This window comes from Lysobacter yananisis, from assembly GCF_031199375.1.
In the GTDB taxonomy this organism is placed as follows: Bacteria; Pseudomonadota; Gammaproteobacteria; order Xanthomonadales; family Xanthomonadaceae; genus Lysobacter; species Lysobacter yananisis.
This window is the reverse complement of record NZ_CP133568.1, coordinates 672,293-729,601: the sequence shown is the minus strand read 5'-3', so window position 1 is coordinate 729,601 and position 57,309 is coordinate 672,293. Positions and strand designations below refer to the sequence as shown.

At 69.7% G+C, this 57,309-nt stretch carries 47 protein-coding genes and 1 riboswitch (2 of these 48 only partly in view); of the genes, 28 read left to right on the top strand and 19 right to left on the bottom strand.

The genetic code is table 11. The annotated features are described in order from the left end of the window. Together RDV84_RS03140 and RDV84_RS03135 are read left to right on the top strand one after the other, a co-directional pair. A protein-coding gene (locus RDV84_RS03140) for a DMT family transporter (RefSeq protein WP_309152409.1) crosses the window boundary here: on the top strand, window positions 1–830 show its 3' portion. Its footprint begins 55 nt before the window's first position; 830 of the gene's 885 nt are visible here — the last part of the coding sequence; its start codon lies beyond the left edge, outside the window; it ends in the stop codon at window positions 828–830. Window positions 831–928: 98 nt separating this feature from the next. Next, complete coding sequence (locus RDV84_RS03135) at window positions 929–1,729, top strand: VOC family protein (protein WP_309152408.1); 801 nt, start codon at window positions 929–931, stop codon at window positions 1,727–1,729. A gap of 239 nt (window positions 1,730–1,968) precedes the next feature. Here the strand turns inward: RDV84_RS03135 and RDV84_RS03130 are convergent, their stop codons facing one another. Beyond that, entirely contained in the window at window positions 1,969–2,601 is a 633-nt protein-coding gene (locus tag RDV84_RS03130) for an OmpW/AlkL family protein (RefSeq protein WP_309152407.1), read from the bottom strand. 133 nt (window positions 2,602–2,734) lie between these two features. Beyond that, window positions 2,735–3,163, bottom strand: a complete 429-nt coding sequence (locus RDV84_RS03125) for a hypothetical protein (RefSeq protein WP_309152406.1) — start codon at window positions 3,161–3,163, stop codon at window positions 2,735–2,737. Between the two features lie 99 nt (window positions 3,164–3,262). On the opposite strand from RDV84_RS03125, the gene RDV84_RS03120 reads away from it, so the two are divergent. The 5 genes from RDV84_RS03120 (at window position 3,263) to RDV84_RS03100 (ending at window position 9,337) form a co-directional block, all read left to right on the top strand. Continuing rightward, window positions 3,263–4,045, top strand: coding sequence for a DUF2884 family protein (locus tag RDV84_RS03120; RefSeq protein WP_309152405.1), 783 nt, complete (start codon window positions 3,263–3,265; stop codon window positions 4,043–4,045). 219 nt (window positions 4,046–4,264) lie between these two features. Next, on the top strand, window positions 4,265–5,689 hold the full coding sequence (locus RDV84_RS03115; protein ID WP_309152404.1) for a dihydrolipoyllysine-residue acetyltransferase: 1,425 nt from the start codon (window positions 4,265–4,267) through the stop codon (window positions 5,687–5,689). A 139-nt stretch (window positions 5,690–5,828) separates the two neighbouring features. Then, window positions 5,829–6,512, top strand: coding sequence for a hypothetical protein (locus tag RDV84_RS03110; protein ID WP_250446507.1), 684 nt, complete (start codon window positions 5,829–5,831; stop codon window positions 6,510–6,512). Window positions 6,513–6,663: 151 nt separating this feature from the next. Then, window positions 6,664–8,493, top strand: a complete 1,830-nt coding sequence (gene lpdA, locus RDV84_RS03105) for a dihydrolipoyl dehydrogenase (RefSeq protein WP_309152403.1) — start codon at window positions 6,664–6,666, stop codon at window positions 8,491–8,493. Then, window positions 8,450–9,337, top strand: coding sequence for a hypothetical protein (locus RDV84_RS03100; RefSeq protein WP_309152402.1), 888 nt, complete (start codon window positions 8,450–8,452; stop codon window positions 9,335–9,337). Before lpdA ends, RDV84_RS03100 begins: the two co-directional genes overlap by 44 nt. Window positions 9,338–9,379: 42 nt before the next feature. Here RDV84_RS03100 and RDV84_RS03095 read toward each other — a convergent pair whose 3' ends face one another. After that, window positions 9,380–10,186, bottom strand: coding sequence for a hypothetical protein (locus RDV84_RS03095; RefSeq protein WP_057946210.1), 807 nt, complete (start codon window positions 10,184–10,186; stop codon window positions 9,380–9,382). A 309-nt stretch (window positions 10,187–10,495) separates the two neighbouring features. After that, a complete protein-coding gene (locus tag RDV84_RS03090) occupies window positions 10,496–10,714 on the bottom strand; it encodes a DUF2061 domain-containing protein (RefSeq protein WP_057946211.1) in 219 nt (72 codons plus the stop codon). Between the two features lie 322 nt (window positions 10,715–11,036). Between RDV84_RS03090 and RDV84_RS03085 the strand changes: the two genes are divergently transcribed. The 9 genes from RDV84_RS03085 to RDV84_RS03045 all read left to right on the top strand — a co-directional run bounded on the left by RDV84_RS03085 (window position 11,037) and on the right by RDV84_RS03045 (window position 18,400). Beyond that, entirely contained in the window at window positions 11,037–11,405 is a 369-nt protein-coding gene (locus RDV84_RS03085; protein ID WP_231783944.1) for a hypothetical protein, read from the top strand. A gap of 9 nt (window positions 11,406–11,414) precedes the next feature. After that, window positions 11,415–12,245, top strand: a complete 831-nt coding sequence (gene atpB, locus RDV84_RS03080; RefSeq protein WP_057949941.1) for a F0F1 ATP synthase subunit A — start codon at window positions 11,415–11,417, stop codon at window positions 12,243–12,245. A 77-nt stretch (window positions 12,246–12,322) separates the two neighbouring features. Then, window positions 12,323–12,604 (top strand): F0F1 ATP synthase subunit C, encoded by a 282-nt coding sequence (gene atpE, locus RDV84_RS03075; protein WP_057946213.1) that lies wholly within the window; start codon window positions 12,323–12,325, stop codon window positions 12,602–12,604. Window positions 12,605–12,691: 87 nt separating this feature from the next. Continuing rightward, window positions 12,692–13,162, top strand: a complete 471-nt coding sequence (locus tag RDV84_RS03070; RefSeq protein ID WP_057946214.1) for a F0F1 ATP synthase subunit B — start codon at window positions 12,692–12,694, stop codon at window positions 13,160–13,162. Window positions 13,163–13,179: 17 nt separating this feature from the next. Further along, entirely contained in the window at window positions 13,180–13,707 is a 528-nt protein-coding gene (locus tag RDV84_RS03065) for a F0F1 ATP synthase subunit delta (RefSeq protein WP_057946215.1), read from the top strand. 123 nt (window positions 13,708–13,830) lie between these two features. Beyond that, a complete protein-coding gene (gene atpA / locus RDV84_RS03060; protein WP_078996619.1) occupies window positions 13,831–15,381 on the top strand; it encodes a F0F1 ATP synthase subunit alpha in 1,551 nt (516 codons plus the stop codon). An 85-nt stretch (window positions 15,382–15,466) separates the two neighbouring features. Then, the gene (atpG, locus tag RDV84_RS03055) at window positions 15,467–16,330 is read left to right on the top strand and encodes a F0F1 ATP synthase subunit gamma (protein ID WP_057946217.1); all 864 of its coding nucleotides are present in this window, start codon (window positions 15,467–15,469) and stop codon (window positions 16,328–16,330) included. 69 nt (window positions 16,331–16,399) lie between these two features. Then, a complete protein-coding gene (atpD, locus tag RDV84_RS03050) occupies window positions 16,400–17,836 on the top strand; it encodes a F0F1 ATP synthase subunit beta (RefSeq protein WP_057946218.1) in 1,437 nt (478 codons plus the stop codon). Window positions 17,837–17,974: 138 nt separating this feature from the next. Next, on the top strand, window positions 17,975–18,400 hold the full coding sequence (locus tag RDV84_RS03045; RefSeq protein WP_057946219.1) for a F0F1 ATP synthase subunit epsilon: 426 nt from the start codon (window positions 17,975–17,977) through the stop codon (window positions 18,398–18,400). A 119-nt stretch (window positions 18,401–18,519) separates the two neighbouring features. On the opposite strand, the gene RDV84_RS03040 is transcribed toward RDV84_RS03045, so the two are convergent. Continuing rightward, entirely contained in the window at window positions 18,520–18,903 is a 384-nt protein-coding gene (locus RDV84_RS03040; protein WP_250446499.1) for a GtrA family protein, read from the bottom strand. Between the two features lie 429 nt (window positions 18,904–19,332). On the opposite strand from RDV84_RS03040, the gene glmU reads away from it, so the two are divergent. Next, a complete protein-coding gene (gene glmU / locus RDV84_RS03035) occupies window positions 19,333–20,703 on the top strand; it encodes a bifunctional UDP-N-acetylglucosamine diphosphorylase/glucosamine-1-phosphate N-acetyltransferase GlmU (RefSeq protein WP_078996622.1) in 1,371 nt (456 codons plus the stop codon). Between the two features lie 251 nt (window positions 20,704–20,954). Here the strand turns inward: glmU and RDV84_RS03030 are convergent, their stop codons facing one another. The 8 genes from RDV84_RS03030 to RDV84_RS02995 all read right to left on the bottom strand — a co-directional run bounded on the left by RDV84_RS03030 (window position 20,955) and on the right by RDV84_RS02995 (window position 30,994). Beyond that, complete coding sequence (locus tag RDV84_RS03030) at window positions 20,955–22,259, bottom strand: sensor histidine kinase (protein ID WP_309152401.1); 1,305 nt, start codon at window positions 22,257–22,259, stop codon at window positions 20,955–20,957. Between the two features lie 11 nt (window positions 22,260–22,270). Further along, complete coding sequence (locus RDV84_RS03025; RefSeq protein ID WP_309152400.1) at window positions 22,271–23,644, bottom strand: sigma-54-dependent transcriptional regulator; 1,374 nt, start codon at window positions 23,642–23,644, stop codon at window positions 22,271–22,273. A 262-nt stretch (window positions 23,645–23,906) separates the two neighbouring features. Then, the gene (locus RDV84_RS03020; protein WP_309152399.1) at window positions 23,907–25,760 is read right to left on the bottom strand and encodes a DUF885 domain-containing protein; all 1,854 of its coding nucleotides are present in this window, start codon (window positions 25,758–25,760) and stop codon (window positions 23,907–23,909) included. Window positions 25,761–26,001: 241 nt separating this feature from the next. Beyond that, a complete protein-coding gene (locus RDV84_RS03015) occupies window positions 26,002–27,228 on the bottom strand; it encodes an ABC transporter permease (RefSeq protein WP_057946225.1) in 1,227 nt (408 codons plus the stop codon). A 7-nt stretch (window positions 27,229–27,235) separates the two neighbouring features. Further along, the gene (locus RDV84_RS03010) at window positions 27,236–28,564 is read right to left on the bottom strand and encodes an ABC transporter permease (protein WP_057946226.1); all 1,329 of its coding nucleotides are present in this window, start codon (window positions 28,562–28,564) and stop codon (window positions 27,236–27,238) included. Window positions 28,565–28,574: 10 nt separating this feature from the next. Continuing rightward, window positions 28,575–29,297, bottom strand: coding sequence for an ABC transporter ATP-binding protein (locus RDV84_RS03005; protein WP_057946227.1), 723 nt, complete (start codon window positions 29,295–29,297; stop codon window positions 28,575–28,577). 201 nt (window positions 29,298–29,498) lie between these two features. Then, on the bottom strand, window positions 29,499–29,708 hold the full coding sequence (locus tag RDV84_RS03000; RefSeq protein ID WP_309152398.1) for a hypothetical protein: 210 nt from the start codon (window positions 29,706–29,708) through the stop codon (window positions 29,499–29,501). A 2-nt stretch (window positions 29,709–29,710) separates the two neighbouring features. Next, the gene (locus tag RDV84_RS02995; protein ID WP_123649745.1) at window positions 29,711–30,994 is read right to left on the bottom strand and encodes an efflux RND transporter periplasmic adaptor subunit; all 1,284 of its coding nucleotides are present in this window, start codon (window positions 30,992–30,994) and stop codon (window positions 29,711–29,713) included. Window positions 30,995–31,179: 185 nt separating this feature from the next. Here RDV84_RS02995 and glmS point away from each other — a divergent pair, with 185 nt between their 5' ends. Continuing rightward, a complete protein-coding gene (gene glmS, locus RDV84_RS02990) occupies window positions 31,180–33,012 on the top strand; it encodes a glutamine--fructose-6-phosphate transaminase (isomerizing) (protein ID WP_309152397.1) in 1,833 nt (610 codons plus the stop codon). 435 nt (window positions 33,013–33,447) lie between these two features. Continuing rightward, complete coding sequence (locus RDV84_RS02985) at window positions 33,448–34,302, top strand: NmrA family NAD(P)-binding protein (RefSeq protein ID WP_309152396.1); 855 nt, start codon at window positions 33,448–33,450, stop codon at window positions 34,300–34,302. Window positions 34,303–34,321: 19 nt separating this feature from the next. On the opposite strand, the gene RDV84_RS02980 is transcribed toward RDV84_RS02985, so the two are convergent. The 3 genes from RDV84_RS02980 to RDV84_RS02970 all read right to left on the bottom strand — a co-directional run bounded on the left by RDV84_RS02980 (window position 34,322) and on the right by RDV84_RS02970 (window position 37,160). After that, window positions 34,322–35,770 (bottom strand): DUF2235 domain-containing protein, encoded by a 1,449-nt coding sequence (locus tag RDV84_RS02980; protein ID WP_309152395.1) that lies wholly within the window; start codon window positions 35,768–35,770, stop codon window positions 34,322–34,324. An 86-nt stretch (window positions 35,771–35,856) separates the two neighbouring features. Further along, window positions 35,857–36,258 carry a hypothetical protein gene (locus tag RDV84_RS02975; protein ID WP_078999274.1) on the bottom strand — a complete coding sequence of 134 codons (402 nt, stop codon included), beginning with the start codon at window positions 36,256–36,258 and terminating at the stop codon, window positions 35,857–35,859. Between the two features lie 14 nt (window positions 36,259–36,272). Beyond that, on the bottom strand, window positions 36,273–37,160 hold the full coding sequence (locus RDV84_RS02970; RefSeq protein WP_309152394.1) for a hypothetical protein: 888 nt from the start codon (window positions 37,158–37,160) through the stop codon (window positions 36,273–36,275). Between the two features lie 577 nt (window positions 37,161–37,737). On the opposite strand from RDV84_RS02970, the gene RDV84_RS02965 reads away from it, so the two are divergent. From RDV84_RS02965 to RDV84_RS02930, 8 genes are all read left to right on the top strand, one after another. After that, window positions 37,738–40,008, top strand: a complete 2,271-nt coding sequence (locus RDV84_RS02965) for a hypothetical protein (RefSeq protein ID WP_309152393.1) — start codon at window positions 37,738–37,740, stop codon at window positions 40,006–40,008. Between the two features lies 1 nt (window position 40,009). Next, on the top strand, window positions 40,010–41,830 hold the full coding sequence (locus RDV84_RS02960) for a hypothetical protein (RefSeq protein ID WP_309152392.1): 1,821 nt from the start codon (window positions 40,010–40,012) through the stop codon (window positions 41,828–41,830). Window positions 41,831–41,861: 31 nt separating this feature from the next. Next, window positions 41,862–42,563: a hypothetical protein gene (locus RDV84_RS02955; protein ID WP_309152391.1), complete on the top strand. Its 702-nt coding sequence runs from the start codon at window positions 41,862–41,864 to the stop codon at window positions 42,561–42,563. A gap of 493 nt (window positions 42,564–43,056) precedes the next feature. After that, window positions 43,057–45,213 carry a hypothetical protein gene (locus RDV84_RS02950; RefSeq protein WP_250446473.1) on the top strand — a complete coding sequence of 719 codons (2,157 nt, stop codon included), beginning with the start codon at window positions 43,057–43,059 and terminating at the stop codon, window positions 45,211–45,213. Window positions 45,214–45,300: 87 nt separating this feature from the next. Beyond that, on the top strand, window positions 45,301–47,580 hold the full coding sequence (locus RDV84_RS02945; protein ID WP_309152390.1) for a hypothetical protein: 2,280 nt from the start codon (window positions 45,301–45,303) through the stop codon (window positions 47,578–47,580). A 252-nt stretch (window positions 47,581–47,832) separates the two neighbouring features. After that, entirely contained in the window at window positions 47,833–51,225 is a 3,393-nt protein-coding gene (locus RDV84_RS02940) for a hypothetical protein (protein ID WP_309152389.1), read from the top strand. Between the two features lie 60 nt (window positions 51,226–51,285). Then, entirely contained in the window at window positions 51,286–52,206 is a 921-nt protein-coding gene (locus tag RDV84_RS02935; RefSeq protein ID WP_309152388.1) for a hypothetical protein, read from the top strand. After that, window positions 52,203–53,117 (top strand): hypothetical protein, encoded by a 915-nt coding sequence (locus RDV84_RS02930; RefSeq protein WP_309152387.1) that lies wholly within the window; start codon window positions 52,203–52,205, stop codon window positions 53,115–53,117. The genes RDV84_RS02935 and RDV84_RS02930 overlap by 4 nt, the downstream gene beginning before the upstream one ends. A gap of 311 nt (window positions 53,118–53,428) precedes the next feature. On the opposite strand, the gene btuB is transcribed toward RDV84_RS02930, so the two are convergent. The 3 genes from btuB to RDV84_RS02915 form a co-directional block, all read right to left on the bottom strand. Further along, complete coding sequence (btuB, locus tag RDV84_RS02925; RefSeq protein WP_309152386.1) at window positions 53,429–55,279, bottom strand: TonB-dependent vitamin B12 receptor; 1,851 nt, start codon at window positions 55,277–55,279, stop codon at window positions 53,429–53,431. Between the two features lie 137 nt (window positions 55,280–55,416). After that, window positions 55,417–55,649, bottom strand: a riboswitch (cobalamin riboswitch). Window positions 55,650–55,840: 191 nt separating this feature from the next. Next, window positions 55,841–56,329 carry a TfoX/Sxy family protein gene (locus RDV84_RS02920; protein WP_309152385.1) on the bottom strand — a complete coding sequence of 163 codons (489 nt, stop codon included), beginning with the start codon at window positions 56,327–56,329 and terminating at the stop codon, window positions 55,841–55,843. Beyond that, the gene (locus RDV84_RS02915) at window positions 56,326–56,808 is read right to left on the bottom strand and encodes a GAF domain-containing protein (protein ID WP_250446412.1); all 483 of its coding nucleotides are present in this window, start codon (window positions 56,806–56,808) and stop codon (window positions 56,326–56,328) included. Before RDV84_RS02915 ends, RDV84_RS02920 begins: the two co-directional genes overlap by 4 nt. 163 nt (window positions 56,809–56,971) lie before the next feature. Between RDV84_RS02915 and bioD the strand changes: the two genes are divergently transcribed. After that, window positions 56,972–57,309, top strand: partial view of a dethiobiotin synthase gene (gene bioD / locus RDV84_RS02910; protein ID WP_309152384.1) — the 5' end (the start) only. 349 nt of this gene lie beyond the right edge of the window; only the first 338 of its 687 coding nucleotides appear in the window; the start codon lies at window positions 56,972–56,974; its stop codon lies beyond the right edge, outside the window.

The window sequence follows — 57,309 nt, the reverse complement described above, 5'->3', positions numbered from 1 at the left end:
TGTTGATGTTCTCGATGATGGACGCGCTGCTGAAGCTGCTGTCCGAACATTACCCGCCGTTCCAGGTGGCGACCCTGCGCGGCGCCTCGTCGCTGCCGTTCGTGCTGGCCTGGGCCTTCGCCAGCGGCGGCAGCCGCAGCCTGCTGCGGGTGCGCTGGCCGCTGCACCTGCTGCGCGGCGCGCTCGGCATCGGGATGATGGCGTCGTTCGTCTACGGCGTGAACCGGTTGCCGCTGTCGACCGCGTACTCGATCTTCTTCATCGCCCCGCTGTTGATCACGGCCCTGTCCGGCCCGGTGCTGGGCGAACGGGTCGGGCCGCGGCGCTGGGTCGCCATCGGCATCGGCCTGCTCGGCGTGCTGGTGCTGCTGCGGCCGACCGGCGCGGGCATGTTCAGCGTCGCCGCGCTGGCGATCCTCGGCGCGGCGCTGGGCTACGCGGTCACCGCGATCACCGTGCGCGTGCTCGCGCGCACCGACAGCACCCAGGCGATGATGGTCTGGCTGATGACGCTGATGACCCTCGGCGCCGGCGCGCTGGCCTGGCAGGACTGGGTGCCGCTGCGCGCCGAGCACGCCTGGCTGATCGCCGGCCTGGGCGTGGCCGGCTCGCTCGGCCAGTACGCGGTCACCGAGGCCTTCCGCCTCGGCGAGGCCTCGCTGATCGCGCCGCTGGAATACACCGCGCTGATCTGGGGGGTGATCCTGGACCTGACCCTGTGGGGCGTGCTGCCCGACGCGGTCACCTGGATCGGCGCCGCGATCATCGTCGCCAGCGGGTTGTACCTGCTGCGGCGCGAGCGCGTTCACCTCGAAGCTGAACATCCTTAAAGACCGCGGCGTTTTCTCGCCGCAGCGCGCCATGACGGCCGCCGCCGCCGGAGTTACTGTCGAGACGCAGTCGGCAGTAGCACGGGGGAAACATCGCGATGACCGCACTCGTCCACGCTCCGGGGGCTCCGTGCTGGTTCGAGTTGGCCACCGACGACCAGCCGGCGATCGAAGCCTTCTACCGCGCGCTGTTCGGCTGGACGGTCGAGCGCACGCCGATGCCCGACGGCAGCCTCTACACCATCTTCAAGCTCGACGGCCGCGACGTCGCCGGCACCTACACCCTGGTGCCCGGCGCGGTGACCGGCATCGACGGCATCGGCGGCCCGCACTGGGGCGTGTATTTCCGCACCGCCGACTGCGACAAGGCGGTCGCGCGCGCGGTCGCGCTGGGCGGGCGCATGGTTGCCGCGCCGTTCGAACTGATGGAGCACGTGCGCATGGCGGTATGCGCCGACCCCGAAGGCGTGGTGTTCTCGCTGGCGCAGCAGCGCGCCCATCCCGGGGTGGACGCGCTGGGAGTCGACAACGCGGTGTGCTGGGCCGAACTGGCCACCGGAGACATCGACCGCGCCGAACGCTATTACCAGCAACTGTTCGGCTGGCGCATGCGCAGCCATCCGAGCGGACCGGACGGCTACCGGGTGTTCGCCGACGGGCAGCGCATGCTCGGCGGCCTGCTGCAGATGCGGCCGGAGTGGCGCGGCCTGGCCCCGCACTGGTCGATCTACCTGCAGGTCGCGGACGTGGAGGCCTGCGTGCAGCGCGCGCTGGCGCTGGGCGGACGGCTGGAGGCGGCGCCGTTCGAGGCCACCGGCGTGGTCCGCATCGCGCGCCTGAGCGATCCGCGCGGCGCTGGGTTCTACCTGATCCAGTTCCTCGACGACGGCTCCGGCTGAGCGGTGCGCACGGCGGGACGAACCCGTCGATAAGACGCGCGCGACGAACGCGCGGAAACCGTCGCGCAAAAAACGAACGGGCTCCCGAAGGAGCCCGTCCGCTACTGCTTGCTACGTACTGCTGTGCTGCTTGTTGCGTACTGCGGTGTCGCGACTGCGTACTGCGTACTGCGTTCAAGCTACTGCCACTACGGTACTGCTACTGCTTGCTGCGGTGCCGGCGGATGCCTGCGATCCGGTCAGAAGCGCGCGCCGATGCCGACGCCGACGGTGACCGGGTTCAGCTCGGCCTCGCCGACCTTGACGCCGTCCAGCTTCACGTCCGACTTGCTGCCCTGCATGTAGCGCACGTCGGCGCGGGCGAACCAGGTCGGATTGATGTTGAGATCGACGCCGGCGGTGGCGATGCCGCCCTTGGCGTTGTCCACGCCCAGGCGCTGGCCGTTGAGCAGCTTCTCGCCGGTGTAGTTGGCCTGGTAGTAGCCCAGGCCCACGAACGGACGCACGATGCTGTCGGCGCCGCGGAAGTGGTACTGGCCGCTGAGCGCGACCGGCTGCGAATCGACGCTGCCGATCTTGCCGCCGTTCGAGTTCAGGCGCTGGCCGAACTTGTCGGCCGAACCCCACGCCTCGATGGCGAAGTTGTCGTTGAAGAAGTAGCTGGCGCTGAGGGTCGGAGCGCCGTCGCCGTCGACGTCGGTGCGCACGCCACCGATCTGCGGGTTCTTGGTCGGCTGGCTCAGGGCGTAGCCGCCGACGATGGCGAAGCGCTTGCCGCTGGCGCTGTCGGTGGAAGCATCCTGAGCGAAGGCGGCCGGGGCGAAGGCCAGGGCGCCGAGCATGGCAAGGGTCAAATGACGGAAGCGGATCATGGAGTGGACTCCTGTGTTGTTGTGTGTACTGCTGTGTTGCCTTGGGGGAGGCGGGGCGCAAGTTAGCAACGCATGCATGAACCGAACTTGCCGCGCGGACGCGCGTGAAGGAACTTTTCACGCGAGGATCGTGTTAGAGGCCTGTTTTCAAGGCAAAAATGAATGAAATGAACGAACGAAGAGCGGCGCGAAAAACCGCCGACGATGCATGCGCGCGGATGCGGTTCAGTGCGCGGAGCGCCTCGACGCGATCGCGTTTTAGCGAGGAAACGCCTGAAAAACGGCCTTGTCCGATGCGCATGGCCGCAACATGAACGATGCGCGCGCGTGCTTCGGTGCGCGCCGCGCGAGGACGCGCAAGCGAGTGGATGCGATGGCGCGGATGCGCGCGCGCCGCTTGAACGGAACGGAAACGAAGCGTTTTGTCTTCGCAGGAAGTTCGCCGCGCACGCGTTCGCGCGGCGCCGAGAACCGATGCACGCGCAACCCGCCGCGCGCGCGTTCGGCGCCGCCGGCTGCGCGACCGCATCCCGCGCCGCGCGCGAGCCGCCACGATCGGCACGGCCAACCGCCATGACGAAGGTCATGCCATCGAAAGGCACGTGCCGCGCCGGCGGCGTCGGCGGCAAGCTGCGCCCATCCCACCGTCGAGGACGCGACGATGCCCGCCCGCCCGCTGTTCCGCTTCGCCGCCGCCGCCACGATGCTGGTTTGCGGCGCCGCCTCCGCCAGCGTCGAGATCGACAGCCGCTGCGAGATCGACAGCCCGTACCAGCTCACCCTCAACCAGCGCAGCTTGATCCTGACCCGCCAGGACGGCGCGCCCAAGGCGATCGTGATGCGCCAGGGCCGGCTGTTCGTCGACGACCGCTGGGTCGAGCTCAGCGCGCCGGACGCGCGCCGGCTGGCCGAGTTCGAGCGCGGCGCGCGCGCGACCATGCCCGAGACCCAGGCCATCGCCCGCGAAGCCGCCGACATCGCCCTGGCCGCGCTCGGCGAGGTCGCGGTCAAGCTCGGCAACCACCCCGACCGCACCCAGGCCAAGGTCGCGCAAGCGCGCAAGCAGCTCGACGCCGGCCTGCGCGACGCCATCGGCCCGACCCGCTTCAGCGGCAAGCTGCTCGGCGACAGCATCGGCAAGGCGGTCGGCGAGGCGGTGCCGCTGGTGATCGGCGACCTCGTCGGCGGCGCGGTCAGCGCCGCGCTCAGCGGCGACATCAAGCGCTTCGAGCAGTTGGACAATCTCGACGCCCAGATCGAAGCCGCGGTGAAGCCGCGCGCCGAGTCCCTGGAGCGCCGCAGCGATCGCCTGTGCCAGAGCGTGCGCGCGCTGGACGAACTGGAGAACGCGCTGGCCTACCGCTTCGACGGCCGCCCGCTGGACCTGCTCAAGGTCGACTACACCCCCGCGCCGCCGCGTACGGACGAGGCCGGCAAGCGCTGAGCGACCGCTGCGGCGCGGCCTGAGGCGGACCTGTCCGCCCCGGCGCGCGCCGCTTCGCCGACGGGCCGCCGACGGCAATACTGGGGCGTACGCACACGCCGGCGGCGTACGGGCTGTGCCGCTTAGGCCTTTAGTACTGCACCGGCCCCGGTGCGGTTGGCGCAACCGGCCGCACACGCCACAATTAGGGTTTTCGCGCATTTGCGGAGCCCCACGAACATGGCTGATCTGAAGGAAGCACGCGTCCCCGACATCGGCGACTACGACGGCGTGCCCGTCATCGAACTGTTGGTCGCGGTCGGCGACACGGTGACCCAGGACCAGGGCCTGGTCACGCTGGAGTCGGACAAGGCCACGATGGAAGTGCCGGCGCCGTTCGCGGGCATCGTGCGCGAGCTCAAGGTCAAGCTCGGCGATCAGCTGGCGGAAGGCAGCGTGGTGGCCTTGATCGAACCCACCGAAGGGGACGCAAAGCAGGCGCCGGCGCCGGCCGAGGAAGCGGCCAAACCCGCCGCCCCCGCCAAGGCCGAAGCCCCCGCCAAGGCCGAAGCCCCCACGCCGGCCAAGAGCGAACCCGCTCCGGCGCCGAAGGCCGAAGCGCCCCAGCCCGCGGCTCCGGCCCCGCTGCCCGGCGCCGCCGCCGGCACCGATCCCGAAGCGCTGCCGCCGCGCACCCCGCCGGTGGCCTTCACCGCCGAAGAATTGATGCCCGATAAGGTGCCCTACGCCAGCCCGGCGGTGCGCCTGTTCGCGCGCGAGCTCGGCGTCGACCTGACGCGCGTCAGCGGCAGCGCGCGCGGCGGCCGGATCAGCAAGGAAGACGTGCAGTCCTTCGTCAAGGGCGTCATGCAGGGCGGCGGAGGCGCGCCGGCCGCGGCCGGCGCCGCGCCGGCGCTCGGCGGCGGCCTCAACCTGCTGCCGTGGCCGAAGGTCGACTTCAGCAAGTTCGGCGAGGTCGAGACCAAGCCGCTGACCCGCATCCAGAAGCTCTCCGGCGCCAACCTGGCGCGCAACTGGGCGATGATCCCGCACGTCACCCAGCACGACGACGCCGACATCACCGACCTGGAAGCGCTGCGCGTGGCGCTCAACAAGGAAAACGAAAAGGCCGGCATCAAGCTGACCATGCTCGCGTTCCTGATGAAGGCCTCGGTCAACGCGCTGCAGAAGTTCCCGACCTTCAACGCCTCGCTCGACGCCAGCGGCGAGAACCTCACGCTGAAGAAGTACTTTCACATCGGCTTCGCCGCCGACACGCCGAACGGCCTGGTCGTGCCGGTGGTGCGCGACGTCGACAAGAAGGGCGTGCTGCAGATCGCCCGCGAAACCGGCGAACTGGCGGCCAAGGCGCGCGACGGCAAGCTCGGCCCGGCCGACATGAGCGGCGGCTGCTTCTCGATCAGCTCGCTCGGCGGCATCGGCGGCACCGCGTTCACCCCGATCGTCAACGCGCCGGAAGTCGCGATCCTCGGCGTGTCGAAGTCGGCGACCAAGCCGGTGTGGGACGGCAAGCAGTTCGCGCCGCGGCTGATCCTGCCGCTGTCGCTGTCTTACGACCACCGCGTCATCGACGGCGCCGCGGCGGCGCGCTTCACCGCCTACCTGGCGCAGCTGCTCGCCGACATGCGCCGCTCGCTGCTGTAAACGTCACGTCGTCGTCCGCGTCGGCGGCCGCGGTGCGCGGCCGTTCGCCGCGCCCGGTCGTCGCCGCCGGTCCGTTCCGCGCCGGTCCGTCCCGTACCGATCCGCCCGTACCGCCCGCCACCAGGAATCCCCTCCGCCGATGAGCCGTCACCCGCGTTCCGCTTCCGTCTCCCGCCGCCTGGCCTGGCTCGGCCTGGCCGCCGTCCTCGCCGCGCCGCTGGCGCAGGCCGCCGACGGCTGCCGCCTGCCGCTCGGCCGCGGCTGGCCGCCAGCGACGGAAAACCACGGTTCGGCCGTGGAGCAGTTGCTCGCGGCCAAGGCCGAGCCGCGGCTGAGCCTGACCCTGCTGCCGACCCGCGGCACCGAGAGCGGGCTGATGCTGATCGCGGCCGCCGCCGACGGCGCCGACTGGACCCTGCGCCACGCCAGGCCGGACGGGCGCGTCCAGGTCTGGAACGGCTCGCGCGGCGGCGGCGCGCTGGAACTGCGCGTGGACCAGGACGTGGACAGCGAGGAAGCGCCGATCCCGGCCGCGCTGGCCCAGCGCCTGGTCGCGACCTGGAAGCGTGCGCTGGAACAGGCGGTGCCGGCCGACAGGCCGGCCGAGTACCGCGATTCCGAACAACTGCTGTTCGTCGTCGACGGCCTGCGCGTCAGCGGCGCGCGTCCCGACTGCGGCTACGGCGAAACCCTGATGGAGCAGGCCACGCTGCTGACCGAGGCGGCCAACGAGAGCGCCGGCAAGCGCGAGCGCCGCTGGCGCGCGCTGGGCGAATCGCTGGACGAACTCGAACGCCAGCTGCAGGCCGCGCCCGCATCGTGACCGCACCGGCGCGCGCGGCGGCGACGCTCGCGCGCACCGGCGCTTTTCCGGCCCCCGCCGCGGCGGGCGCCACGCATGGCCTGGCCGTGCTCCCCCACCGCGCGCGCCCCGTGCGCGCGCCAGCGAAGATTTCCAAGAGGATTGCCGCGTCATGGCCAACAGCATCGAAGTGAAGGTTCCCGACATCGGCGACTACGACGACGTACCGGTCATCGAGTTGCTGGTCGCGGTCGGCGACACGGTCAAGAAGGACCAGGGCCTGGTCACGCTCGAATCGGACAAGGCGACGATGGAAGTGCCGTCCTCGGCCGACGGCGTGGTCAAGTCGATCAGCGTCAAGGTCGGCGACAAGGTCTCGCAGGGCGCGGTGATCGCGATCCTGGAGGCCGAGGGCGCGGGCGAGGCCGCGCCGGCCGAAGCGCCCAAGGCCGCCGCGAGTGCGCCCGCCGCCGCCGAACCGGCCAAGCCGGCCAAGCCGGCCGCGACCGAAGCGCCGAAGCCGGCCGCGAGCGCGCCGGCCCCGACCGCCGCCGCCGCGAGCGGCCCCAAGGCCGACGTCGAATGCCGCATGCTCGTGCTCGGCTCCGGCCCCGGCGGCTACACCGCCGCGTTCCGCGCCGCCGACCTCGGCCTCGACACCGTGCTGGTCGAACGCTACGCCAGCCTCGGCGGCGTCTGCCTCAACGTCGGCTGCATCCCGTCCAAGGCGCTGCTGCACGCGGCTGCGGTCATCGACGAGGCCGAGCACGCCAGCGACTACGGCGTCAGCTTCGGCAAGCCGACCATCGACCTCGACGCGCTGCGCAAGTACAAGGAAAAAGTGGTCGGCCAGCTGACCAAGGGCCTGGCCGGCATGGCCAAGCAGCGCAAGGTGCGCACCGTGGTCGGCGTCGGCGCGTTCGTGTCGCCGAACGAACTGGAAGTGAAGGGCGAGGGCGGCACCCAGCTGATCCGCTTCGAGCAATGCATCATCGCCGCCGGTTCGCAGGCGGTGAAGCTCGGCAACTTCCCGTGGGACGACAAGCGGGTCATGGATTCCACCGACGCGCTGGAACTGGCCGACGTGCCGGCCAAGTTGCTGGTCGTCGGCGGCGGCATCATCGGCCTGGAAATGGCCACCGTGTACCGCGCGCTCGGCAGCGAAGTCACCGTGGTCGAGTTCCTCGACCAGCTGATGCCGGGCGCCGATCCGGATCTGGTCAAGCCGCTCGCCGACCGCCTCAAGAAGCAGGGCGTGGCCGTGCACCTGAAGACCAAGGCCGCGGCCACCGAGGCCTTGAAGGAAGGCATCAAGGTGAGCTTCGAAAGCGCCGAGGCCGGCAAGGCGCCGGCGCTGGAATCGGGCGTCTACGACCGCGTGCTGGTCGCCGTCGGCCGCGCGCCCAACGGCGCCAAGATCGGCGCCGACCGGGCCGGCGTGCAGGTCGGCGAGCGCGGCTTCATCCCGGTCGACCGGCAGATGCGCACCAACGTGCCGCACATCTTCGCCATCGGCGATCTGGTCGGCAATCCGATGCTCGCGCACAAGGCCACCCACGAAGGCAAGCTCGCCGCCGAAGTGGCCGCGGGCGAGAAGAAGGAATGGGTGGCGCGGGTGATCCCGTCGGTGGCCTACACCGACCCGGAAATCGCCTGGGTCGGCGTCACCGAGACCGAAGCCAAGGCCAAGGGCCTGAAGGTCGGCGTCGGCAAGTTCCCGTGGGCGGCCAGCGGCCGCGCCATCGGCATCGGCCGCACCGAGGGCTTCACCAAGCTGGTCTTCGACGAAGCCACCCACCGCATCGTCGGCGGCGGCATCGTCGGGGTGCACGCCGGCGACCTGATTTCCGAAGTGGCGCTGGCGATCGAGATGGGTTGCGAGGTCGCCGACATCGGCCATACGATCCATCCGCATCCCACCCTGAGCGAATCGGTCGGCATGGCCGCGGAGGTGTTCGATGGAACGATCACCGATCTCTACATCCCCAAGAAGAAGGGCTAAGACGAGGTCGTTCGTACTGGCGGCGTTGGTCGCCGCTTTCGGCCTGGGCGAGGCCGCCGCGACCGTCGTGTTGCCGCGCTTTCCCAGCGAGGCGGACTATCTGGCCTGTCCGGGCGGACAGGCTTGGCGCGACGGCACCCGTGCGCGGATCGATCGCGCCGACCTGTTGCGGCGCAGCCTGTCGCCGCCGCGCGACCCGGCGCTGCGCGAAGCCGTGCTGCGCTTGTCCGCACAGGCGCTCCAGCGTCCCTATCTCGACGGATCCAACCCGGGCGTCGAAGCGGCCGCGGCGGCGGCCGATGCAGCGGCGGCGGCGGCCGATGCCGCAGCAGCCGCCGCCGATGCCGCGGCGGATTCGATGGCGGACGGAAAAGGCGCCCAGCCGAGGCGCGCGCCGCCTTCGCCTCCGGCCGAAGTCCAGGCCGCGGTCCGGCGGCTGGGCGACATCCTCCGGCGCCAACCGATGCCCGGCATCGCCGAGATCGGCGAGGACGGCGTGCAGGCGCTGTGGGGCGCGATCGAGCGCGACCGCGGCGACGCCGCGCGCCAGGAGCGGCTGGCCGAGGCGTTCCTGGACACCCAGCGGCGCTCGCCCGGAATCGACCCCTTCACCCTGCGCAACGCCATGGAACGCGTCGACGTACTGCGCCTCGCCGATGGCCGCCGCCAGCGCTACGGCACCCAGTTCGACTATCCCGAGCGGAAAGTGGTGCAGCGGCCAATCGAGAGCGAGCGCGCGATGGACGCGTACCGCGCCGAGTTCGGGATGATGCCGGCCGCGCTGGAAACCTGCCTGCGGCAGCGCCTGGAGAATCCCTACGGATTCCTGCCCGGCTTTCCTTGAAACCGCGGGCGCGCCGCCCGCAAGGGGCGGCGCGCCGACCGATCAGAACGAGAACGTCACGCCCGCCATCGGCCCCTTGAAGCGCTGGTCCAGGCCGATATCGACGTTGTCGCGGCTGCGCTTGGCGTTGATCTTGAACCAGTCGTAGCCGACGAACACGCCGACGTTCTCGGTGAAGCGGTACTCGGCCAGCGCGTTGGCGCGGCTGATGTCGCCCTTGTAGTCGCCGAAGTCGCCCCAGCCGGCGTCGAGGTACTGGCCTTGCACGACGAAGCGCCAGTGCTCGTTCGGCGACAGGGTCAGGCGGCTGCCGACCACCGGCGCGTAGCCGTCCTCGCTGCGGCCGTCGCTGTAGTTCGCGGTGCCGGCCTGGGCGCGCAGCTTGCCTTCGATCTTGGCGTACTCCACGCCGATCTGCAGGCCCCAGCTGACCGTGTCGGTTTCCACCACCGCGTAGTCGTACATCGCGCTGGCCAGTTCGAACTTGGTCTTGGCGCGGGCGAAGCTGCCGGCGGGAATGGTGGTGTCGTCGAACGACACGTCCTGGGTCAGGCGCGCGGTCTTGCTCTTGTCGTAGCCCCAGTAATTGAACAGCAGGCGATGGCGGTCGCCGAACTTGAACAGGCCTTCCAGGCGCGGCACGGTTTCCTTGCTGCCGAAATCGAAGTCCTGGCTGAACTCATAGGGGTTGCCGCGGAACGTGGTGCCGGCGGTGAATTCGCCGCTGGTATCCACCGACATCGCGCCCAGACGGATGGTGAATCGGTCGTCCTCGGCGTGCGCGGGCAGGGCGTAGGCGGCGCTCGCGCCCAGCAGCGCCAGCGTCAACGGAAGGAATCGGTTGGTCACAGGATCACTCCGGATATACAGGGGGAAGGCAGCACATTCGTGTACTGGTGCGTACATGGATGCCGTCGTTCAGGTGGAGTAACCGTGAAAAAAACCGCGATGACCGATCGCGCAAAGCCGCAAGCGATGAACTGTGACGCGAGTCGTCGAAATCTGTACGCCGAAAAAGGCGAAGCCCCGGCGGGTCGTGCCGGGGCTTCGGGGTGCCCGCCGCTGCTTTGCCATTGACGAGGAGAGAGTGGCGGCGGGCGTTCCTGGATACTGACCGGTGCGGCGCGGAAAGGTTCCGCAGTCCGTCAAAGATTTCGATCAGGTCGCCAGCGCGTCGCCGCCGACTGTCGCCGCGGCCGCGGCGCGGCGCCGTTCGATCCGCTTCCACACCTTCTCGTGCAGGTGGAAGGCGACGGTGTTGCAGGCCGGCTCGACCAGGGCCAGGGCGCCGCCGACCCAGACGCTGCCGGTCATCAGGTAGCCGACCAGGAAGGCGACGGTGAAGTGGACGCCGGCGAAGCTGAGGGTCTTCTCCATGGGAATGGGCTCGGATGAGAATGATTCTCAAGTTACGCCTTCGCGGTCAGAACGCAAATCGAATGATGCGACCGTTTCGATAGTCGTTATCTATCGATTTCGTGCCCCGCGCCTGCCGGCTTACCTCCCAGGTAATTCAACGCTCTAGCCCTTGCCGGCATAGTCGCGGCCATGAACGCGCAGACCGCCGCCGCCGTCGCCGCCCCCCATGACGCCTATGGCAGGGCTGTGACTGCCGCCGGTTGCCGCAAAGTCGCCCTCGTTCTATACTTTTGCGGCTCTACCGGGCGCTTTGCGCCAACCCCAGACCGACGAGACCCGCGTGCACGATCCATTGTCCGCAGGCCGCCGGCTGGCGTCGCGCGCGATTGCTTGGCAAGCCGGCGCGACGGCGCTGGTCGCGCTGGCCTTCCTCTCCCTCGGTGCGTCGTCCGCGCTGGCGGCTGCGGTCGGCGGTGGCGCGGCGGTTGCCGGCAATCTCGCGGCCGCCAGGATGGCGTTGGGGGGCGGCGTGCAACCGGCCGGGTCGGCGATCGGGCGGTTGTTGCTCGGAGTCATATTCAAATGGGTGGCGGTATTGACGGTGCTCGGCCTCGGAATGGCCGTGTGGCGTCTGCCTCCCCTGCCAATGCTGGTGAGTCTGTCGGCGGCGACGCTGGCGTTCGCACTGGCCAATCTTTTGAAACGATAGGTGTCTTTCGTGAGTGAACAGACCGGTTCGGGCGGCCTGAACGAATACATCCAGCACCATCTTCAGCAGAACACGATCTCGCTGGGTGGTGGTGCCTTCCATATCGACACCTGGGTCGTTTCGCTGATCCTGGGCCTGGTCTTCATCACCTGGTTCGGCTTCTTCGCGCGCAAGGCCAGCTCGGGCGTGCCGTCCAAGGGACAGGCCTTCGTCGAGCTGATCCTGGAGTTCATCGACGGCCAGGTGAAGGACAGCTTCCACGGCGACCGCAGCTCGCTGACGCCGCTGGCGCTGACGATCTTCGTCTGGGTCGTGCTGATGAACGGCATGGACCTGCTGCCGCTCGACCTGCCAGGCTGGGTGGTCAAGACCACCGCCGGCGCCGAAGTGGCGCACCACACCTACTTCCGCTGGGTCCCGACCGCGGACCTGAACACGACGCTGGCGCTGTCGACCACCGTGTTCTTCCTGATCCTCTATCACTCGGTCAAGGCCAAGGGCGGCCTGGGCTTCGGCAAGGAGCTGCTCACCGCTCCGTTCCACGCTCACAGCACCGGCGCCAAGATCGCGCTCGCTCCGGCCAACCTGGGACTCAACGTCATCGAGTACCTGGTCAAGCCGGTCAGCCTGGCGATGCGACTGTTCGGCAACATGTACGGCGGCGAGCTGGTGTTCATGCTCATCGCCGGCCTGCTCGGCGGCGGTCTGCTGATGTTCGTGCCGGGCGTGATCTTCAACGCCGCCTGGGCGCTGTTCCACATCCTGATCGTGCTGCTGCAGGCCTTCATCTTCATGATCCTCACCGTCGTCTACATCGCCGGCGCGTACGAGAGTCATTGACCCGCGTTCCACCTTTTAGTTCTTTGCGCGTTTCACCCTTTCCTTTAGCCAAACCAACGTTTCAGTAGGAGAAAACCATGGAATTCATCGCCAATGTGCAGGGCCTGACCGCTATCGCGATCGGCATCATGGTCGGCCTCGGCGCGATCGGCGCTTGCCTCGGCATCGCGCTGATGGGCTCGAAGTTCCTTGAGTCGGCCGCCCGTCAGCCGGAACTGGTGCCGATGCTGCAGGGCCGCATGTTCCTGCTGGCCGGCCTGATCGACGCGGCGTTCATCATCGCGCTGGCCGTCGGCTTGCTGTTCGCCTTCGGCAACCCGCTGCTGGGCGCCCTGCAGGCTGCCGGCGCCGCCGGCTGATCCTCGCTCAGCGAGCAGTCTGAGCCGTCCGCGCGAGCGGGCGGCTCTCCCGGGCCTTAGCGCCCGCAGCGTCCCATCGGAGCTGTCATGAATATCAACATGACCTTCTTCGGCCAGATGATCACGTTCGCGATCCTGATCTGGTTCACGATGAAGTTCATTTGGCCGCCCCTGAACAAGGCGATCGAAGAACGGCAACAAAAGATTGCCCAGGGTCTGGCGAATGCCGAAGGCGCTGAGGTGCTCATCCAGCAGGCGCGCGCGCAGGCGGATGAAATCGTGCGCGAAGCGCGCGTCAAGGCCAACGAAGTCGTCGAGCAGGCGCATTCGCGCGCCAACCAGATCGTCGACCAGGCCAAGACCGACGCGATGGTCGAAGGCACGCGCCTGAAGGCGCTGGCCGACGCCGAAATCGCCGCCGCCGCCGACCGCGCCCGCGAGGACCTGCGCAAGCAGGTGTCCGCGCTGGCCGTCACCGGCGCCGAGAAGCTGCTCAAGCGCGAAATCGACGCCAACGCCCACAAGGCGCTGCTCGACGAGCTGGCCGCGGAAATCTGACCGGGTAGCCCAACGCGATGAGCCAGAACCTCACCCTCGCCCGACCGTATGCCCGCGCCGCGTTCGCGCTGGCGCGCGACGCCGGCCGCACCGCCGATTGGTCGCAAGCGCTCGCCTTCTCGGCGCGCGTCGCCGCCGATCCGCAGGTGCAGTCGGTGCTCGGTCATCCGCGCCTGAGCGTCAGCGACGCCGTCGCCCTGGTCGCGATCGACCACGCGGACGAACCCGTGCAGCGGTTCCTGACCCTGCTCGCGGACAACCGCCGCCTCGCCCTGTTGCCGGAAATCGCCGGCCTGTTCGAGGAATTGCGCGCCGACGCCGACCGCGTGGTCAAGGCCAAGGTCACCTCCGCCAGCGACCTGCCGGCGGCCGAGCTCGATTCGATCAAGGCCGCGCTGGTCAAGCGCTTCGGCCGCCAGGTCGAGATCGAGACGGCCATCGACGCTTCGCTGATCGGCGGCGCGGTGATCGACGCCGGCGAAGTGGTGATCGACGGCTCGCTCAAGGGCAAGCTGGCGCGCCTGCAGACGGCGCTGGCCGGTTAAAGCCGGGAACGGGGAACCGGGAATCGTCGAAGCGCAGCGCTTCCGGTTCCCGACTCCCGCCCCCCGTAAAAAAGAAAGCACCCGCGCGTCGCTTCGTCGCGATGCAGGACCAAGGAAACGACAATGGCAAGCACCCAGCTCAACCCGTCCGAAATCAGCGAACTGATCAAGACCCGCATCGAGAAGGTCAAGCTGGCCGCCGAAGCGCGCAACGAAGGCACCGTGACCTCGGTGTCCGACGGCATCGTGCGCATCCACGGCCTGGCCGACGTGATGCAGGGCGAAATGATCGAACTGCCGAACAACACCTTCGCCCTGGCGCTGAACCTGGAGCGCGACTCGGTCGGCGCCGTGGTCCTGGGCGATTACGAGCACCTGCGCGAAGGCGACGTGGCCAAGACCACCGCCCGCATCCTGGAAGTGCCGATCGGCCGCGAGCTGCTCGGCCGCGTGGTCAACGCGCTCGGCGAGCCGATCGACGGCAAGGGTCCGATCGGCGCCAGCCTGACCGCTCCGGTGGAGCGCGTCGCCCCGGGCGTGCTGTGGCGCAAGTCGGTCGACCAGCCGGTGCAGACCGGCTACAAGTCGGTCGACTCGATGATCCCGATCGGCCGCGGCCAGCGCGAGCTGATCATCGGCGATCGCCAGACCGGCAAGACCGCGATGGCCATCGACGCCATCATCAATCAGAAGGGCACCGGCATTAAGTGCATCTACGTCGCGATCGGCCAGAAGGCCTCCTCGATCGCCAACGTGGTGCGCAAGCTGGAAGAGAACGGCGCGCTGGCCCACACCATCGTCGTCGCCGCCACCGCCTCCGAATCGGCCGCGATGCAGTACATCAGCGCCTACTCGGGCTGCACCATGGGCGAGTACTTCCTCGACCGCGGCGAAGACGCGCTGATCGTGTACGACGACCTGTCCAAGCAGGCCGTGGCCTACCGCCAGATCTCGCTGCTGCTGCGCCGTCCGCCGGGCCGCGAAGCCTACCCGGGCGACGTGTTCTACCTGCACAGCCGCCTGCTCGAGCGCGCCGCGCGCGTGAACGCCGATTACGTCGAGAAGTTCACCAACGGCGAAGTGAAGGGCAAGACCGGTTCGCTGACCGCGCTGCCGATCATCGAGACCCAGGCCGGCGACGTCTCGGCGTTCGTGCCGACCAACGTGATTTCGATCACCGACGGCCAGATCTTCCTGGAAACCGACCTGTTCAACGCCGGCATCCGCCCGGCGGTCAACGCCGGCATCTCGGTGTCGCGCGTCGGCGGCTCGGCCCAGACCAAGATCATCAAGAAGCTGTCCGGCGGCATCCGCATCGCCCTGGCGCAGTACCGCGAGCTCGCGGCGTTCGCCCAGTTCGCGTCCGACCTCGACGAAGCCACCCGCAAGCAGCTCGAGCGCGGCCAGCGCGTGACCGAGCTGATGAAGCAGAAGCAGTACGCGCCGATGTCGATCGCGCTGCAGGCGCTGTCGATCTACGCGGTCGACAAGGGCTACATGGACGACGTGCCGGTGGCCAAGATCGGCGCCTTCGAAGACGCGCTGCACGGACATTTCCTCAACACCCAGGGCGCCCTGGTCGAGAAGATCAATTCGACCGGCGGCTGGGACGACGAAATCGAAGGCGCCTTCAAGAAGGGCATCGAAGAGTTCAAGCAGACCGGGACCTGGTAAGGCGGGTCGCATAGCGCAAGCCGGCCGCGCCGGTTTGCGCGCCACCCAGAACCCCACGCCCTAAAGCGAACAAAGCGAGCGAGAGATGGCAGGCGGACGCGAAATCAAAACCAAGATCAAGAGCGTGCAGAACACCCGCAAGGTGACCCGCGCGCTGGAAATGGTCTCGGCTTCCAAGATCCGCAAGGCGCAGGATCGGATGAAGACCTCGCGCCCGTACGCGCGCGTGATCAAGCAGGTGATCGGACACCTGGCCCAGGCCAATTCCGATTACCGGCATCCGTACATGGTCGAGCGCAAGGACGTGAAGCGCGTCGGCTACGTGATCGTGTCGTCCGACCGCGGCCTGGCCGGCGGCCTCAACAACAACCTGTTCCGCAAGCTGCTCGGCGAGTTCCGCAAGTGGCAGGAGCAGGGCGTCGAGGTCGACGTGGTCACCATCGGCCAGAAGGCCTCGGTGTTCTTCCGCCGGATCAAGGTCAACATGCTCGCCTCGGTCACCCACCTGGGCGACCAGCCGCACGTGGAGCAGCTGATCGGCGTGATCAAGGTCGTGCTCGACGCCTACAGCGCCGGCACCGTCGATCGCGTGTTCGTCTGCTACAACGACTTCGTCAACACCATGACCCAGCGCGCGGCGTTCGACCAGCTGCTGCCGCTGCCGGCGCCGGAAACCCAGGTCGCCAAGCACGACTGGGACTACATCTACGAACCCGATGCGCAGACCGTGCTCGACCACGTGCTGACCCGCTACATCGAGTCGCTGGTGTACCAGGCGGTGCTGGAGAACGTGGCGTCCGAGCATGCCGCGCGCATGGTCGCGATGAAGGCGGCGAGCGACAACGCCACCAAGCTGATCGGCACCTTGAACCTGGTCTACAACAAGGCGCGCCAGGCGGCGATCACCCAGGAAATCTCCGAAATCGTCGGCGGCGCCGCCGCGGTCTAACCCATCCGGTGGGCGCGGCCGACGGCCTGCGACCACCAGCAGCATTTGAAAGTTACTGAGGAATCCAAGATGAGCAGCCAGGGCAACCAGGGCAAGATCGTTCAGATCATCGGCGCGGTCGTCGACATCGAGTTTCCGCGCGAGTCGGTGCCGAAGGTGTACGACGCGTTGAAGGTCGAGAACACCGCCATCACGCTCGAAGTTCAGCAGCAGCTCGGCGACGGCATCGTCCGCGCGATCGCGCTGGGCTCCACCGACGGCCTCAAGCGCAACCTGATCGCGACCAACACCGGCCGCGCCGTGGCCGTGCCGGTCGGCACCGCGACCCTGGGCCGCATCATGAACGTGCTCGGCGAGCCTATCGACGAGCGCGGCCCGGTCGAAAGCGACGTGCATTGGGAAATCCACCGCTCCGCTCCGGCCTACGACGAGCAGTCCTCGGGCAACGAGCTGCTGGAAACCGGCATCAAGGTCATCGACCTGATGTGCCCGTTCGCGAAGGGCGGCAAGGTCGGCCTGTTCGGCGGCGCCGGCGTCGGCAAGACCGTGAACATGCTCGAGCTGATCAACAATATCGCGACCGAGCACGCCGGCCTGTCGGTGTTCGCCGGCGTGGGCGAGCGTACCCGCGAGGGCAACGACTTCTACCACGAGATGTCCGACGCCAACGTCATCGTGCAGGAAGACCTGTCGAAGTCGAAGGTGGCGATGGTGTACGGCCAGATGAACGAGCCGCCGGGCAACCGCCTGCGCGTCGCGCTGACCGGCCTGACCATGGCCGAGTACTTCCGCGACGAGAAGGACGCCAGCGGCAAGGGCCGCGACGTGCTGTTCTTCGTCGACAACATCTACCGCTACACCCTGGCCGGCACCGAAGTGTCGGCGCTGCTGGGCCGCATGCCGTCGGCGGTGGGCTACCAGCCCACCCTGGCCGAGGAAATGGGCGTGCTGCAGGAGCGCATCACCTCGACCAAGACCGGTTCGATCACCTCGATCCAGGCCGTGTACGTGCCCGCGGACGACCTGACCGACCCGTCGCCGGCGACCACCTTCGCCCACCTCGACGCCACCGTCGTGTTGAGCCGAAACATCGCCGCGCTGGGCATCTACCCGGCGGTCGATCCGCTCGACTCGACCTCGCGCCAGCTCGACCCGAACGTGGTCGGTGCCGAGCACTACGACACCGCGCGCCGCGTCCAGGCCACCTTGCAGAAGTACAAGGAGCTCAAGGACATCATCGCGATCCTGGGCATGGACGAGCTGTCGGAAGAAGACAAGACCGCCGTGGCCCGCGCGCGCAAGATCGAGCGCTTCTTCTCGCAGCCGTTCCACGTCGCCGAAGTGTTCACCGGCGCGCCGGGCAAGTACGTGTCGCTGAAGGACACCATCCGCGGCTTCAAGGGCATCTGCGACGGCGACTACGACCACCTGCCGGAGCAGGCGTTCTACATGGTCGGCGGCATCGAAGAAGCGGTCGAGAAGGCCAAGAAGATGGGCGTGGGCTGAGACGCCTGACGGCGTCCCGGGAACCGGGAACGGGCGGCAGGCAACCGTAGCGGCGCACAGCGCCCGCGCGGATCGCCGGTTCGCCGAAGCCCGGTTCCCCATTCCCAGTTCCCGTCGAACGAGCAAAGCGAGACAGACATGGCATCCACCTTCCGTTGCGACATCGTCAGCGCCGAAGACGAGATCTTCCACGGCGAAGCGACGCTGCTGGTCGCCACCGGCGAGATCGGCGAACTCGGCATCGCGCCGCGCCATGCGCCGCTGATCACCCGGCTCAAGCCGGGCAAGGTCGTGGTGACCCTGCCCAGCGGCGAGCAGCTCGACTTCGCGGTCTCCGGCGGCATCCTCGAGGTGCAGCCGCAGGTCGTGACCGTGCTGGCCGACACCGCGATCCGCGCCCAGGACATCGACGAAGCCGCCGTGCGCGCGGCCAAGGAAGAAGCCGAGCGCGCGCTGGCCAACCGCGGCCCGCAGATGGACATCGCCGAGGCGCAGGCCAAGCTGGCCGAGGCGATGGCGCAGCTGCAGGCGCTCGAGCGCCTGCGCAAGAACATGAAGCACTGAGCCGCGGTCCGTCCGCAGCTACGAAAACGCCGGCCTCGCGCCGGCGTTTTCATTTTCGATTTCGCGGCCGCGGACGGATCTCGTCCGGCCGGGATCGCGGCGTGGCGCGCGGCGCCGCCTCAGCGCCGATAGACCCAGTACCGCGACAGCGTGAACCCGACCACGGCCAGGGCCAGCTCGATCACCGGCTTCGCCAGCCACGTCCACTTCAGGCCGGCATAGGTGTCGACCAGGCTGATCGCCACGGTGCTGAGCACCGTGCTGCCGATCCACAGGGCGACGAAGCGTCCGAACTGGCGGCGGCCGAGCGCGCTGTCCTCGCCGTTGAAGGTGAAGCGGCCGTTGAGCCAGAACCCCAGCAGCGCGCCGCTGACGCGGCCGGCCAGGTTGGCCGCTTCCACCGGCATGCCCATGTGGCTCAGGCCGACCATCATTCCCCAGTCCACGCAGTATTGGATCGCGCCGAAGATCAGGTAGTTGCGACCTTGTCGGGTCAGGCTCATGGGCGGGGGAGTGCCTGGCGTCAGCGGGGGATGCGGCAGTTTAGTGAAAGCTGGCGCGTTGGACGAATGCGCAGGCGGCGGACCGGTCAGCTGGGGCTGTGGATGGCGGGCCGGCGCGGGCTTCGAGCTGCGCGCCGGCGCCCGCGGACGGTCGCGCGCGGGCGCGGTCTCTGAAAGGCTCTGGTGCGCGATCGGGCCGCCATCGCAGCCGGAACCCCGTTCAGCGCGAACCGCTCCCGCCGCGATTGCTGCGACGCATACGCCTGCGGCCGGACTGCCTCGGCCATCGCAGATCGCGCCCCGGCGCCGCGCGCGCTCAGCGCGCGTGCAGGGTCGCGCGGGCGGCGCTGCTAAGATTCGGCTCCGACGGGGGGCCCACGTCAAGCAACCGAACAGCTCAGGAAGGTTTCGTACATGGCTCATGAGTCGATGAACCAGTTGCACATCGTCATTCTCGCCGCCGGCGAGGGCAAGCGGATGAAGTCGGCGACCGCCAAGGTGCTGCAGAAGATCGCCGGGCGGCCGATGCTGGCGCACGTGATCGACACCGCGCGCGCGCTGCGTCCGGCCGGCATCCACCTGGTCTACGGCCACGGCGGCGAACAGGTCCGCGCCGCGTTCGCCGGCCAGGACGACCTGCGTTGGAGCGAGCAGGAGCAGCGCCTGGGCACCGGCCATGCCGTGCAGCAAGCGATGCCGGGCGTGCCGCAGGACGCGCGCGTGCTGGTGCTGTACGGCGACGTGCCGCTGATCGCCGCGCCGACCCTGCAGCGCCTGCTCGACGCGCCCGGACGGCTGGCGGTGTTGGTCGCCGACCTCGACGACCCGACCGGCTACGGCCGCATCGTGCGCGATCCGGAAGGCCGGGTCGGCCGCATCGTCGAGCACAAGGACGCCGACGAGGACGAGCGCGCGATCCGCACCGTCAACACCGGGATCCTGGTCGCCGACGGCGAACCGCTGCGGCGCTGGCTCGACCGCCTGGGCAACGACAACGCCCAGGGCGAGTACTACCTCACCGACGTGTTCGCCTCCGCCGCGGCCGAATACAGCCCGGCCGAGATGGTCCACGTGGACGACCCGATCGAAGTCGAGGGCGCCAACGATCCGTGGCAGCTGGCCCAGCTCGAACGCGCGTTCCAGCGCCGCGCCGCGCGCGCGCTGTGCGTGCAGGGCGCGCGCCTGGCCGATCCGGCGCGCTACGACCAGCGCGGCACGGTGACGGTCGGCCGCGACGTCGAGATCGACGTCGACGCGATCCTGGAAGGCACGGTCGAACTCGGCGACGGCGTGCGCATCGGCCCGTTCTGCCGGCTCAAGGACGTGCGCCTGGGCGCCGGCACCGAAGTGCGCGCGCATTGCGACCTCGACGGCGTGACGGTCGAGGGCGCCGCGCAGATCGGCCCCTACGCGCGCCTGCGCCCGGGCACGGTGCTGGCCGACGGCGCGCACGTGGGCAACTTCGTCGAGACCAAGAACGCGCGCGTCGGCGTGGGCAGCAAGGCCAACCACCTGACCTACCTCGGCGATGCGGTCATCGGCGCGGGCGTCAACGTCGGCGCGGGCACCATCACCTGCAACTACGACGGGGTCAACAAGTGGGTCACCACGATCGAGGACGGCGCCTTCATCGGCTCCAACTCCTCGCTGGTGGCGCCGGTGACCATCGGCAAGGACGCGACCATCGCCGCCGGCTCGACGATCACCCGGCCGGCGCCGGCCGGCGAGTTGAGCATCGGCCGCGCGCGCCAGGCGACGGTGGAAGGGTGGAAGCGGCCGGTGAAGAAGCCGAAGGATTGAGGCGCTGCGCGCGGACGCGGGCCGATGTTCCTGCGCGATTGAGGGGCATCGGTCGGTTGTCGCATGGATTCCGCCGTCGCGGCGGAAACGGCGCGGGGTGCGACGGTTGCGCCGGCGTTCGGGTGGTCGCGGTCGCGGCTCGCGCCGCTGCTGCAACGGCTACCTGTAGGAGCGGCGCGAGCCGCGACCGCGGACTTGCATGTGCCGCCGCCGAATCCCGCGCTATCGACGCGCCATGACCGCCGCCGCCGTCAGTCCGGCAACACCATCGATACGCACAACCCGCCGCCTTCGCGGTTGAGCAGGGCGATGCGGCCGCCGTGCGCTTCGGCGATCTCGCGCGCCAGCGCCAGGCCCAGGCCGGTGCCGTTGCGCTTGGTCGAGTAGAACGGCAGCAGCGCGTTGGCCAGCACCGCTTCGTTCATGCCGGTGCCGCGGTCGAGCACGTCGATGCGCCAGGCGTCGGGCGTACGCCGCAGCTGCAGGCGCACTTCCTCCGGCGCCGAGCCCGATTCGTGCGCGTTCTTGAGCAGGTTGATCAGGCTCTGTTCCAGCTGCGCCGCGTCGACGCGCGCGATCGCCTCGCCCTGCACGCCGTCGTAGCCGAACTCGACCTGGCTGCGCAACTGCTGGATGAAGCGCGACCACTCGATCGGTTCCAGCCGCGGCGACGGCAGCTTGGCGAAGCGGGCGTAGTCGCGGATGAAGCCTTCCAGGTGGCGCGCGCGTTCCTCGATGGTGTTGAGCGCGGTCGGCAGGCGCTCGTACTGGCCGCGGCGCAGCAGCTCGGCGCCGGAGTGGGCCAGCGAGGCGATCGGCGCCAGCGAGTTGTTGAGCTCGTGGCTAATCACCCGGATCACCTTCTTCCAGGTCTGCACTTCCTGTCGGCGCAGTTCGGCGGTGAGCTGGCGCAGCAGCACCAGTTCGTGGACGCGGCCGTTGAGGCGGAACATGCGCCGCGACAAGTGGTAGATGTCTTCGTTCTCGACGTCGCCGACGCTGAACATGCCGTCGCCGCCGCGTTCGAAGGCTTCCTGCATCGGCGCCGGCGCCTCGCGCATGAGTTCGCCGAAGTCCTGGCCTTCCAGGCGCCGGCCTTCGCCGAGCATCTTGCGCGCGGCCAGGTTGCCCAGCACCACGCGCCGCGAGGGATCCACCAGCAGCATCGCCACCGGCGTGTTCTGCACCATGGTGTCGAGCAGCAGTTCGCGCTGGACCAGGTTCAGGCGCTGCTCGCGCAGGGTGTCGCCCAGGCGGTTGTGGCTGGCCACCAGTTCGCCCAGGTCGCCGTGGCCGCTCCAGTTGAAGCTGAAGGAATAGTCGCCGTCGCGGTAGCTCGCGACCGAGCCGGCCAGCGCGCGGAACAGCGAGTTCATCGGCGCGAACAAACGGCTCACGTGATAGAACAGCAGCGGCGCCAGCGCGGCGATTACGATCGGCAGCGCCAGCCACGGCGGCGTGAGCTGTCGCGACAGCCACAACGCCGCCGCCGCGCCCACGGCCAGATAGGCCAATGCGACCGCGCCGAACAACAAACTCAAGGGCAGGCGGCGCATGCTCGCTCTCCTCAGTCGCGCTTGATGCCGAGCCGGTCCAGGCGCCGGTACAGCGCCTGGCGCGACAGGCCCAGTTCGCCGGCGGCCTGCGCGAGCACGCCGCCGGCGCGTTCGATCGCCGCTTCGATCGCGGCGCGGTCGGGTTCCTCGGCGCCGGCCGCTTGCGCCGCGGCCGCCGTCGCGGCCGCCGCGGCCGCCGCCGGCAGGCCGAGATCGGCCGCGGCGATGCTGTCGCCGCGCGCCAGCAGGGCCGCGCGCTGCAGGGTGTTGCGCAGCTCGCGCACGTTGCCGGGCCACGGGTGCGCGAGCAGGGCGCGTTCGGCGTCCTCGCCCAGGCGCTTGCCGGCGGCGAGCGGATTGTCGGCGAGGAAATGCCGCGCCAGCGGCAGCACGTCGTCGCGGCGCTCGCCCAGCGGCGCGATCGCGATCTGGATGGTGTTGAGGCGGTAGTAGAGGTCTTCGCGGAAGCGGCCGTCGCGGATCATCGCCGGCAGGTCGGCGTTGGTCGCGCTGATCACCCGCACCCGCACCTGGCGCTCGCGGTTGGAACCCAGCCGCTCGAAGCGGCCGGTTTCGAGCACGCGCAGCAGCTTCATCTGCCCGGCCGGCGGCAGGTTGCCGATCTCGTCGAGGAACAAGGTGCCGCCGTCGGCGGCCTCGAACTTGCCTTCGCGCATCTTGTTGGCGCCGGTGTAGGCGCCCGCGTCGGCGCCGAACAGTTCGGCCTCGATCAGTTCGGTCGGCAGCGCGCCGCAGTTCAAGGTCACGAACGGGCCGCTCTTGACCGCCGAATTGGCCTGCACGATCTCGGCGATCTTTTCCTTGCCCGCGCCGTTGGGGCCGACGATCAGCACCGGCACGTCGGCGCGGGCGACGTGGCAGGCGAGTTCGACCACCCGGGTCATCGGTTCGGAGGCGAACACCAGCCCGCGCAGGTCGTAGCGCGCTTCCAGCTCGCGCACGGCGCGGCGGCGCTGCTCGTGCAGGCGGCTGACCTCGCGCGTGCTGGCGCCGAGTTCGAGCAGGTTCTCGACGCTGGCCAGCAGCTTCTGGTCGTCCCAGGGCTTGGCCAGGTAATCGGCGGCGCCGGCCTTGGCCAGGTCGACCGCGATGTCGAGGTGGGTCCAGGCGGTCAGCAGGATGATCGGCAAGTCCGGATGGCGCGCGCGGATCGCGCGGAACAGCGCCACGCCTTCCTGGCCGGAGGTGGTGTCGGCGGTGAAGTTCATGTCCTGCAGCACCAGGCCGATGTCCTCGCGCGCGAGCAGGTCCAGGCCCTGCTGCGGCGATTGCGCGGTCAGCACGCGGATATCGCGCAGGCCGAACAGCAGGTCCAGGGCGGTGCCGACCGCGGGATTGTCGTCGATGACCAGGACGGTGCGCATGCGGGGCCGTGTGCGGAGGGAGATGCGGAAAGCGCGGCAGGGCGCGCGGTTTCCAGGTGCCGAGTATGCCAGCGCGGGTCGGCGCTGGCGTGGGCCGGAAGGCGCAGGCGCGCGGCGAGAGGCGGCGCGGCGCGCTGCGGCGCGCATCAGCGGCGAAAGTCCGGCGGATGCCGGCTTTCGCCGCAACGACGCCGTGCGCGCGCGTCGGCCGGCCGGACGCGCAGCGATGGCGGCGCGCGCGACGCCACCGCCGCGCGCCGGTTCACTTCGCCGCCGCCGCGCCGGCGCCGCCGGCCTTGACCGCGGCGATCCATGCGTCGATCTGCGATTCCAGTTCGCGCAACGGCAGCGCGCCGCCGCCGAGCACGCGGTCGTGGAACGCGCGCAGGTCGAAGCGCGGGCCCAGTTCGCGCTGCGCCCGCGCGCGCAGTTCGCGGATCTTGAGCTGGCCCATCTTGTAGGCCAGCGCCTGGCCCGGCCAGGCGATGTAGCGGTCGGTCTCGGCCTGGATGTCGGGTTCCTCCATGTCGGAGTGTTCGCGCATCCACTGCACCATCTGCTCGCGGCTCCAGCGCTTGTAGTGCACGCCGGTGTCCAGCACCAGGCGGTTGGCGCGGATCAGTTCTTCGGAGAGCCGGCCGAAGTCGCTGTACGGGTCCTGATAGAGGCCGACGTCCTTGCCCAGTTCCTCCGAGTACAGGCCCCAGCCTTCGATGAAGGCGAGTTGGCCGAGCAGGGTGCGGAACTTCGGCAGCGCCGGCAGTTCGCGGGCGATGCTCATCTGCAGGTGATGGCCGGGCACGCCTTCGTGGTAGGCCACCGCCTCGATCCGGGTCAGCAGGCGCTTCTCGGGCTCGCCGGTGTTGACCGTGATCAGGCCCGGGCGCTTGCCGTCGGGCGTGCCGGCCATGTACTGCGCGGCCGAGGCTTCCTTCTCGCGCCAGGTCTCCACCGCCTGCACCTGCACCTTGGCCTTGGGCAGGGTGCCGAACAGCTGCGGCAGCTTGGTTTCCATCTGCGCGAGGTACTTGCGGTACTCGTCGACGATCTGTTCGCGCGAACTGGCGTGATGCGCGGGATCGGCGGCGACCGCCTTGCGCATCGCTTTCAGGTCGGCGTAGCCCAGGCGCCGGGCGATCTCGCTCTGTGCTTTCTCGATGCGCTCCACTTCGCTCAGGCCGAGGCGGTGGATCTGCTCGGGCGTCGCCTGGGTGGTGGTGTATTCCTCGATCGCGTCGCGGTAGATCGCCTCGCCGTTCGGCAGCGACCACACGCCGTATTGCTCGCGGCCGTGCGGCGCGTAGTCCTCGCGCACGAACCGGGCGAGTTCGCGGAAGGCCGGGCGCACCTGCTGGTCGATCGCCGCGACGATCTCGCCGCGCAGGCGTTCGCGTTCGGCGGCCGGCACGCTGTCGGGGAATTTCTTCAGCGACGCGGCGAACACGTTGTCGGCGCCGGCCGGCGCGGCCAGGTCGTCGCACTGCTTGGCGACCTTTTCCAGCAGGTAGCGCGGCGGCATCAGCCCGTCCTTGACCCCTTGCCGGGCCACGTCGGTGACCTGTTCGAGCAGCTTGGGCAGGCCGCGCAGGCGCGCGACGTAGTCCTGGTACTGGCGCGCGTTGTCGAACGGGAACGCGCTGGCCAGCGCGGTCAGGTTGAGGTGCACGCCGACGAACTGGTCCAGCGGCATTTCGTAGGTCTTCAGTTCGTAGCTGCGCAGCGAGCTGCTGAGCCAATCCACCATCAGCCGGTGGTTGAGCCGGTCGGCCTCGGCGAAGCCGCGGGTGTCGACCGCCTCGAACTTCGCCAGCATGGCGCGGTTGCTGCGGTTCATGCGTGCGGCGCCGGCCAGCGAGTAATCCGCCCACGCGTCGTTGCGGCGATAGTCGCCGAAGAAGCTGGCCTGCTCGGGCAGTTGCTGCATCAGGTCTTCCCATTGCTCGTCGAGCAGGGCGTTGAAGGCCTTGAGCCGCGCGGCGACGTCGGCGGCTTGCGCGTCGGCCGCGGCCGCGGGCGCCGCGAATGCAGGCAGGGCCGGCGCGGCGGCGAGCGCGGCGGACAGCAGGGCGATGCGCAGCGCAGGACGCAGTACACGGTGGGAAAAGCTTCGGCTCATGGAAGGCTCCGTGACGGGAGAAGGGGCGTGCGCGAGGCGCGACGTCCCGGATCGCCCGGCGCGTACGCCGGACGGGGCGGATGCAACGCAAGACGAGAGGCAAGATGCAGCGGCCGTCGCGCGCCGCGGCCAGTACCACCGACGACGCCGGGACGCGCGATGCGGCTTCAGCCGATCCCGGCCGCCGCTGCCGGCGACCGGGATGCGGTCGCGGCAGCGGCGCTTCGGTCGCGCGCGAAGATCACGCCGCGCGCGTGGCCAAGGCCGGCGGCACCATCGCCGCGCGCCGGGCCGGGCCGTACACCGCCAACTGGCCCAGCAGCCACAGGCTCAGCGCGCCCAGCGGCAGGTACAGCACCGGCAGCCGCGGCAGTTCGTAGTACTTCATCAGCAGCAGGTTGATCGCGAACGCGATGACCATGCCCAGCACGATGCCGATGCCGGTCAGCAGGAAGTTCTCGGTCTGGAAGTAGCGCAGGATCTGCCCGCGGGTGGCGCCGAGCGCGCGGCGCACGCCGATCTGCTTGGTCCGCTGCTGCACCCAGAAGCTGGCCAGGCCGACGATGCCGAGCGCGGTGACGATCAGCAGCGCCACGCACACCGCGCCGAGCAGCCACACCATCGAGCGGTCGGTGCGGTGGAACTTGTCGGCCATCTCCTCCAGCACGCCGTAGTCCTTGTCGAGGATGCGCTGCGACCCGTTCTTGCTCAGGGTGCGACCGACGGCCTCCAGCACCTGCTTGCGCTGGGCGGGATCGTTCACCCGGATCAGGTAGAAGCCGTTGTTGTAGTCCACCCGGCTGGGAAAGATCACCGAGTAATCCGCCGCCGCCGGCCCGGTGAGTTCGTTCGGGCGCAGCAGGTGCTCGATCACGCCGATGATGCGGATTCCGTCGGTGCCGCCGTTGTAGAACGGGCGCCCGAGTGGGTCCTGGCCGGGAAACAGCTTGTCGGCCAGCGCCTTGGTGACGATCGCGACCGGGATCGGCGGCGCGTCGGGCTTGATCCGCTGGTTGAAATCGACGATTTCGTCTTCGCTGAAGTTGCGCCCGGCGACCAGCTTGGCGCCCAGCGTGTCGAGCAACTGGGCGTCGCCGAAGAACGTGGTGACGCTGGCGGTTTCCACCTGTTGGCTCGGCTTGGGGCCGATGCCGGAGTTCCAGGCCGAATCGCCGTAGCGCACCTGGTTGCTGATGGTGGCCGAGCGCACGCCGGGGATCGCGCGCAGCGCGGCCAGGTCGGAGCGGGTCAGCGCGTCGGTTTCGTTGCCGTTGCTGATGTCGCTGATGCGCAGCGCCAGCAGTTCCTTCTCGGCCATGCCGCTGGGGCGGTCGAGGCGGGCGATGCGGGTCTGGATCAGGAACAGCGCGTTGCAGATGATCGCGCAGGTCAGCGCGACTTCGAACACGATCAGCGCGGCGGCGGTCTTGTGCCGGCGCAGGGTGGTCAGGATCGGACGGATGTCCATGCGGGCCTCACTGGCTCTTGAGCTGGATGGCGGGCGTCACCTGGCAAGCGCGCCAGGCGGGCAGCAGCCCGGCCAGCACGCTGGCGGCGACGGCCAGGACGAAGGTGAAAGCGAGCATGGTCGGGTCCAGGTGGGCCAGTCCCGCATAGCTGGTCTGTTGCTGGCGCACCGCCCACAGGCCGAGCTGGGCCAGCAGCAGGCCGAGCAGGCCGCCGGCCAGGCCGACGCTGCCGGCTTCGGTCAGGCACTGGGCGAAGATCTGGCGGCGGGTGGCGCCGAGCGCGCGGCGCACGCCGATCTCGCCGGAGCGGCGCAGGAACTTGGCCAGCAGCAGACCGACCGTGTTGAGCAGGCACACCGCGAGGAAGCCGAACGCCAGCCACATCTGCAGGCGCACGTCGGCCGGCACCACGCGCTTGTAGTCGAGCCAGCCCATCAGCGTGTCGAGCTCGGGCGCGGTCGGGCGCACGAAGCGGCCGGCGGCGCGTTGCTGCGCGCTGTAGTTGACCAGGTACTGGCGGTAGGCGTCGGCCTTCTGCGCGCTGCCCAGTTCCACCCAGTACTGGACCCAGGCGCATTCGGCGTTGAGCGAGCGGTTGCCTTCCGGCAAGGCGCTGCTGTCGCCCCAGCAATCGATGTTGCCTTGCGGATTCATGCGCAGGTCGCGCGAGGTGCTGAACGGCACGAACAAGTCTTCGGGCTCGCCGAAGCCGCGCTGCAGGGTCAGGTCGTAGAAGTTGGGCTGCGGATGCCAGGACTCGATCACCCCGACCACGCGCAGTTCGTGGTTGTCCACCCACACCGACTTGCCGACGCTGTCGACGCCGCCGAACAGGCGGTCGTTGAGGGTCTTGCCGAGCACCGCCACGCGCGCGCGGTCGGCGTCTTCCTTGCCGGTCCACGCGGCGCCGTACTTGAACGGCACCTTGAACATGGGGAAGAAGTCGGCCGAGGTGAAGCGCGAGTTCTGGCGGAACGCCGGCAGGTTGTCGCGGCGCGGTTCGATCGCCACGTTGCCGGCGGTCATCAGCGCCTGGCGGTCGGCGCGCGCTTCGCGCAGCAGCGTTTCGGCGTCGAAGCGGGTCATGCTGTCGGAAGGCTCGTGGTTGGGCACGTAGCCGGTCATCGAGCGCGGCTCCAGGCGCGGGTGGAACAGGTTCTGGCTCTGGCCCGGCAGCGGATCGCCGGAGAGCACGTAGAACACGGTCAGGGTGGTCATCGCCGCGCCGATGCCGAGCGCGATGGCGACCACCATCAGCGCGGTCAGCACCCGGTTGCGCTTGAAGCTGCGCGCGGCGAGCTGCAGGTAGTAGACGAACTGGCTGTTGCCGGACATGGGCGCGGCCTCAGGCGGTGGCGTCGGCGGTGGCGCCCGCCGCGGCGCGGATCAGGCTCGGCTCGGCGCGCAGGTCGGTGGCCATGCCGTCGACGATGTGCACGTTGCGCTGGGCGCGCGCGGCCAGTTCCGGATCGTGGGTGACCATGACGATGGTGGTGCCCTGGGCGTTGATGTCCTCCAGCAGTTCCATCACCCCGCGCGCCATCTGCGAATCCAGGTTGCCGGTGGGTTCGTCGGCCAGCAGCAACCGCGGCGAGCCGGCCAGCGCGCGCGCGATCGCCGCGCGCTGCTGCTGGCCGCCGGACAGTTCGGTCGGGTAGTGGCGCATGCGCGAGCCCAGGCCGACCTGGGTCAGCGCCTGCTCGATGCGCTCGCGGCGCTCGGCCGCGGGCATGCGCCGGTAGCGCAGCGGCACGTCGCAGTTGTCGAACAGGTTGAGGTCGGGAATCAGGTTGAAGCTTTGGAAGATGAAGCCGATCTTCTGGTTGCGCAGGCGCGAGCGGGCGTCGTCGGACAGGCCGCTGACGTTCTCGCCGTCGAGCGTGTACTCGCCGCCGGTGAAGGTCTCCAGCAGGCCGGCGATGTTGAGGAAGGTGGTCTTGCCCGAACCCGACGGCCCGGTCACGGCGACGAATTCGCCGTCGCGCACGTGCAGGTCCAGCGAGCGCAGCGCGTGGGTTTCGACGAGTTCGGTGCGGTAGACCTTGGTGACCTGGCGCATCTGCAGCATGGCGGTGTCCTTGCAGCGGGGATTGGAGATTGGGGATTCGGGATCGGAGATGAAGCGGGGCGGCGCGGCCTTCGGGCCGTCATCCCCGCGCAGATGGGGATCCAGAGACTTCAGCGTCATGCATCGATGAAACCCTGGATTCCCCTCTGCGCGGGGATGACGGCCCGGCGGACGCGCGGCACCTGCAACACGCGGCGCGCCTCAACGCACCGAGAACAGCGGCAGCGCGATCGCGGCGGCGAAGCGCAGGCGGGTGCGCTTGGGCGCCGGAGCGGCGGCGTTGGCGCTGTCGGCGCGCTCGCCGTCGTGGTTGAAGTCGATCAACTGGTGCAGCCGCAGCGGCACCGCATCGGTCAGTTCCTGGGCGTTCCACAGCGGGGCGAAGTCGTAGGCGTTGTTGGCGGCGTTCATGATCATTCTCCGGAAATGCGGACGGTTTCAGCGTTGGCGAACTGGTCTGCGCCGGAGACGACGATGCGTTCTCCCGGCTGCAGGCCCTCGAGGATTTCCACTTGGCTCAGGCTGCTCGCGCCGGTACGAATGGCGCGACGCGTGGCGACGCCGCCGGCGACCACGTAGGCGGTGGTGCCGCCGTCCTGTTCCAGGAACGGCCCGCGCTCGACGGTGAGCGCGTTGCGGCGGGTGTCGAGCACGATGCGCGCGCTCAGGCGCTGGTTCTGGCGCAGCGCCGGCGGCTGCGCGCCGGCGAAGCGCAGGCGGCTGACCACTTCGCCGGCGACCACTTCCGGCGACACCGCCGAGATCCTGGCCGCGTAGGACTTGCCGTCGTTGCCGGCGATCTGCGCCGGCATGCCGATGGCGAGGTCGCGGGCGAAGCTTTCCGGCACCTTGATCTCGACCTCGAACACGCTCAGGTCGACCACGCTCAGCACCGGATCGTTGATGGCGACGTTGGCGCGCTGCGCCACCTGCACCTGGCCGACCTGGCCGTCGAACGGCGCGCGCAGGGTCAGCGCGTCGACCTGGCGCTGGGCCTCGGCGACGATGGCGGCCTGGCGCTGCGCCAGCAGGCGCTTGTTGCGCGCGTCCAGCGCGGCGCTGCGGTCCTGGCGGCCCAAGCCTTCGCGCGCGTGGCTCAGGCCGATTTCGGCCTTCTTCAGTTCGTCCTGGGCCTTGGCCACGTCGACCTTGGCCACCGCGCCGCCTTCGAAGGCGCGGTTGTAGCGCTCCAGGTCGCGCTCGGCGGCGACGCGGTCGATGCCGGCCTGGTCGAATTCCTTGCGCGCGGTCGAGCGCGCCAGTTCGCCGTCGAGTTCGGCGCGGCTGGCCTCGGCTTCCAGGCCGGCCAGGGTGGACTGCTCCTGGGCGAGCTTGCTGCGCAGTTCCGGGCTGTCGATCTCGGCCAGCACCTGGCCCTTGCGCACCACGTCGCCGGCGACGACCTTGAGGTCGACCGAACCGCCGGCGATGGCGTAGAGGATCGGGTTGTTGGCCGCGATCACCCGGCCGTCGGCGGCGATGTCGCGGACCAGGTCGCCGCGCTTGACCTCGGCGATGCGCAGGCGCTCGGCCGAGACCGAGGCGCCGCCGGCGGCCCAGCCGGCCGCGACCCAGGCGCCGGCGCCGAGCACCAGCGCGCCGACCGCGGCGCCCAGCGCCCATTGCCGGCGGCGACGGCTCTGGCCGGCGGCGGGGGCGACGCGGTGGTCTTGGGCGGAGGTGTCGCGGATGCTCATCGAAGGCGCTCGGCAGGGTCTTTGCCCTAATGCCAAGCACATCCCGTGCCAACTTTAAGTTATTGATTTTTATGATGTGTGGCGGCTGTCCGGGCGTCCGTTCGTCCGGACAGGGCGTCCGCGCGGACACCGTCCGAGCCCGTCCGCAGCTAGAATGCGGTCACATTTCTTGGAGCGACTCCAGCATGTGCGGAATCGTTGGCGCGATCGCCGATCGCGATGTGGTACCGGTCCTGATCGACGGCCTGAAGCGGCTGGAATACCGCGGTTACGACTCGGCGGGCATCGCCGTGTTCGACGGCGCGCAGCTGCGCCGGGTGCGCCGGACCGGGCGCGTGTCGGAGATGGAGAATGCGGCCCAGGCCGAGGGCTTCAGCGCCCAGGTTGGCATCGGCCATACGCGCTGGGCGACCCACGGCGGGGTGACCGAAGCCAATGCGCATCCGCACATCAGCTTCGGCGAACTGGCGGTGGTGCACAACGGCATCATCGAGAACCACGACGAGCAGCGCGAGCGTTTGCGCGCGGCCGGCTATGCGTTCGAATCGCAGACCGACACCGAGGTGATCGCGCATCTGGTGCATTTCCATCTGCGGCAAGGGCTCGATCTGCTCGCCGCGGTGCAATCGGCGGCGCGCGAGCTGGTCGGCGCATACGCGATCGCGGTGGTGAGCTTGAACGAGCCGGGCCGCTTGATCGCCGCGCGCATGGGCTGCCCGCTGCTGGTCGGCCTCGGCGAGGGCGAGAACTTCGTCGCCAGCGACGTCTCGGCGATCGTGCAGGCCACGCGCCGGGTGATCTTCCTGGAAGAGGGCGACACCGCCGAGATCACCCGCGCTGCGGTGCGGGTGTTCGATGCGGGCGGCGCGGCGATCGAGCGCGAAGTGCACCTGTCGGACGTGTCGCTGGCCTCGCTGGAACTGGGGCCGTACCGGCACTTCATGCAGAAGGAGATCCACGAGCAGCCGCGCGCGATCGCCGACACGATCGAGGCGGTGATCGACAACAACGGCTTCAGCGCGTCGTTGTTCGGAGCCCAGGCCGAAGAGGTGTTCGCCGGCGTCGAGGGCGTGCAGATCCTGGCCTGCGGCACCAGCTATTACGCCGGCCTGACCGCGCGCTACTGGATCGAAGCCATCGCCGGCCTGCCGTGCCAGGTCGAGATCGCCAGCGAATACCGCTACCGCGCGGCAGTGGCGAACCCGAAGCAGTTGATCGTGACCATTTCGCAGTCGGGCGAAACGCTCGACACGATGGAAGCGCTGAAATACGCCAAGTCGCTGGGCCACGACAAGACGCTGTCGATCTGCAACGTGCCCGAGAGCGCGATCCCGCGCGCGAGCACGCTGGTGTACTACACCCGCGCCGGCGCCGAGATCGGCGTGGCCTCGACCAAGGCCTTCACCACGCAGCTGGTGGCGCTGTTCACCCTGACCGCGACCCTGGCCAAGCTGCGCGGCGCGCTCAGCGACGAACAGGAAGCCGAATACCTCGACGCGTTGCGCCACCTGCCGGGCAGCGTGCAGCACGCGCTGAACCTGGAGCCGCAGGTGGCGGGCTGGGCGGAGCGTTTCGCGCCCAAGCACCATGCGCTGTTCCTGGGGCGCGGGGTGCATTACCCGATCGCGCTGGAAGGCGCGCTCAAGCTCAAGGAAATCTCGTACATCCACGCCGAGGCGTATCCGGCGGGCGAGCTCAAGCACGGCCCGCTGGCGCTGGTGGACGCGGCGATGCCGGTGGTGGTGATCGCGCCGAACGACAAGCTGCTGGAGAAGGTGAAGTCGAACATCCAGGAAGTGCGCGCGCGTGGCGGCGAGATGTTCGTATTCGCCGACCTGGACAGCCATTTCGGCGAATCCGAGCAGGTGCACGTGATCCGCACGCCGCGCCATGTCGGCGTGCTGTCGCCGGTGGTGCATGCGATCCCGGTGCAGCTGCTGGCCTACCACGCGGCGCTGGCGCGCGGGACGGATGTGGACAAACCGCGGAATCTGGCGAAGGCGGTTACGGTGGAGTAAGCGGTCGTGGCGGCGCCGCGGGCTTGGGCTCGCGGCGCTGGTTGCCGCAGTAGCAGCGACAACTGCAGCAATAGCAACGGCAAGATCAAAATGGGTTCCGGCTTTCGCCGGAATGACGGTGTGAGGGGAATGACGGGGTGAGGGGGCCGCGGCGATCATGCGCCGGCGTCCTCACAATACCGTCATTCCGGCGAACGCCGGAATCCATTTTGCTTTTTGCTTTGTCAGTGCTTGGCGAGAACCGAATCGTTCCCGTCCTGCCCGGAACTACGGTGGCGAGCGCTGTTCTGGTTGAGGATCGCGACGACGCCGATGCCGACGCGAACCACGCGCTAAGCGCCGCAGCCGCACTACGTTCTCTTCACCTCCCCATGCCGCCGGCCTTACCGCGACGCGCCTAATCTGGCGCGCATCGTCCCCGACGCAGGCATCGGCATGCACATCGTGTTAGGCGGAACCGGACATGTAGGCTCGGCGCTGGCGTGCGAGTTGATCGCGCGCGGCGAGCCGGTGACCGTGGTCAGCCACGACCCGCGGCAGCGCGAGCCCTGGCTGGCGCGCGGCGCGCAGGTGGCGCTGGCGGACGTGCACGACACCGCCGGCCTGCGCCGGTTGTTCCGCCAGGGGCGGCGACTGTTCCTGCTCAATCCGCCCGGCGACGTCGGCGGCGACAGCGATGCGGCGGAAAAGGCCAGCCTGTATTCGATCCTGGCCGCGCTGGAGGATTCGGGCCTGGAAAAGATCGTCGCCGAGTCGACCTACGGCGCCCAGCCGGTCGAGCGCGCAGGCGACCTCGGCGTGCTGTACGCGATGGAGCGCGCGCTGGCCGCGCAACCGATTCCGTTCAGCACGATCCGCGCCGCGTACTACATGAGCAATTGGGATGCGTCCCTGGCGAGCGCGCGCGACGACGGCATCGTACGCAGTTTCCTGCCGGCCGACTTCCGCCTGCCGATGGTGGCGCCGCGCGATCTGGGCTTGGCCGCGGCCGAATTGATGATCGCGCCGGCCGACGAGCGCGTGCTGCGCTACGTCGAGGGACCGAGGCGCTATTCGCCGCGCGACGTGGCGGCCTGCTTCGCCAGCGCGTTGCGGCGCGAAGTCGCGGTCGAGGAAGTGCCGCGCGATCGCTGGGTCGAGGGATTTCGCGAGCAGGGCTTCTCGCAGGCGGCGGCCGAATCGTATGCGGCGATGACCGCGCTGACCGTCGATAAACTGGAGCTGGCGGACGATCCGGTGTGCGGGGCGACCGGCTTGCGCGAGTACATCGACGCGCTGGTCGGGGCGTAGCGGCGCGCCGGCCTCGGGGCTAGGGCGCCGAGGTCTGCGAGGTCGCGACCGCGGGCGCGTCGGCCGAGGCTGGCGGGTAATACATTTCGAGCCCGCGATGGCGCTTCAGCGCATCCGGGCGATAGGCGCCGTCGAGGTCGCAGATCGTCACCCGTTCCGCCCGTAGCCGTTCCAGCACGCTGGGATCCAGGTCCGGCCCGGGCGCGCGCGCCGCGCGCGGCCAAGCGGCGATCCGCGACAGCCACGGATGCCGTTGCCGTTGCGCGAATATCTCGCAGTGCTGCAGGCCGCAGGCGTCGGGGTACAGCTGCAGTTTGCCGCGGTCTAGCTGGATCGGCTGCGGCAACTTCTGGAGCTCGTCCACCATCCAGGCCAGGGCGATGTCCGACAATCGCGATTCGTCTTCCGGATAACTGCCGCCGATGTCGGAGTGGTTGCCGGCGAACCAGCGCTGCTTGAAGCGGCCTTCGTCGATCTGCTGACGGTTGCCGCTGCCGCCCCAGGTGACCCGGCCGAACTGGCGGCGGTTTTCGTCGATCGCCAGGGCGTGGCGGACCTGGGCGATGCGCGGGTCCAGCAGCCGGTCGTAATGTTCCGAGTTCCACAGCGCCAGATGAAAGCGCGGGCCGCCGCCGCGGACGTCGGCCGAGGCGTAGCGCAGCGTCGCCTTGAGATACGCGGCCGCGACGCTGAGGCCCAGCGCGGCCAGCGTCGCCGCGAACGCGATCCATCCGCCGCCGCCCAGCCACGATTCGCTCGCCGCGCCGATCGCGATGGCGGCCATGAGCGCAACCAGCAGGCCGGCCAGGATCAGCAGCATGCGCGTCGGCAAGGGCAGGCCCAACGCGGCCACGGCGTCGAACACGCCGACGAACTCGGGATGCACATCGCCGCGGTGGGGATCGTCGCCGGCGGCGTACTTGCGGCGGAAGCGGCGGGCGATGGCTTCGCGCTGGGACTCAAAGCGCTCGCGCGGATGGCCGGCGCCGTGTTCGTAGACCCGGGTCACGGCTTCTTCGGCGATCGCGCGCAACGCGCGGCCCGCGCGCGGCAGCGGTCCGCCGCGGCCGTCGCCGGTCGGCACGCCGCACAGGTTCAACACGTTGGCCACGCAGCGCACCGTGTAGCCGCCGCGGCTGAAGCCGAACAGGAAGATCCGGTCGCCCGGTTCGTAGCGCTTGAGGATCGCCTCGTAGCAATCCACCACATTGCGGCTGAAACCCAATCCGCACGCCAGCCCGGCCAGGGACTTCAGCCGCTGCCAGGCATTCAGGCGCACGCGTCCGGCGGCGGTGGCGGTGCCCAGGCCCGGGTCGTAGAACGCGACTTGCCGCTTGGGATCGATCGCGTTGTCCGGGCCCACGCGGGTGGCCCGGAACAGCTTGTAGATGTTGCTGAGCTGCTGATCCGGGCGCACGCCGCCGGCCTGTCCGGTGCCGTCGGCGAAGATGAGGATGGTCTTGGGCATGCGGCGCGGTCGCTCCGGCGGATCGGGCCCGGACCGCGCGCGGCGAGGCGCGCGAACCGGGGCGTTTGGGTTCGCGCGGACGCGGCCTAGACCAGATCCGCGACGCCCTTGCCCGCCTTGACCACGGCCTTGGCGTTGCCCGACGCCAGCGCGCCGGCGAGGACCACCAGCGCGGCGACGATCTCCAGGCCCTTGCGGAACGTCTTGACCGTCTCGATGCGGGCCTTGGCGTCGGCGATGGCCTGTTCGATGTTCTGCCCGGCCTGCGCCGCGGCGTCGAGCGCCGCGCCGAGATTGACCGCGGCCACCACCGAGGCCTCGGCGCGCAGTTCCATTTCCTTGATCCGCGCGTCGGTGTACTCGTCCAGGCTCATCTTGCCGGCGGCATAGGCTTGCCGGCTGCGGTCGCGAATGGCGTCGGCGGCATCGTCGAGCTGGTTGGCGATGTCGAAAGCGGATTTCTTGGCTTGCGCCAGCGGGGTCGGCATGGGAGCGCTCCGGGTTAGAGGGTGGCGAAGCTCTTGCGGATCGACTTGAGGTCGGCGGCGGCCTCGCGCAGGGTAGCCTGCAGCTGCTTGTCGTCGAGGCGGTCCACGTTCCGCACCAGCGCGCTGTGCGCCGCGCGCACTTGCGCGATGCCGGCGGCCGCGGCCTGCTGCGCTTTCAAGGCGTCGGCCTGCGCGGCCTTGTCGATGCGCGCGGTGCGCCGCAGCAGCGTCACCACCGCGTCGCGCCGCGCGGGAGTCAGTTCGCTGTCGCCTTTCAGCTCGGCCGTCCATGCGGCTTCGCGCAGCTCGGACCTCGCGTCGTAGCTCGCGGCTTCGTCGCGCAGCACGATGCCGTAGGCCTGCGTCGCCAGTTCCATCGCTTCCAGCAGCTTGTCCATGTCCTCGCCGTTGCGCTCGACCATGCGCTTGACGTCCTTGGCCTGCTGCACGGCCAGCGCCCAGTTCACCACGCGCTGGGCGATGTTGCTGTAGGCCTGCACGTGGCCGGCGTCGATGTGCAAATCTTCGGACGCGGCGATCGCATCGGAGACCTTGCCCAACTCGCCCGCCACCGAGTACGCGTCCTCGCCCGCCAGCAGCGCCAGCGCGGCCATGTAGCCGGTGGTGGTCGCATGCAGCTTGAGCAGGGTGTCCTTGTCGCGCGCGCTGACCGTGCGCAGGTTCTGCAGCTTCGCGCGCAGCGGGTCGTAGCGCTTGTCCGGCGGCAGGTCGGCGAGCTGCCGGTCGGCGCTGGTGACATAGCGTTCGGTCACGCCCTGGTAGCCGGTCAGCCGCGCCGAACTGCCGGCGAACTCGCGCACCGGGCCGAGGTTGACGCAGCCGCACAACAGCGCGGCCAGGACCAGGCCGCCGGCGCGGCCGATATGCCTCAAGGCAAGCATGAGTGGTTCCCCTGTGTGATGTCGCGGACGGTCGATCCATCAACCGCCGGACGGCGTGGCGGCCTGCCGGCGCGGTTGCGAAGTCGTGGTGCTGCGTAGGGTCATACGGATTGGCGCGGGCGTACCGGCCGCAGTGGGCGCACGCGCCCGGCCGCGGTGCTCTGCGCCGCGCCGGGTCGGCCGGATCGGGGCGGCGACCGGCATCGCCGCGATGTTTCATTCCTGAAATGTCCTGCCCGACGCGGCAGCGGCGTTTGTTCGGGGGTGACCGGCGCGTCCGCACCTGCATCGGGCGGCCCGGTCGAACAGCACATGGAATGGAGCGCGGCGCCGCGGGCGTCGCGATGGCGGCGCTTTGCGCCGGGCACAGGGAGAGGCATATGCCGCTGGGACGCTTGCTCAATCTCAATCAGATCGTCGCCGGCGTGCGTCCGGCGCCCGCGGCGGTGTCGGTCGCCGCGCCGATCCGGATTCCCGGCGTCGTGGTCGCGCCGCCGGTGCATGCCGCCACGCCGGTGGGCCGGCGCCCGCACAGCCCGCACCTGCACAGCCCGCACCCGCGCAGCCGGCGCCGACGGTGCGGGTCGCGCCGCCGTTCATGCCGGGCGCCGCGCTGCGGGTGAACCCGGCGATCGTGCGCGCGCAGCCGGCGATCGTCGCGCAACTGGAAGGCCGCACGCTGCGGCCGCGCCTGGACGTGCTGCGTCCGGGCCTGCTGCCGAACGCCGGCGGCGGCATCGCCCGCGCCGATTCGGCCTTTCCGATCAGCCCGAACGCGACGCCGGACGACCGCAGCGCGTTCGAGGATGCGAAGAATCCGCAGCAACGCTATTGGTTGCCGCGCTTCCGCTTGCGCAGCGCTGGCGGCCAGTACGAGATCAAGATCGCCCAGGGCCAGGACGGTCTGTGGGCGGTGAGTTTCGCGCTGGAGGCGTTTCCCGCGCCGGAGATCGCCGAAGCCGCGCGCACGATGGTGATGATGGGGATCAACCGCAGCGCGGTGATCGCCTACCGCGTGCCGGGCACCTCGATCGAACAGCGTTTGCCGGTGGCCGAGCTGATCGACGATCCGCGCGGCGGTTGCGTGGCGATGCTGCACTTGAGCCTGGCCGAGCGCGACGGTTTGCTGCGCGCGTTCATGGCCGCCGATGCGCAATGCCGGCTGATCGTCTCGCGCGGCTACACCGTGGCTGTGCCGCGACCGGCCGAAACCGCGCCGGACGCGCCCAAGCGCCAGCTGATGATGGTCAAGGGCCAGATGCAACTGCTGCGCGCGCCGGCGGCGATGTTGCGCGCCGAGGCGCTGGTCGCGGACGTGACGCCACCGCCGCCGCCGCCGGGCGTCGCCGCCGCCCGGCTCGCGCCGGGCGCGTTGAAGGCCGCGGCGATCCGCCCGATCGGCGGCGAATCGATCATCGCCGGCGACGAAGTGTTCCCGCGCAAGCCGTTCCCGCGTCCGCGGCCGATGCCGTTTCCGCGCCCGCAGCCGCAGCCCGAGCCGCAGCCGCAACCCGCGCCGGAACTGCGCTACGACATTTCCAACCAGCTGCAGGACTGCGCCATCGCCCTGCTGTTCGAACCGCAGCTGCATCCGTACCTGTATCCGGCCGGCAGCAACACCGGCGCGCAGGCGGCGCGCTGGGTCGTGCACGCGCTGCGCTATCCGGCCGACAGCGGCCGCGTCCACGCCTATTTCCAGGACATGAACGATCCGGCGCGGATCTATTACCTGCCCGATTCGTTCAAGCTCGCTCGCCGCGGCGACGCGCCGCATGCGCCGGCGCTGGTGTTCCAGGTCGACCAGGGCGAGAACGCCGAGCAGGCGATGGTCGATCTGACCTGCGAAGTGCGCCCGGTCACCGACGGCGAACGCCTGCTGGCCGCGCGCCGCGCCCTGGCCGACAAGGTGCCGGCCAGCGCCGACAACCCCAACCGCGAATTCGAACTGCGCCTGCTGCGCGCCAGCTCGACCCTGCAGATGTCGCTGCTGCGCAACGGCGCGGTGCGTTCGCAGGCGGTGCCGGCGACGATCGACTGGGACAACGGCTTCACCCTCAACGAGCGCTTCGAATTCAAGGATTTCCAGGACGTGTTCGGCGTGCTGATGACCGCCGGCGGCGCGTCCAACCTGCTGCAAGGCAGCGTGGTGGTGGCCAGCGGCGTCAACGAGAACGTGATGGTGCCGGTCAAGCTCAACTTCGCCGACATGGAAGGCGAGCTGTTCCGCTCGATCGAGACGCCCGACGCGCAGACCGGCGCGGTCGCGGTCAAGTTGATCAACGTCACCGAGAGCACGCTGCGCATCACCCGGCTGCCGGTGTGGATCACCCGCGGCGAAGGCTTGGTCGAAGGGCGCATCGAGGGCATGGACCTGAGCCAGCCGGTGGAGATCGCGCCCGAGCAGGGCCGCGATTTCACCGTGCAGCCGGTGTCCGCGCCGGCCGGCCCGCTGCCGGCCGACGCGATCTTCAACACCGCCTCGGTGCGCACGATCCCCGACGGCGAGGCGATCCTCAAGTACACCCTGGACGACCGCATCGACCAGGAAACCGTGCGCGCGGTGACGGTGATGACCACGCCGGAAGTGCTGGCCAACGCCGGCGGCGAGGGCGGCGAGATCCTCAACATCGTGGTCGAGTTCCGCGGCAACCGCCGGGTGGTGCTCGGCGCGGCCAACACCAGCGCCGACATCGAGGTGCCGGTGCCGCTGATGGACATCCTGCTGCGCAAGGACAGCGAGGGCTTCTACGAATACCGCCAGACCGTGGTGTACAAGTCCGGGCAGAAGGCGCCGGCCACGCCGTGGCGGCGCGACGACGCCGGCGTGCTGTTCGTGACGGCGCTCTGACATGTCGTTCGCCGCCCGCCCCGACTGGCGCTCGCCGCTGCCGATCGCGCAGCGCATCGCCTACGCCGCCTACGACCAGCCCGGCCGTTTCCTGCTGCCGCCGCAGGCGCTCGCGGCCGGCCGCGTCGAAGGCGGTTCGCCGCTGCGCCTGGACATCGTGCAACAGAATCGCCCCGATCAAGCGGGCGGCGGCACGCTGGCGCGTTACTCGATCCTGTCGCTGGCGTTCGCCGCCGACTTCGGCCTCGACGCCGCGCGCCAGGCCGCGTTCGAACTCGGCCAGCGCGTGCAGCTGGCGCCGCTGCCGGTGGAAGGCGGCTGGCTGCGGCTCAACGCGGTGCAGGCGCTGGACCTGCCGCCGGCGCTGGACGAACTGTTGCCGCTGGACGCGGCCAGCCTCAGCGCGTTGAACCTGGCCGTGCGGCTGGACAGCGCCGCCACCGACCTGTTCGTGGCGGCGCTGCAGCGCGGCTTGCTCGCGGTCGGCGCCAGCGCCTGGCTGCGCGTGCGCGGCGTGGCCGAGCGGGTGCCGCTGAACCTGACGTTCGATCCGGCGGCGTTGCTCGCCGCGGTGCGCGGCCTGAGCGGCGGCGCCGACGAGATCGATGCCGCGCTGCTGCGCCAGCGCCTGACCGACGCGCCGCAGTTGCTCGGACTCGGCTTGCCCGAACGTTCCGGCGATATTCCCGCGAGCGTGCTCGCCGACGCGGTGCTCGATCGCATCGCCGCGCGCCTGGCCGCGCCGAAACCTTCGCCGGCCGACGCCGCGCCGGGCGTGCGGCTGGTCTTCGACCCGGCGGCGATGGCGCCGGGCCGGGTGCAGTGGAACCTCGCCGACGCGTTGCTGGCGCCGCGCCTGCTGATCCTGGAGGCCGATCCGCTCGGCCCGCTGCGCACGCTGCCGGCCGGCGAACTGCACGACAAGGTGGTGCGCCGCTTCGATGCGCGCGCCCTGGCCAGCGGCTGGCGCAGCCTCAGCGTGCGCGCCAACCTGCCCGAGCGGCGCATCGGCGTGATGACTTCGCAGGTGGACATCCAAGTGCCGGCGCGGCCGCCGGCGCGCATGACCACGCTCAAGGCCAGCGCGTCGCTGGCGGCGTCCGACAAGCCGGTCGCGCTGGAGCTGCGGCTGTCGCCGAGCGAGCCGCTGGCGTATCAGTGGCAGACCAGCGCGGTGGTGCTCAGCGAAGGGCGCGCGGAAACCCTCAAGGGCCCGCTGCGCAGCGGCGAGCGCGAACACCTGCTGGTCGGTCCCGACGACTTCGGCCTGCGCCTGCTGCCGGTGGAGGCCGAGCCGGCGTTCCTGCAACAGGCCGACATCGAGGTCGAATGCTTCGGCACCCGCAAGGGCAAGCCGTGGAGCGCGCGCGGGCCGCTCGACGCCGCGCGACCGGCGCTGACCTTCGCCGTGCCGTTCGACGTCGACGACGCGCAGATCCGCGCCGTGGCACGCGCCCGCGACGGCGGCGCGCAGCGGCCGATGCCGCCGCAGCCGGCCGACGGCTTGCGCCTAGACGCTTTCAGCTTCGACGGCAGCGGCTCGCGCGAGTTGGCGCTGCAGTGCGAGTTCGACGACGACGCGCGCCAGTGCGCGATCGAGATCGCGCCGGAAGACGGCATCGACGATCCGCTGCGGCGCAAGCGCCTGAGCTTCACCCGCGCGCGGCCGCGGCAGGATTGGGGCTGGCTGGCGCTGTCGCCGTTCCGCGGCGGCTATCGCTGGCGCTGGAACGCGCAGGCGCCGTGGTCGCCGGTGCTGCAGCCCGACGCGCCGCTGCGGCTGCGCAGCAGCGAGGCCGCGCCGGCGGCGACCACCGGCTGAATCCACGCATCTCCAGGAAGGGAAGGATCGAATGAACGCGGACAAGGAAGCAGCGGATGCCGGCGATCTGGCCGGCGGATACGAAGAAGTGCAGGGCGTGCTGGTCGCGCAGGACGCCGACGGCGGCTGGCGCTACCGCGCGCGCGCGCCGGGGCTGGCGCGCGGTCCCGACGGCCGCGCCCAGTTCACCCTGGTCGGCGCGGGCGCGATCACGATGCTGGCCTTGACCGCCAGCTGGGGCGTGCCGGCCGCGACCCTGGATGCAGTGCGCGCCGAACTGGCCGCGCGCGCGCAGGTGCCGGCGGCGCAGCTGGGACTGGCGCCGGCGCCGGTCGAGGTCGGCACGGTGCGGCTGTTGCTCGGCGACGGCACCGGCGGCTTCGAGGAACTGGCCAAGGCCCAGTCCTCGGGCGTGCCGCCTTACCACGCGGCGTTCAACGTGATGCTCGACGCCGAGCGCGCGGACAAGGTGCGCAAGGCGCTCGGCGGCGAGCGCGGCTGGCTGCAGTTGCGCTACGAGGTGCGCGACGGGTTCGAGCCGCGCCGCAGCAGCGATGCGCGCAGCGAAGAGTCGCTGGCGGTGGACGTGTCCGTGCGCGATGCGCAAGGCGAGGCGGGCGTGAGCGCACGCATCGACTACAGCGAGCGGATCGAGGCCGACAGCGGCCGCGGCGAACCGCGCGAGCGATCGTATTCGGCCGACGCCGTGGATTGGGGGCTGCCGAAGCAGTGAAACGATCCGCCGCGCGGCGCGGCGGACGAGGCGATTGGAGCGGGACGCGACTGCGGATCGGCTGAGCGAGCGCCGACGCAGCCGCGGCCCGGTCCCAACGGCGCGAACGTGCGCCGGCGGCATGGGCCGCGACACAGGCGAACGACATCCGCGCGCGGCGCCGGCCTGCTCCGGTCCGCGACGGTAGCGCTCGTACCGGATTCGCGTGCGCGCCTGTCGGGCGCGCGCCGACAGGCGGTTTCGCGTCCGCGAAGGCGAAGAAAAACACCTGCAAATCGCGTGTTTTTCTGTGTCCGGAGCGAACTGTGATCGGCGTTGGATGATTCGAGCCGGCAACGAGTCCGGCGACGAATCGCACTCGCAGCCCGCCGCGCGGCGGGCGGGCGAAGGAATACGGCGCGCCTGCAACGCGCCCGGCAACGAACCGTCTCCGGGACCGCCCGGGACGTCCCAGGACAACGCGTTTTTCAGGACACGGATAAGGAGCAAGTCCATGCTTAAGATCGACAAGGTCGACACCCTCTTCGACCACGTGGTGTACGGCGACGACGCCAACGATTTCACCTACTACATCATGCCCAACGCGCCGACCTTCGCGAAGATGGCCAGCGGCGGCCTGGCCATGCGCTTCGTCGAGTACGGGCAGATCCGCGAGGACGGCGGCAAGAAGTTCGGCGGCTTCATCGCCTTCGACACCGAGCTGTCGGTGCCGGCGGACGTGCAGAAGAAGATCGCCGACGACCTGCAGAAGAAGCTGGCCGAGAAGTACAAGGGCAAGACCGTGCCCAAGGTCGCGATCGCGCCGGTGCTGTGGACAGACGGCACCGTCGAACTGCTGCTGACCGAGGGCGGCGCGCTGGTGGAGAAGATCCGCGGCGCCGGCAAGCCCTCGATCTACGGCAAGAACATCGCCTCGTTCATGGTCGAGCTGTCCGAGCTGGGCACGGCGATCTTCAAGGAGACCCTGAGCACCGGCTCGGCCTCGGCGGTGCAGGTGGTCTACAAGATGAACTGCTACATGCGCCTGCCGGAGATGAAGGCCTGGGGCACCTGGAACGCCTCGGAGTTCTACAGCTTCTTCCAGGACATCAACACCGAGGACAACTTCTGGAGCGAGGACAGCTACACCGAAGTCGTCAACTCCAGCCGCTACAAGAACGACGTCACCAAGACCCACTTCGACTTCGTCCAGGCGCCCAACCTCAGCGCCGAGGACAACGCCAAGCTCGAGTCCGACATCCGCGCGATCATCAACAAGCAGCTCGAGGCCGCGGTCCAGCGCAACATGCTCAAGGAGATCGCCGAAGTCGATCCCAACACGAAGGAGCTGCGCGAAGGCCAGGACATCGAGGACATCCGCCGCACCGTCAACAAGTCGCAGATCGCCAACGTGCGGGTGGAGTGGAGCGAGGCCAAGGCGGTCATCGTCAACCGCAACCCGCAGGGCATGCTGCCGACCATCACCTCGTTGATGGACGACAAGAAGAAGCCGCTGAAGTGGGAGGACTACTACTCCAAGATCAACCTGGACGAGTTCCTCAAGACCGTGCAGGTGGTGATGCGGGTCAACGCCGACTTCGCCAACCTGCCGATCCACAGCGTCGAGGTCAAGATCCGCTATCCGTACGGGCCGAACAAGAAGGTCCAGGAGTTCGTGTTCACCAAGCCCGACGACGTCGCCAAGTTCGAGGCCTTCGTCCACGAGGGCAAGCGCGACTTCACCTACCAGGTGACGGTGAACTACAAGGGCGCGACGTTCAAGCAGGTGTCGGAGGAGATCAAGACCGACGACACCAACCTGACCATCAACGTCGACGATCTCGGCGTGCTGGCGCTGGACATCGGCCCGGGCGACCTCGACTTCGCCCAGGTGCCGCGCACCCAGGTGACGGTGCGCTACAAGCACGGCAAGCAGCCGGTCGAAGCCAAGTTCAACATGACCAAGGACACGCCGACCTTCCAGCTGCGCAAGATCATCGGCAAGCCGCGCACCGAAGACATCGACCTGGAATTCCTGTACACCCTCGCCGACGGCCGCCAGATCAGGAAGACCGACAAGCAGCAGGCCAAGGAACTGTTCGTCGACGATCCGTTCTCCTCGACCAAGACCGTGAGCTTCCGCGCCGCCGGCAACCTGAGCGAGGAGATCGCCTCGATCACCGTCGACGCCAGCTACACCGACGCGGCCAACAAGTACAACCAGAAGACCATCGTCACCCTGTCGAGCGAGATGACCTCCTTCGACTGGACCTTCCCGGTGGTGGACGAGACCCTGGGCGAGGTCAAGTACTCGGTGACCACGCTGTTCGCCGACGGCACCAGCAAGGAAGAAGGCGAGAAGGTGGCCGCGCGCTCGACCATCCTGGTCGGCAAGAAGCTCGACCAGCTCGAAGTGTCGGTGGTGCCGGACCTGCTCAATTGGGACGAGCTCAAGCTGGTCAGCGTCTCGCTGGCGCACGGCACCAAGCGCATCGACCTGCGCTTCAAGCCCGGCGACGAGGAGAAGAGCTGGAAGCTGCCGCTGACCGACGGCGAGGCGCCGGACTACAAGGCCACCGTGACCTACTTCCTGACCGACGGCAGCCGCAAGGTGGTCGGTCCGGAGGTCAAGGACGACATGACCTTGTTCCTGGAACTGCCCGCCGCCTGAGTCGGGCACCGCGCGCGCGCGGCGGCTGGGGCCGCCGCGCGCCAGCCCCCTTCATCGCACCACGCCTGATTCGGAAGGAGTCCGATCATGCTTCTCCTCGACAGCCGCAGCCGCGAGATCAACGGCATCTCGGTCTTCCCCGACCACGCCGATCCCGAGCAGTGGTACTACATGCCGCTCAACCCGCACCTGACCACCGTGCGCGACAACGCGCTCGGCATGGACGTGCCGCAGTTCCTGCTGATCGGCTTCCGCGGCGACGCCGGCACCGGCGGTTTCCTCAACTTCGACTGCAACCTCGGCGCCAGCCAGAAGCAGATCGACGACCTCGCGCGCGAGATCGCCAACGCCGAAAACCTGCGCAACAAGCCGCGCATCGCGCCGGTGCCGCTGGAAGACGGCGGGGTCAAGCTGATGATGCTCGGCAAGGCCAGCGGCGATACCGCGGCCACGCCCGGCGGCGGGCCGCAGTTCGTGCTGAAGATCGACCACAACGCCAAGCCGGCGCTGTACGGAGCCAACCAGGCCGCGTTCTCGGTGCGCCTGGACCAGGACGGCTACACCGTGATGGAACAGTGCCTGGAAGGCGAGATCCTGCCGGTGGCGGTGATCTATTCGCTGGACTTCCTCGGCCTGCGCCCGGCCTACAACATCCGCCTGTCGATCGACTGGGACCGGGTGCAGAAGCACATGGACGAGAGCTTCTCCGGCGGCAACATCTTCTTCAGCACCGAGATCGGAAAGGCCGTGGACGAGCTGGTGGAGACCCGCGCGATCGTGCTGGAGTCCGACACCTTCGTCGCCGAGGGCGAGGACACCAAGGGCATCATCGACCGTCGCGACGCCGCCCTGGCGCAGGTGCGCAACATGGTCACCGACGCGTTCTTCCAGCCGAGCCTGCCGCCGTGGTCGCCGGAGAAGAAGAACGACTTCGAGCGCGGCCTGGACGCGATCGGCAAGTTCGCGGCCGAGTCGTCGGCGCGCGCCGCCGGCGGGCCGATCGGCGCGCTGTTGCCGAGCTTCAGCTACAAGCGCATGGACTACAAGCGCGTCGACAAGAAGAAGCTCAACGTCAATTTCTCCGAGCGCGTGGCGATCAAGCGCTCGATCTATCCGCAAGGGCACCTGGCGGCGCTGTTCAAGACCATCCGCGAAGGCAACGTGCCGCGCGACCGGCTGGTCAAGCAGATCAGCCTGGACAACGATTTCTTCAAGAAGCGCCGGGTCAAGGTGATCTCGCGCGCGGACCTGGCCGCCGACGACATCGGCAGCGTCAACGTGCGGGTGCGCTACGGCGACAAGGCGCAGAACGCGCTGCTCGGGGCGAACCAGGGCGAGGCCAGCTTCGAGTGGCTGAGCCAGCTCGACAAGGGCCAGATGAAGCGCGACGTGCAGGTCGAGTACGAGGTCAGCTTCAAGGGCGTGGACGCGGCCGAGCGGCCGACCAAGCTCAAGTCCAAGCCGCAGACCTTCGACGTGGAGAACGTCGAGATCATCCCGCGCGACCTGTACGCGATCAACACCGTGCCGGTGCTGGCCGAGAACTTCCCGTGGGACCGCTACAGCTCGGTCGACGTGTTCCTGCGCTATCGCGACCCGGCCAACAAGATCAACCAGAACGATCTGGTGCGGCTGACCAAGGATGCGCCGTCGGGTAGCTGGAAGATGTTCATGCTCGACCCGGCCAAGACCGCCTACGAGGTGCGCATCGTCCATCACGGCCTCAGCGGCGGCGACAGCGTGCGCGACTGGGCGCCGCTGGACGAGCCGCAGGTGACGGTGCGCAACCCGTTCCCGACCCGGCGCGTCGTGCAGGTGGTGCCGAACTTCAACTGGAACGAGGTGCAGGAAGTGTTCGTCGACCTGCGCTACGCGGACAAGGCCAACAACATCCAGGAGGACATGCAGATGTCGTTCCAGGAAGGCTCGGCCTCGCAGACGTTCGCGGTGGACCTGCGCAATCCCGAGATCAAGGGCGTGTTCTACAGCGTCAGCATCCTCTACAAGGACGGCCGCGACATCGAGGAGATCCCCGAGTCGGTCACCAACGGCAACCGGGTCATGCTCAAGTCGGGCATGAAGGGCCGGCGCATCGTCACGGTCAAGCCGCCCGCGGATTTCGCCAAGCGCAAGATGCGCAAGGTCAAGGTGTCGCTGCGTTTCGAGGACTTCACCGGCGGGTTGTCGTTCGCCGAGGACTTCGAATTCGCCGACGCGAAGGCCAGCGGCGAGTTCGAGTACGACTACCTCGACGCGGCGCGCATGCGCTACGAGTACAAGGCCAGCTACCTGCTCGAGAACGGCACCAACAAGAACGTCAACTGGGCGGCGGCGGAGACCACCGACCTGGTGTTGAAGATGCCCTGACCGGGACGCGTCCAACGCAACGCAACGGCCGGCGGACGCCGCGCCCCTCGCACGTACGTCATCCCCGCGAACGCGGGGATCCAGGGACTTCAGCGCCATGCATCGGCGAAGCCCTGGATGCTCGGCTCCGCCGAAGCGAAGCGGAGCCCGCGTTCGCGTGAACGACGAGCGCTTGGGAGCGCGCGCCCCGCCACCGCAAGAACAAGGAACGGCCGCGCCCCGCGCGCCACCGCAGAGCCCACGGAGTTCGTCATGCTCAGCCTGGAAAAACCCATCACCATCGACGGCATCACCGTCTTCCGCGACCACGCCGACAAGAGCCAGTTCTGGTACTTGCCGGGTCCGGTCGACCTGGCCAAGCGCCAGGCCGACGGGCGCAAGGAGTTCAACTTCCTCAAGTACCGCGTCGCCGACGCCTCGGCCGCGGACAAGGGCGGCGGCTTCGTCACCTTCGTCACCACCTTGCAGCTGCCCTCGTCGATGGAATCGAAGATCGTCGGCCGGCTCAACGCAGAGCCCGGCGCGGTGCCGCCGGTGCGGCTGACCTGCGCGACGTTCGAAGAGGGCACGGTGCAGTGCATCGCCCTCAACGTGCAGGGCGGCGGCGGCACGTCCGCGCAGCCGGCGGCGCCGGGCACGTTCAACGCGGTCGAGCACATCCTCGGCGCGACCGTGCCGTCGATGGACGCGGCCAACCGCGCCGCCTTCAGCCTGAGCCTGTCGGCCGAGGGCGCGACGATCCTGGAGCAGGCGCTCAGCGACGGCATGACCCCGATCGGCGTGGTCTACGACTTCAAGTACCTGGCCATGCGCCCGGCGCTGCGGGTCACCATCACCGCCGACTTCGAGCGCATCTACAACCACTTCAGCGCCAGCCTGGAAGGGCAGTACGCCTGGTTCAAGGCCGGCATCGACGCGGCCTTCGAATCGTTGGTGCAGAACGGCGTCATCGACATCCAGGTCGAGGCCTTCACCGATGCCGAAGACAAGCGCGACCAGGAGAAGTGGGCGCTGGATTTCTTCAAGAACGACCTGCTGAGCAAATGGTTCGAGCCGACCCTGGTGCCGGGCAAGCTGGCGACCGACGCGGCCAACGCGGGCGGCGGCCAGAGCGGCGGCACCGGTGGCGGGCAGGGCGGCGGCACCGGCGGCAGCGGCGGATCGAGCGGCGGCAGTTCGGGCGGCAGCAACGGTGGTTCGAGCGGCGGCAATTCGGGCGGCAGCAGCGGTGGATCGAGCGGCGGCAGTTCGGGCGGCAGCAGTGGTGGTTCCAGCGGAGGTAGTTCGGGCGGCAGCAGCGGTGGTTCGAGCGGCGGCAGTTCGGGCGGTAGCAGCGGCGGCTCGAGCGGCGGCAGTTCGGGCGGCAGCAGCGGCGGATCGAGCGGCGGCGGTTCGGGCGGCAGCAGCGGCGGCTCGAGCGGCGGCAGCTCGGGTGGCAGCAGCGGCGGAGGTTTCGCCGGCGGCACGTCGGGCGCGAGCGGTGGCACGCGCAGTGGCGGCGGCGTCAGCGCGGGCGGCTCTACCGGCGCGACCAGCGGCGGCACGGGAAGCACGGGAAGCACGGGCGGCACCGGCGGCACCACGCCGCCGGCGCCGCAGATCCAGCCGGCCGCGCTCACGGTCGATTCGACCGAGCCTTCGCCCTTGCCCGCGGGCTTGGGCGTGACCCACACGCCGGCCGCCAGCGGCCTGGCCGAGACGATCACCGTGACCGGCGCCGGCGCGGTGGTGAAGGTCGACGACCAAGTCGTCGCCGCCGACGCGCAGGGCCGCGTCAGCATCACCGTCAACCCGGACTCGGCCAAGCGCATCGACGTCGAATGGCCGGCGAGCACGCGCGAGCAGACCTTCGGCCTGTTCTTCGATTTCGACAAACCCGCCGAATCGGGCTGGAAGACCAATCCGCCGTCGCCGCAGTTCCGCGCCTACGTGGACAACACCACCACCGACCCGCGCTATCGCGATGCCTCCGGCACGCTGCGCATCGAAGGCGACGGCGACTGGAGCGGCAGCGAACGCGGCGCCGACCGGCTGATGGCGTGGATCCGCAATCTGCCGACGCCGCGCAACCTCAACTTCCAGGCCTACGCCAGCCACGAACACGTCAGCGGCGCCAGCGAAAGCCAGCGCGAGCAGTACAACCGGCGGCTGTCGCAGCGCCGGCTCGATGTCGCATTGGCGGTGGCCAAGCGCGCCGGCGTGCCGATCACGGTGACCACCCAGGCCGCCAACGGCGATGTGGTGCCCGCCGCGCGACCCGGCTCGCACTCGCCGATGGGCGGCGATCCGGACAACCGCGTCGTCCACGTCACCGGCCGCGCCGCCGGCACCACGCCGAACCGCTGGCACGGGCGCCTGCGCCGGCCTGCGTCGGTGACGCCGCCGAACCCCAATCCGAATCCGAACCCCAATCCGAATCCGAACCCCAATCCGAATCCAAACCCCAATCCCAACCCGAATCCAAACCCCAATCCAAATCCCAATCCAAATCCCAACCCAAATCCCAACCCAAATCCCAACCCAAATCCCAACCCAAATCCCAACCCGACGCCAACCGTGCCGACGCCGCCGACCGCGGTCAGCCTTTCGCTCAAGCTCAAGTTCGTGCACCAGGAAGAGCGCAAGAAGCTGACCCTGCGCTACAACCGCGCCGAGGCGGTGCGCCGCACCTACGCGCCGCAGGGCTTCTTCGGGCTGATGCTCGGCGACCTGCGCGACAAGTCCAAATACTTCAAGGAAATCGATCTCGACGATCCGTTCTTCCGCCAGTTCGCGGTCGAGGCCAGCCTGCCGATCGCGTTCGAGCCGATCGATCTCAAGTCGGTGCAGCTGGCGCTGGACTACGGCGACAAGAGCAAGCCGCGCGACCACAAGCACGCCGACTTCGTGTTCGGCCCCGGCGACAGCGCGGCCAAGCGTTTCGAAGTGTTCATGAACCAGACCCGCGACATCGGCTACGAAGCCTCGTACCAGTACCACTTCGATCCGCAGTCCGACTGGGCCGCCGACCGCACCTCCTACACCGTGCCGGCCGAGCGCACCGAGGACCGCACGCTGTTCGTCAATCCGTACGAACACGTCGAGTTCCGCCAGATCACCGCGACCGCCGGCGATGTCGACTGGGACGTGGTCGAGGCCATCGACGTCAAGCTGCAGGCGCGCGGCTACGCCTCGCCCGAGCCGAAGACGACGCTGACCCTGACCGCCAACTCCGGCCCCAAGACCTGGCGCCTGCGCGGGGCCAAACCGGCTCCGGCGAATCGCGGCGTGACGTACCAGATCGTGCAGCGGCGCAAGGGCGTCTCGCAGCCCGATCCGGCCACCCCGGCGGTCGAGGTCGACGTGCCCGAGCTGCTGGTCCACGACAGCTTCGAGGACGCGCTGCAGCTGGAGTTCATCCCGGTGTTCGACCCGACCATGGTCAAGCGCGTCTACATCGACGTGAAGTACGAGGACGGCGCGTACAAGCGCAGCGAGCGCATCGAAATGGCCAGTTCGCAGGCCGACCCGATCAAGCTGCGCATTGCGTTGAACAACAAGGACAAGCGCAAATACCGCCGGCGCTTCACCTTCGTCGGCATGCAGGGACAGTTCGACCAGCGCGCCTGGGTCGAGGACAGCGAAGAGCTGGTCGCGGTGCAATAAGGGGAGGAGCGCATGGACGCAGGCAATGCCAGGGACGGCTTCACGACAGGGAGAGCGAGCGTGAGCGAAGCGATGCCGCGGTCCGCCGGCGACGGCCCATTGGCCGCGCCGGTGATGGCGACGCTGCAACGGTTGCGCGCGGTGTTGCCGCTCCAGGCCGACGCGGCGCAGGCGCGGCTGGCGCGCACGCTGGCGCCGCTGGCGACCTCGCGCTGGCCCGAGGTGGCGTGGAACTTCAGCTCGCTGACCAACACCGGCCTGCCGGTGGAATTCGCCTGGACCTCGCGCGAAGCGGCGGTGCGCTGGACCGCCGAGGTCGCCGAGCCCGAGGCCGACGACGCGACCCGCTTGCAACGCGCCGCGCAGGCGCTGGATTGGGGCGGCGACCTGCGGCCATGGTTCGATCACCAACGCGGCGCGCGGCTGAAGTTCGGCGCCTGGGCCTCGGCGCGGCACGGCGAGGATTTCGCCGCCAAGCTCTACGCCGACCTGCCCGAAGGCCGGCTGCCGCCGCCGTGGCGCGGCCGTCATCGGTTGTTCGATTCGGCCTTGTTGTTCTGGCGCATGTGCGGGATCAATCCCGACGGCAGCGTCGAATGCTATGCGCGCGCCGACGAGCTCGACCTGGCCGCGCTGCGCGCGCTGGCCCGCGTCGCGCTCGGCGACGAGGCGGCGCTGCTGCAGCGCTTGCAGCGCGTGCTGCCGGCCGACGATCTGCCGCGCCCGTCGGGCATCAGCCTGGCGTTGTCGGCGCAGGGCGAGGTGCGCGCGCTGACCTGGTTCACCTTCGCCAAGGCGATCTTCCGCGACGACGCCCAGGTCGAAGCGTGCCTGCGCGCGCAGGGCGAGGGCGCGTCGGCGCAGGTCTACGCCGCGCTCGCCGCCGGCCCGGCCGACGGCCGCTGGCGCCACGGCATGATCGGCGTCGGCGCCGACATCGCCGGCAACGCCTGGGTGCAATGCGGCGTGCGGCCGACATGAGCGCCGCCGCGCCGGTGTGCCCGCCGCGGATCGCGCCCGCGCGCGTCGCCGCGGCCGAAAGGCGGCCTTACTTCATCGCCAGCGACGTGGTCCTGGACGGTCAGCGCCTGCGCGACCGCAACGGCTTCGTCACCGCGCTGGGCGTGCGCGCGCTGCGCCGCGCCCGCCTGCCGGTGCCGGCGGCGATGCTCGACGCGCTGCAACAGTGCCGTTCCGCGCGCGGCGGTTTCCGTTTCTGGCCCGAACGCGCGCATCCCGATTGGGCGCCACGCCTGCCCGACGATGCCGACGACACCGCGATCATGCTGCTGGAACTGCTGCGCGCGGGCCGGATAAGCCATGCCGACGCGCACCGCACCGCCTGCTTGGCGATCGCCCGCCGCCGCATCGCCCAGTTGCCGCTGCTGCGCCCGCCGTGGCTGCGCATCGGCGTGTTCGCGACCTGGAGCCGCGACGGCATCCGCCGCGATCTCGTCGACTGCACCGCGACCGCCAACGTGCTGGCCTTGTTCGCGCACTTGCGGCTCGCCCACCTGCCCGGCGTGCGCGAGGCCGCCGACATGCTCGCCGCCGCGCTGCGCTGGGCCGGCGACGACGAACTGCGCGCGGCCAGCCTGTCGCCGTTCTATCCCGACCCGGCCGAATTCGTCCTCGCGCTGGAGCACGCCGCCGAATGCGGCGCGCCCACGGCGGACGAACTGCATCGTCTCGCCGCGGCGACCGCATGGGGGCGCGACGCATCGGCGCGCAGCGAGCGCCCCGACCACGCGGTTTGCGGCAGCCCCTACGGCATGGCGGCGTGGCGTTCGCCCGAACTGGCGCGGCTGCGCGCGTGGGCGCGACGCAGCGGCGCGATGCGCCATCGCGATCTGCAGGCCGAGCTGGACGAGCAGATCACGGCGATGGCCTGAACCTCGCCCGCGCTTTTCGCTTGGGTCGAGTTCGCAGCGACCGGCAGCCCCGCGGTCGCGGCTTGCGCCGCTCCTACAGAGTCGCTTGCGCCGTGGCGTCGAAGGCCCCCTGTAGGAGCGGCGCAAGCCGCGACCGCGCCACATCGATTACAACGAACCGTCCATCGCGGCCGCGCCCGACCCGGCGCCACACACCGCTCCCGCAGGCGCGAAACCGCGCCGCCCATCGCATCGGCAAAAAAGAAGCCCGGCCTAAGCCGGGCTCCGTTCTCATCGCTCAAGGCCGAACCGGCCCCGGCCACGCCCCGCGATCAGGGCTTGGGCGCGTAACGCAGGGTCACGAACCACTCGCGGCCCGGCTGGTTGTAGTACGACACGGTCTCGTACTCGCGGTCGAACACATTGGCCACCCGCGCCTGCAGGCTCAGCGCATCGGTGAACGCGTACTCCGCGCGCAGGTCGAACGTGCCGTAGCCGCCGAGGCGGTTGCTGTTGGCGACGTCGTCGTAGCGCGAGCCGTAACCCACCGCGGTGGCGCCGACGCGGAACTTGCCGAAGGCGCGGTCCAGGTCGATGCGCGCGCTGTGCTTGGCGCGGCGCGGCAGGTCGTTGCCGCGGTAGAAGCCGACCCGGTTCTCGGTGTCGAGCCAGCTCGCGCTCGCCGCCAGCGTCCACTCGGCGAAGGTGGTGTCGATGCCGATCTCGGCGCCGCGCATGCGCGCGCGTTCGATGTTGTTGGGCAGGTTGATCGCCGAGTCGAAGGTGATCAGCTCGTCCACGCGGGTGTCGAAACCGTCGATGCGCGCGTTGAAGTTCTCGCCGCGGTAGGCCAGGCCCAGTTCCCAGGTCTTGGACTCTTCCGGCTTGAGGTTGTGGTTGCCGAAGAACGGGTAGTACAGCTCGTTGAAGGTCGGCGCCTTGAACGCGGTGCCGTAGCCGACGGTGACGCGCCAGTGGTCGGCGAAGTTCAGGCCCCACGCGGCGCCGCCGGTGGTGTGGCCGCCGAACTGCTCGTTGTCGTCGCGGCGCACGCTGGCTTCGAACGACTGGTTGCCGAAGCGGCCCTGGTACTGGACGAAACCGGCCTTGTTGTCGCGCGAACGCTCGTCGTAGGTGGTGTCGCTGCGCACTTCGTCGCGCAGCCAATCGAAGCCCGCGCTCAGCACGTGGCCGTCGAAGAGGTTGAAATCTGCCTGCAAGGTCGCGCTGTCGCGGTTGGTGCTGAAGTACCCCATCGGCACCGCGCCGAGGAAGTTGTCGGAGCTGTCGACATTGCGCCCGCCGGTCAGCTGCACGTGCACGCGCTCGCTCGGCCGCCAGTCGATCTTGCCGCCGATCACCTGCTGCACGGTCTCGGAATAGTTGACGAAGCTGCCGTCGTAATCGTTCTGCCCTTCGGCGCGCAGCGCCTGGCCTTCCACGCTCCACTGCTCGTTGATCTCGACGCCGCCGCGCAGCGACAGCGCGTGGCTCTCGTAGCCGTCGCGGTCGGGCTCGTCGGTGAAGCAGCCGGCGAACACCGGGAAGCCGGCGCCGCGGCAGGCGTTGATGCCCTGGGTCTTGCGGAAGCTGTAATCGGCGCCGAACCAGCCGCGGCCGCCGCGGCCGCCGAAGCCGGTGCCGAACTCGACCGTGCCGTTGCTGCCGCCGCCGGCGTGCACGCGCGGGGCGAAGCCCTGGCGCTCGCGGCGGGTGAACACCTGGATCACGCCGCCGATGGCGTCGGCGCCGTACAGGCTCGAACGCGGGCCGCGCACGATCTCGATCCGGTCGATCAACTCCAGCGGCAGGTCCTGCAGCGAGGCCAGGCCCGAGGTCGGCGAACCGATGCGGAGGCCGTCGACCAGCACCAGCACGTGGTCGGATTCGCTGCCGCGCAGGAACAGCGTGGTCAGCTTGCCGGCGCCGCCCTGGTTGGCGATGGTGATGCCGGCGCGGCCGCGCAGCAGGTCGTTGAGGTCGCGCGCCTGGCTGCGCTCGATGTCGGCGCGGTCGAGCACGTCGACCGGGGTCAGCAGGTCGTTGACGCTGACCGCGGTGCGGTTGGCGGTGACCACGACCTGATCCAGGTCGGTGGGCGCACCGGCGGGCGCGGCGACGGCGGCCGCCGGCAGCGCGAGGGCGCCGGCGATGGCGAGGGACAGCAACTGGTAACGACGCATTGAAGCACTCCTGCGCGCGCGATCCTGCGCGCACGACGAACGGCGAAGGGCGGCGGCGGGGGAGGGCGAACGCAGGCGAGCCGGCGCGAAGGCGCGGCGACCGCCGCGATGCCCTCCGCATCGCAACCTGTGGGGGCTTCGGGGCCGGTCTCCGGACTTGCGGGCCGAACCGGCGGACCGGTTCCGGCGCGGCGCCTTCCCATGCCGGTGGCGCGAGGCCGGTGGCACAGTGGCGGTTGCCGCGCTGTCGACGCGCTTACCGTTGCGGGGGCAGTGCCGGACTGGCCGCGGCCGGATCGCAGATCCGCGCCGCCGGGCGTCACCGGCTTCCCGTTTCAACCCGGCGGCCTGGCCGCGGGGTCACCTCGAAGCGGGGCGCAGTGTACGCGAACCCGGCGCCGCCTGCCTGACCGGTCGGAGCCGCCCTAGGCCGCTGCAGGAGCGGCGCGAGGTGCGACCGCGCGGCGATCGCTCGCGTTACTGCTTTCGACGTGGCTGGGTTGCCGCGGTCGCGGCTTGCGCCGCTCCTGCAGGACGCGGGCGCAGCCGTGCGGCACCGGCTCAGTCGTGCCGGCCGCCCTCGTCGCGACCGTTGTCGCCGGCCGCGCCGTCGTCGTCGCGCTCGTCGCCGGCGCGTTCGTCGCCGGCGCCATCGCCATCCCCGCCGTGGCCGCCTTCCTCGCGGCCCGCGCCGAAGCCGCCGAAGCCGCCGAAGCCGCCGTCCTCATGGCGATCTTCGTTATGCACCGTCGTGCGCACCGGCGCGGCGGCCGGCTTGTTGCGCGGCGCCGGCAGCAGCGCGGTGGCCGCCTCGGCGGCCAGGATCAGCTCCTGGCGGCGCTCGTCGGGAATCTCCTGCCAATGGCAGTCCAGCAGCGCGCCTTCGATCGCGTAGAGCAGGTTCAAGGTCGGCTTGAAGCCGGCGCGCTTGACCCGCATGAACGCCTCGACCGTGCCGATCGCGGCGACGTCCTCGTGCGTGCGCAGCCCCACCTGGCGCAGCCAGGCCGCGCTCTTGGGGCCGATGTTGCGCATCTTGGTTCCGCTCATGCCAGCGACTCCACATACACCTGGGCCAAGGCTTCCAGGCCGGCCTGATCGTCGGCGTCGAAGCGGTCCGGGATCGGGCTGTCCAGGTCGAACACGCCGATCAGTTCGGCGCCGCGGGTCAGCGGCACCACCACTTCCGAGCGCGAGGCCGCGTCGCAGGCGATGTGGCCGGGGAACGCGTGCACGTCGGCCACGCGCTGGGTCTGGCGGCGGGTGGCGGCTGCGCCGCACACGCCCTTGTCGAGCGGAATGCGCACGCAGGCCGGCAGCCCTTGGAACGGGCCGACCACCAGTTCGGTGCCGTCGAAGAAATAGAAACCGACCCAATTGAGCTGCGGCAGGGCCTGGTTGACCAGCGCCGACAGATTGGCGGCGTTGGCGATGCGGTCGCGCTCGCCGTCGAGCAGGGCGCGGGCCTGGTCGACCAATTGGGCGTATTGCTCGGACTTTTGGCCCGAAAGTGTGGAGGCAGTAAACATCTTCGGAGTGTAACAGCGGCGTCCGCTGCGACTACCATGCCCACCGGGCGGCGCCGGGAAAGCGCGAGATCAGTCACAGGCGCCGCCGCCCCTTCCGACAAGCGCGCCGTCGGCCGCGCGGTCCCGTCCGCGCGCCGGGCGGCCCCAGCCGCGAGACTCCCGCATGACTTCTGCCCGCCGGCTCCCCGGCCTGTTCGTCACCGGCACCGATACCGGCATCGGCAAGTCGGTCGCCAGCGCCGCCCTGTTGCACGCCCTGCGCGCCGGCGGCGCGCGCGCGGTCGGCATGAAGCCGGTCGCCAGCGGCTGCGAGCCCGGCCCGGACGGCTGGCGCAACGAGGACGCGTTGCTGCTGCAGGCCGCCAGCGATCCGCGGCCGCGCTACGAAGACGTCAACCCGTACGCCCTGCCGCAGCCGCTGGCGCCGGAGATCGCCGCGGCCGAAGCCGGCGTCGAGATCGCGCTGGGTCCGATCCTGGCCGCGCACGCGCGGCTGGCCGC

What these genes read in the sequence shown, in the direction of transcription:
- RDV84_RS03135 (WP_309152408.1), top strand. Translation starts at nt 929, where the DNA reads ATGACCGCACTCGTCCACGCTCCGGGGGCTCCGTGCTGGTTCGAGTTG.
- RDV84_RS03130 (WP_309152407.1), bottom strand. Translation starts at nt 2,601, where the DNA reads ATGATCCGCTTCCGTCATTTGACCCTTGCCATGCTCGGCGCCCTGGCC.
- RDV84_RS03120 (WP_309152405.1), top strand. Translation starts at nt 3,263, where the DNA reads ATGCCCGCCCGCCCGCTGTTCCGCTTCGCCGCCGCCGCCACGATGCTG.
- RDV84_RS03115 (WP_309152404.1), top strand. Translation starts at nt 4,265, where the DNA reads ATGGCTGATCTGAAGGAAGCACGCGTCCCCGACATCGGCGACTACGAC.
- RDV84_RS03110 (WP_250446507.1), top strand. Translation starts at nt 5,829, where the DNA reads ATGAGCCGTCACCCGCGTTCCGCTTCCGTCTCCCGCCGCCTGGCCTGG.
- lpdA (WP_309152403.1), top strand. Translation starts at nt 6,664, where the DNA reads ATGGCCAACAGCATCGAAGTGAAGGTTCCCGACATCGGCGACTACGAC.
- RDV84_RS03100 (WP_309152402.1), top strand. Translation starts at nt 8,450, where the DNA reads ATGGAACGATCACCGATCTCTACATCCCCAAGAAGAAGGGCTAAGACG.
- RDV84_RS03090 (WP_057946211.1), bottom strand. Translation starts at nt 10,714, where the DNA reads ATGGAGAAGACCCTCAGCTTCGCCGGCGTCCACTTCACCGTCGCCTTC.
- atpE (WP_057946213.1), top strand. Translation starts at nt 12,323, where the DNA reads ATGGAATTCATCGCCAATGTGCAGGGCCTGACCGCTATCGCGATCGGC.
- RDV84_RS03070 (WP_057946214.1), top strand. Translation starts at nt 12,692, where the DNA reads ATGAATATCAACATGACCTTCTTCGGCCAGATGATCACGTTCGCGATC.
- RDV84_RS03065 (WP_057946215.1), top strand. Translation starts at nt 13,180, where the DNA reads ATGAGCCAGAACCTCACCCTCGCCCGACCGTATGCCCGCGCCGCGTTC.
- atpA (WP_078996619.1), top strand. Translation starts at nt 13,831, where the DNA reads ATGGCAAGCACCCAGCTCAACCCGTCCGAAATCAGCGAACTGATCAAG.
- atpG (WP_057946217.1), top strand. Translation starts at nt 15,467, where the DNA reads ATGGCAGGCGGACGCGAAATCAAAACCAAGATCAAGAGCGTGCAGAAC.
- atpD (WP_057946218.1), top strand. Translation starts at nt 16,400, where the DNA reads ATGAGCAGCCAGGGCAACCAGGGCAAGATCGTTCAGATCATCGGCGCG.
- RDV84_RS03045 (WP_057946219.1), top strand. Translation starts at nt 17,975, where the DNA reads ATGGCATCCACCTTCCGTTGCGACATCGTCAGCGCCGAAGACGAGATC.
- RDV84_RS03040 (WP_250446499.1), bottom strand. Translation starts at nt 18,903, where the DNA reads ATGAGCCTGACCCGACAAGGTCGCAACTACCTGATCTTCGGCGCGATC.
- glmU (WP_078996622.1), top strand. Translation starts at nt 19,333, where the DNA reads ATGAACCAGTTGCACATCGTCATTCTCGCCGCCGGCGAGGGCAAGCGG.
- RDV84_RS03030 (WP_309152401.1), bottom strand. Translation starts at nt 22,259, where the DNA reads ATGCGCCGCCTGCCCTTGAGTTTGTTGTTCGGCGCGGTCGCATTGGCC.
- RDV84_RS03025 (WP_309152400.1), bottom strand. Translation starts at nt 23,644, where the DNA reads ATGCGCACCGTCCTGGTCATCGACGACAATCCCGCGGTCGGCACCGCC.
- RDV84_RS03020 (WP_309152399.1), bottom strand. Translation starts at nt 25,760, where the DNA reads ATGAGCCGAAGCTTTTCCCACCGTGTACTGCGTCCTGCGCTGCGCATC.
- RDV84_RS03015 (WP_057946225.1), bottom strand. Translation starts at nt 27,228, where the DNA reads ATGGACATCCGTCCGATCCTGACCACCCTGCGCCGGCACAAGACCGCC.
- RDV84_RS03010 (WP_057946226.1), bottom strand. Translation starts at nt 28,564, where the DNA reads ATGTCCGGCAACAGCCAGTTCGTCTACTACCTGCAGCTCGCCGCGCGC.
- RDV84_RS03005 (WP_057946227.1), bottom strand. Translation starts at nt 29,297, where the DNA reads ATGCTGCAGATGCGCCAGGTCACCAAGGTCTACCGCACCGAACTCGTC.
- RDV84_RS03000 (WP_309152398.1), bottom strand. Translation starts at nt 29,708, where the DNA reads ATGAACGCCGCCAACAACGCCTACGACTTCGCCCCGCTGTGGAACGCC.
- RDV84_RS02995 (WP_123649745.1), bottom strand. Translation starts at nt 30,994, where the DNA reads ATGAGCATCCGCGACACCTCCGCCCAAGACCACCGCGTCGCCCCCGCC.
- glmS (WP_309152397.1), top strand. Translation starts at nt 31,180, where the DNA reads ATGTGCGGAATCGTTGGCGCGATCGCCGATCGCGATGTGGTACCGGTC.
- RDV84_RS02985 (WP_309152396.1), top strand. Translation starts at nt 33,448, where the DNA reads ATGCACATCGTGTTAGGCGGAACCGGACATGTAGGCTCGGCGCTGGCG.
- RDV84_RS02980 (WP_309152395.1), bottom strand. Translation starts at nt 35,770, where the DNA reads ATGCCCAAGACCATCCTCATCTTCGCCGACGGCACCGGACAGGCCGGC.
- RDV84_RS02975 (WP_078999274.1), bottom strand. Translation starts at nt 36,258, where the DNA reads ATGCCGACCCCGCTGGCGCAAGCCAAGAAATCCGCTTTCGACATCGCC.
- RDV84_RS02970 (WP_309152394.1), bottom strand. Translation starts at nt 37,160, where the DNA reads ATGCTTGCCTTGAGGCATATCGGCCGCGCCGGCGGCCTGGTCCTGGCC.
- RDV84_RS02960 (WP_309152392.1), top strand. Translation starts at nt 40,010, where the DNA reads ATGTCGTTCGCCGCCCGCCCCGACTGGCGCTCGCCGCTGCCGATCGCG.
- RDV84_RS02955 (WP_309152391.1), top strand. Translation starts at nt 41,862, where the DNA reads ATGAACGCGGACAAGGAAGCAGCGGATGCCGGCGATCTGGCCGGCGGA.
- RDV84_RS02950 (WP_250446473.1), top strand. Translation starts at nt 43,057, where the DNA reads ATGCTTAAGATCGACAAGGTCGACACCCTCTTCGACCACGTGGTGTAC.
- RDV84_RS02945 (WP_309152390.1), top strand. Translation starts at nt 45,301, where the DNA reads ATGCTTCTCCTCGACAGCCGCAGCCGCGAGATCAACGGCATCTCGGTC.
- RDV84_RS02940 (WP_309152389.1), top strand. Translation starts at nt 47,833, where the DNA reads ATGCTCAGCCTGGAAAAACCCATCACCATCGACGGCATCACCGTCTTC.
- RDV84_RS02930 (WP_309152387.1), top strand. Translation starts at nt 52,203, where the DNA reads ATGAGCGCCGCCGCGCCGGTGTGCCCGCCGCGGATCGCGCCCGCGCGC.
- btuB (WP_309152386.1), bottom strand. Translation starts at nt 55,279, where the DNA reads ATGCGTCGTTACCAGTTGCTGTCCCTCGCCATCGCCGGCGCCCTCGCG.
- RDV84_RS02920 (WP_309152385.1), bottom strand. Translation starts at nt 56,329, where the DNA reads ATGAGCGGAACCAAGATGCGCAACATCGGCCCCAAGAGCGCGGCCTGG.
- RDV84_RS02915 (WP_250446412.1), bottom strand. Translation starts at nt 56,808, where the DNA reads ATGTTTACTGCCTCCACACTTTCGGGCCAAAAGTCCGAGCAATACGCC.